This is a genomic window from Arthrobacter jiangjiafuii (assembly GCF_018622995.1).
GTDB lineage: Bacteria > Actinomycetota > Actinomycetes > Actinomycetales > Micrococcaceae > Arthrobacter_B > Arthrobacter_B jiangjiafuii.
This window is the reverse complement of sequence record NZ_CP076022.1, coordinates 559,582-617,252: the sequence shown is the minus strand read 5'-3', so window position 1 is coordinate 617,252 and position 57,671 is coordinate 559,582. Positions and strand designations below refer to the sequence as shown.

Here is a 57,671-nt window from a genome sequence, read left to right as displayed (position 1 = left end):
CCCAGCAGCGGGCCGCCGGCGGTGGCCACGGCCATCACCGCACCCATGTAGCCGGAGTACCGGCCGCGTTCACGCGGCGGAATGATGGAGCCGATGACGGCCTGGACCAGGGCGGTCAGTCCGCCCATGCCCAGGCCCTGGATCACGCGTGCGGTGAGCAGCACCGGCATGTTCTCCGCCAGGCCGGCCAGCACGGAGCCGAGCACGAAGACGATGATGCTCAGCTGGACCAGGAGTTTCTTGCTGAACAGGTCTGCGAGCTTGCCCCAAATGGGAGTGGAGACTGCGTTGGCCAACAGTGCCGCGGTCACCACCCAGGCGAAGTCGGTCTGCGTGCCGTGCAGGTCGGCCATGATGGTGGGCAGCGCGTTGGCCACGATGGTGGTGCTCAGCATGGCCGTGAACAGCGCGGCGAGCAGGCCGGTCAGGGCCTGCAGGATCTGGCGGTGGCTCATCTCGCCGGGGATGTGATCCGGGCGGGCCGGCTTGCCGTTCCGGCGGGCGACCGTCTTTTTTCCGGAGGTCTTTGGGCTGTTAGCCCGTTGAAGTTCTGTCACTTAGTTATGGTCTCCTGCCGGGATGGGCATCTGAGTGGTGCCCGGCTTCATAGCGCGGATTGAGTGGTACAGCGTTTCGGTGAGCTTGCCCAGGGAGTGGCTGGCGGCGGCGGCTTCGTCCTCGGTCCAGTCCCCCAGCATCTGCTTCAGCAACGTGGAGCGGCGCTGCATTTCTTCTGCAACGGCCTGGGCTCCGGCCGGAGTGAGACTGATCAGGTAGGCGCGGCCGTCATCGGGATGGGGCCGGCGCAGGACGTAACCGAGCTCGACCAGCTCAGAGATGTGCCGGCTCAGTCCGGCTGCGCCGATGCCCAGCTTGGCTGCCAGTTCGGTAGCGCGCAGCTCGGTCTCTTCGCCGATCATGCGCATGACTGCCTGCAGCGCCGTGCCCGGCCCGCGCGGGTCGCTGCTGCGCTGGGCGACGCAGCGCAGCTCCCGCTGCAGCCGGAATACGAGGTCGATCAATTCTTCAGCGGTCTGCTGGTTTACTGCCACGGAACACCTGTCTGAAACCGGTTGGTTGTTTGCCTCAGGCAACAATAAGACTCTTATTTGCCTCAGTCAACTAACTGTCCCGGAGAAGTTGTGCGGACGGATCGATGCCCGGGTCGAGTGTGGAGATCACGCCCGACGCCGCCGTCGAGAGTAGAGATCACGCCGCTTGGCCGCCCCGACAACGGCACGGCCCCGACACTGGATGCGCAGAAACGGCACGGCCCCGACACTGGACGCAGCGAAGGGGCATGACCTCAACGTTCGACGCGCAGATGGCGCTCAGTGTGGAGGTCATGCCCCTTCGGGACAATCAAGCCGGCAGTGGTAACGGACCCTCAGGGTGCCAGATGGGTCGGCGCGAACAGGCCGATCCGGGCCTCGACCACAACCACGTTGGGACCCTCGGCCGCCAGGGATTCCACCAAGGCCTGCCGCACGCCGTCGGGCGCAGTGCGGCGCGCCGGAACGCCGAAGGACTCGGCCAGCTTCACGAAATCCGGTCCGGCGAGCTCGGTGGCAGTGGCCTTGCCGAAGGCCTCCACCATGTATTCGCGGAGGATGCCGTAACCGCCGTCGTCGACAATCAGCCAGGTGACCGGAAGGTCATGCTGGCGGGCGGTGGCCAGTTCGGCGATGGAGTACATGGCTGATCCGTCGCCGGAAACCGCCAGTACCCGCTCCCCCAGGCCCACTGCCCCGCCAATGGCGCCGGGATAGCCGTAGCCAAGGCCGCCGGCGCCCTGGGCGGAATGGAACTGCCCGGATTTTGCATCCCAGCAGCTCCAGGCCCAGTAGGCGGAAATGGTCATGTCCCAGTACGTCTGCATGCCCGCGGGGACTGCAGCGCGGATATCGGCCATGAACTGCCGCTCCATGTCCAGGTCCTGGCTGTCCAGCCGCGCCGAGACCTTCTGCAGCGTCTGCGCGACGACCTGCTCCGGAGCCTGCCCGTGCCAGTCCGAAGGCTGGCGGGGGGAACCTTCACGCACGGCGTCAGCCAGGGCCTGCCCCAGCGCAGCGTCCAGGGCGGACAACGCCTGCCCGGCATCGGCGCGGATGCCCAGGGCCGGCTGGTTGGATTCGAGCACCCGCGGCTCGGCGTCGATCTGGATGATCTTTCCGCGCGGCGCCAGGGTGAAGTAATTGGAGGTGACCTCACCGAGCGAGGATCCGATCACCAGCAGCACATCGGCGTCCTCGAGCACCTCGGTGGTGTACCGGTCCTCGATCCAGGCCTGCAGGGAGAGCTCGTGGTTCCAGGGGAAGGCACCGTTGCCGCCGGGCGTGCAGATCACTGGAGCGCGCAGCTTTTCGGCCAGGGCCAGCAGATCGGCCTCGCCGCGGCCGCGGCGGGTGCCGCCGCCGGCAATAATGGCCGGCCGCTTGGCGGCGGAGAGCCAGCGGACGGCTTCCTTCACCAGCTCGGTACGGGGCGGATTGTCGAACGGCTCGGCCAGCGCATCTTCGACCGCTGGGACCATGACCGGATTCAGCAGGACATTCTGCGGTATTTCCAGCCAGACCGGCCCCATGGGGGATGAGATGGCCTCGGTCCAGGCGTCCTGGATCGCGGACGGAATACCGGAGGCATGCTGGATCAGCCGCTGGCTCTTGGTGACGTTCGCCGCCGAAGCCTTCTGGTCATCAAGCTGGTGCAGCATGCCGCGGCGGCGTGCGCCGAGCCCCTCGATCGGGATCTGGCTGGCAACCACCACCATCGGCACGCCCGTGGCATAGGCCTCCTGCAGCCCGGAGAGGGCGGTGAGCGCGCCGGGACCGGTGGAGAGGAAGAGCACGCCCACCTGGCCGGTGGCGCGGGAGAAGCCGTCGGCGGCAAAAGCCGAGTTGTTTTCCACCCGGGAGGACACAAACCGCAGGTCCGAGCGGGTCAGGGCATCAAAGAGGCCGAGGGCATGCTGCCCGGGGATGCCGAAGACAGTGGTGGCACCGAGGGCGGACAGCGTTTCAACCACCAGGTCCCCGCCGTTGCGCACGGCGCTTCCGGCCTCGGGCATGACCGCCGTAACCGTTTCCTCATCCCGGACATTGTGTACCGGCGTTCCGGCGGCATGCCCGTCCTGCTCCACGGGGACGCTCACTCCCCCAACCCCATCAGGGTGATGAGATCGTAGGCGACGTGGGAGGCGGCGACGGCGGTAATGTCCGCGTGGTCGTAGGCCGGGGCGACCTCGACGACGTCGGCCCCCACCAGGTTCAGGCCCCGCATGCCGCGCAGGATTTCCAGCAGTTCGCGGCTGGTCATGCCGCCGGCCTCGGGGGTGCCGGTTCCGGGGGCGTGGGCCGGGTCCAGGACGTCGATATCGACCGAGATATACAGCGGCCGGTTGCCGATCCGGTCCCGGAGCTTCGCGACCACCTCGTCCACGCCCTGGCGGAAGACATCCGAGGAGGTGACGATGCCGAAGCCGAAGCGCCGGTCATCCTCCAGGTCGCGCTTCCCGTAGAGCGGACCGCGGGTACCGACGTGGGAGATGGCCTCGGTATCCAGGATCCCTTCCTCCACCGCCCGACGGAACGGGGTGCCGTGGGTGTATTCGGCGCCGAAGTAGCTGTCCCAGGTATCCAGGTGGGCATCAAAGTGGAGCATGGCCACGGGCTGTCCGGCACGCTCGGAGGCTGCACGCAGCAGCGGCAGCGCGATGGTGTGGTCCCCGCCGAGGGTGAGCAGCTTGGTGCCGCCCTCGGTCAGGTCCAGTGCGTTGGCCTGGATGGTTTCGATGGCTTCGTTGATGTTGAAGGGGTTCACTGCCATGTCGCCGGCGTCGGCCACCTGCAGGTTCTCGAACGGAGAGGTGTCCTGCGCCGGGTTGTAGGGCCGGAGCAGCCGGGAGGCCTCGCGGACATGGTTGGCGCCGAAACGGGCGCCGGGACGGAACGAGACGCCGGTATCGAAGGGCACGCCCACCACTGCCACATCGGCACGCGCCACCTCATCCAGCCGGGGCAGCCGGGCGTAGGTCGCCGGGCCGGCATACCGGGGTACCAGTGCGGCGTTGATGGGTCCCAGGTTGCCGTTGGCGGTGATCCGCGGCGGGTTCTGCATGCTGGTGTCTCCAGTTTCCGGCCCCGCCGGTTACCGGCCGAAGCCCGCAAAAGCGCCGTGAAACGCCACAGGGACGATCCAGCGAGCGCGTTGACAAATAGGCATCAAGTGTTTCCCTTGAGGCTAAAGTGGAAGTAGGGTTCACGTCAAGACTAGGCTGTGTCTATGGCGGCTCAACAGCACAGTGCGGACAGTAACTACGACGTCGATGTCCTGATCGTGGGGGCAGGGCCCACAGGGCTGGCCCTGGCGGCCCAGCTGGCCAGTTTTGGCACCAGTTTCCGCATCATCGACCGGCAGCTGCAGCGACCGGCGGAGTCCCGCGCGCTGGCTCTTCAGCCGCGGACCCTGGAAGCGCTCCGTCCGTTCGGCATCAGCACCGAGCTGTCCGGCGCAGGCCGCCCGGCCCGCGCCCTCCAGCTGCACCTGCCCGAGCAGACCATCCCGGTGGACCTGTCCGACACGGGCATCGAGGACTCGGAATTTCCACACCTGCTTTTCCTCTCCCAGGCCCGGACCGAACAGGCACTGGTCTCCTATCTGGGGGGTCGGGGGATCCGCGTGGAGCGCGGCGTCGAACTCCAGGAGCTGGAGCGGCTGGACCCGGAGGATCCCTTCGCCGGAGTTGAGGCCAAGGTCCTGCGCATGGACCGCGGCATCGACCGGGTCAGGGCCCGCTACGTGGTTGGCGCCGACGGCGCGCACAGCACGGTCCGTTCCAAGGCGGGCATGGACTGGCGCGGCAGCGACTACCCCGGCAGCTACGTGCTCGCCGACCTGGAGGCCGACGGCGTGGAGCCGGGCGTGGTCCACTCCTACCTCAACGATGACGGCTTCCTTCTGCTTTTCCCGCTGGGTAGCCCGGCAGCCTGGCGGATGATTGGCATGAAGGAGCGCGGTGACCAGTCGGCAGTGACGCTGGAATCACTGCAGGGCATAGCCGACCGATTCACCGGCGGGACCGTCAAGCTGCACGATCCGCAGTGGACCAGTTCCTTCAAGCTCTCGCACCAGATTGCCGAGTACTTCCAGAACGGCTCCGTATTCCTGGCCGGAGATGCCGCGCACGTCCACTCCCCCGTGGCTGCCCAAGGCATGAATACCGGCATCCAAGACGCCCTGAACCTGGGCTGGAAACTGGCCCTGGGGGCCCGCGGACTGGCCTCCGAGGAACTGGTGGACAGTTACGACGCCGAACGCCGGCCGGTGGGCCGCGAGGTCCTGGCCTTCACCGACCGCCTCTTCAAGCTCGCCTCCAGCCACAGCGGCCTGTTCAAGCTCCCGCGTACCAAACTGCTGCCGGCGCTGGCGCCCAAGGCTTCCGGATCGAAGGCCCTGCGCACCCGCCTGTTCCGCGCTGTGTCGCAGCTTGACATCCAGTACCGCAAGTCCGGCATGGTGGCCACCGGAGACAGCCGGCTGCCGGCCTTCCTCAGCGCCGGACCGAAAGCCGGTGACCGGCTGCCCGATGCGGTGGTCCGGGAGGACGGGCGGGAAATCCGCCTGCAGGAGCTGCTGGCCACCCCCGGCTTCCAAATCCTGCTCTGCGGTCCGGGATGGCCCGCAGACACCCAGCTCCAGCTTCACAACGCCCTGGGCCGGCTTGCGCCGTGGCTGAGCGTGCGGCGGTTGAATGTGGGCAGCCGGCTGGCCGCACCCAGCACCAACGAGATCCAGGACGTCAGCGGCCTGGCCTTCGACCGGCTGGGGCTCAGCGTCCGGCGGCCCGAGCTGCTGCTGGTCCGCCCGGACGGTTACATCGGGTTCCGCTCCGAGGGAACCGACCTCAGCGGCGCCATCGACTACCTCACCCGGCTGACGACGCCGGCCGCGGCAGAGGTTGCGTCCGACACCGGCGCCGCGGCCCAGGTATAACTCTCCAGGTCAGCTGGCCGCGGGACTGACCAGCGTCCAGAGCACCACTGCCTCGGCGTCGCCGGGGTTGCGCCACGAGTGCGGCTCCTGGCCGGGGAATGTCACGGTGTCGCCCTCGGTTAGTTCCATGGTTTCGCCGTCGAAAATCAGCACAAAGCTGCCCTGGGCCACATGCAGCACCTCGACGTCGCAGTCCACTGAGTAAAGCTCCGCCTCACCCGAGCCGTGCGGGGCGATCACTGCCCGGATCTGCTGCACGCGACGCTCGGTCCGCGGCGTGGCCAGCCGCTCGGTGATTCCATTGCCGCCCAGATTGATGGCGGGGGCATCGACCCAGCGGATCAGCTGGGTATCCGGGGCAGTAAACAGATCACCAATGGAGATCGAGAGCACCTGGCACAGAGTGAGCAGGGATGCGACCGAGGGCGAGGTCAGGTCCCGCTCCACCCGGCTGAGGAACCCCTTGGTGAGCCCGGTGGCATCAGCCACCTGCTCAATGGTCATCCGGCGGGCCTGACGTGCCAGCCGGATCCTCGGGCCGATGGCAACCGGCGAGTTCGAGGGCTCTACAGGCAAGGCCTTCATGACGGATTGTGTCCTCTCGTGTCCGGCGTCCCTGTCGCGGAGTCGCAGGCTGCCATTTGTCGAGCATATCGAGCGCCGCCAAACCGGCCGCACAGTGGGCAGCCTTTGACGCGCGCAGTCCGCCTCCTACGACGGGGTGTATGCCAACGAGCCCATCTACTACGGGCTGGCAGCCTCGGCCCTCGCCTATCAGGCCTTAGGCCTTAGGCCTTCCCCTCGCCCGCCCCGGCGTCCCCGCTGCGAGTCCCGGCGGCCCCGGAGGCGGCGTCAGCGGCCTCGGAGTCCTCGGATTCAGGGAGCTCGGCGACGTCGTCGGGGTCGCCGTCGTCCTCACCGGTCCAGACCTTGATGATCGCCCACGAGACGGCGGCAATCGGCACCGAGAGGATGGCCCCGACGATGCCGGCCAGGATGGTGCCGGCGGTCAGCGCCAGCAGGATGACCAGGGCGTGGATGCTCAGCGTGCGGCCCATCACCACCGGCTGCAGGAAGTTCCCTTCCAGCTGGTTGACGGCGATGATCACGATCACCACGATCAGGGCCACCAGCGGGCCGTTTGCCACCAGGGCGATCAGGGCCGCCAGAACCCCGGCGGCCGTGGCGCCAACGAGGGGAATGAAGGAACCGACAAAGATGATCACGGACAGCGGCAGGGCCAGCGGCACCTGCAGGATGAACAGGGCAGCCCCGATGCAGATCGAGTCCACGGCCGCAACGATCGCGGTTCCGCGCACGTAGCCGCCCAGCACCTCCATGGCTCGGGCGCCGGACAGGCGGGCCTTTTCCAGACGCTCGCCGTGGAACCAGCGCAGGAAGAACGCCCAGATCTTGTCGCCGTCCTTGAGGAAGTAGAACAGCACAACAGCCATCAGCAGGAACCCGGTGACAAAGTTCGTGGCAGCCCCGATACCCGCCAGGGCTCCGCTGCCGGCCGTCGAGCTGGTGGCAAAGCCAATGGCGGCGTCGCGGGCGTTCTCTATGGTGTCGCTGTCCATCGGGATCGGGCTGTCTTTAAGCAGGCGGTACAGCTCGTTGAAGCCCTCCACTGCCTGGTCCACCAGCGAGCTCCACTCGCTGCGGATGGCGAAGATAATGCCGGTGATCAGTCCGCCGAAGGCTGCCAGCAGCAGCAGGAAGGACACCCCGGTGGCCAGCGCACTCGGCCAGCCCTTGCGCCGAAGCCAGTTCACAAACGGGGCAATGGCCGCCGCCAGGATCAGCGCCAGCAGCACCGGAATCACCACGAGGGTGATCTGCAGCAGCCCGTAGACGGTTACCGCCGCCAGGATGAGCACCAGCAGGATCTGTGCCGAGCGCTGGCCGGCGTGGCCCAGTGTCCCGCTCCAATAGCGTTGTGGGGAATCCGCGCCCTGCTGGGGAGTCGGTGTTCGGGGCATGGCCTGATCTTCCTGTTGGCTGAACGGGTTCTAGGACTTGCTGTGGGGTGTTGCGGTGTCAGCCGTTCCGGCGACCCCGGCGGTCTCGGCCGGCGTGGCCGGAGCGGGTCCTTCAATATGGTCGCGTACGTGCCGGCGCATGACCTTGCCGATCAGCGAGCGCGGCAGGTCCGGAATCTGCACAATCCGGCGGGGCACCTTGTACGCGGCCAGTTCCCGCCGGACGTACTGGCGGATGTCCTCGGCATCAAAGTCCGCGTCCTTTTTCAGGACCACCGCGGCCACCACGTCTTCGCCGCCGCCTTCCTTCCCGATGCCGACGACGGCGGCCTCCGCGACACTCTCATGGCGCTTGAGCGCTTCCTCCACCTCGGACGGGGAGACGTTGAAGCCGCCGGTGATGATCAGTTCCTTGATCCGGTCCTGGATCGTGACGAAGTGGTCCTCGTCGACGGTCACGATGTCCCCGGTACGGAACCAGCCGCCGTCGAGCAGTACCGCTTTGGTCTCGGCCGGCTTGTTCCAGTACCCCTGGAACACCTGGGGGCCGCGGATCAGCAGTTCACCCTGCTCTCCCTGTGCCCGGTCGATGCCCGGGTTCTCCGGATCCACCACCCGGATGTCGGTCAGCGGGAACGGAACACCCACCGTTCCGGGCTTGCGGGTGGGACCCATCGGATTACCGATGGCCACCGGCGAGGTTTCGGTCAGCCCGTAGCCCTCGATCAGGTAACCGCCGGTGGCTTCCTCCCAGGCGCTCACCGTGGCGGTGGGCAGGTTCATGGCGCCCGAGATGGCAAAGCGCACGCCCTTCAGCGAGACGCCCTGCTTCTTGGCGCCGTCCACAATCCGGTCATAAATCGGCGGCACGGCAGGCAGGAAAGTCGGCGGCGTCTTCTTCACGGCCTTGAGCACCAGGTCCGGATCGAATTTCGGGAACAACACCAGCCGTGCGCCCAGGCTCATCGCGAAGGTCAGGCACAGCGTCAGGCCATAGGCATGAAACATCGGCAGCACGGCATAGAAGGTTTCCTTGCCCGGGCGCAGTCCGGGCACCCACGCGCGTCCCTGCGCGGCGTTGGCCACCAGGTTGGCGTGGCTGAGCATGACGCCCTTGGGCAGCCCGGTGGTCCCGCTGGTGTACTGGATCACGGCGAGGTCCGACGCCTCAGGCCGGGGGTGCCGGCGCCGCAGCGGCCGGTTGTCGAGCAGCTTCTTCCAGGGGAGCACAGCGCGCAGGCCCTTGCGCGGGGACCGTGAGACGGTCAGGGAGGCACGGGTCCTGCGGACGGCGGGCAGCGGCAGCTTCAGCGCCAGGCGGTTGCCCAGCGGCATCGCATCGATCAGGTTCACCGAGATGATGGTGTGCAGCGGGATGTCCGCCGGCAGCGCCTGCAGCGTGTCAGCCACCTTGTCCCACACCACGGCCACGGTAGCGCCGTGGTCCTCAAACTGGTGGCGCAGTTCCCGGTCCGTGTACAGCGGGTTGTGTTCGACGACGACGGCGCCCAGCCGCAGGACCGCATAGAAGGCGACAATGTGCTGCGGGCAGTTCGGCAGCACCAGCGCGACCCGGTCGCCCTTTTTCACGCCCAGCTTTTTCAGGCCGGTGGCGGCGCGGCGGATCTGTTCGCCAAGAGCTTGATAATCGGTGACAGCTCCAAAGAACTGGAGCGCAGGTTTTGACCCGAACTTTCCAATGGATTCCTCCACCAGGTCCACCAGGGAACCATCGGGAAGACGCGGATCTGCGGGCACTCCCTTGCCATAGTGGCGCGTCCAGGGGCGGGGCTGCTCGGCCGGATTTGTCGGTGCGTTAGTACTCACATTCTCGACTTTAGCCGCTGAACGGCGCCCCGCCGTCCGCGCCCCGCTTGGTCCAGGGACTGCAAACCCGTCCGCTCTTGGCTGCATGCTGCCTTCCTCCGGTTGCACGATGGTCTCCGCTACACTGATAGGTCGAAGGGGAGTAGCTCCGGTCCTCCCGCAGATCCATATTAGTGAACGCTTCTTGGCGGCCACGCACTGCGGAAGAGGACCGAGGTCTGTCGACATACTGGCCGCCGCCGCGCGGCCCGGCATTCCACCCACACGCACAGCGCTGAACGCAGGTGCGCGTCACGGGCGAGCGAGACCTTCGGTCAGTTTGTCATCTGACCGGAGCCTCCCAACCCCGCTCCGGTCCCGTACCAGGAGCATTGTGAACACCCACCCTGCAGCCGACCGGTCCGACGTTCCGGAGCCGCCGTCTTCGGCGGACATTAAGCGCTGGCGGCAGTATCTTGCCGACGAGCGCGCGGAGGCCGACACCTACCGTTACCTGGCCGAACGCCGGGACGGCGAGGAACGCGACATCCTGCTCGCCCTCGCCGAGGCGGAAGGGCGCCATGAAGCCCACTGGCGGGCCTTGCTCGGGGAGCAGGGCATCGGCAGGACCAAAGCCTCGCTGCGCAACCGGCTGCTCGGCTTCCTGGCCCGGCGCTTCGGCTCCGTCTTCGTCCTCGCCCTGGCCCAGCGCGCCGAAGGCCGCTCCCCCTACGCGCAGGACCCCAATGCGACCAATGCCATGGCTGCGGACGAGCAGATCCATGAGGAAGTTGTACGCGGACTGGCGACCCGGGGCAGGAATCGGCTCTCCGGGAACTTCCGCGCCGCAGTGTTCGGCGCGAACGACGGACTGGTCTCGAACCTGGCCCTGATCATGGGCATCGGTGCCACCGGCGTTTCCAGCGGCTTCATCCTATTCAGCGGCCTGGCCGGGCTGCTCGCCGGTGCACTGTCCATGGGCGCCGGGGAATACGTGTCTGTGCGCTCCCAGCGGGAGCTGTTGGAGGCGTCCCGTCCCACCCAGATCACCCTGGCGGCCGCGAAGTCCCTCGATATCGACGCCAATGAGCTGGTACTGGTCTACCGGGCCCGCGGGATGTCCCGGGAAGCGGCAGAACACCGTGCCGCCGAACGGATGGGACTGTTCACGTGTGACTGCGACCCGAGCTATTCACTGAACCCGGAAGCCGCCGTCGAGGGCGTCGATGAGCATGAATCGGTGGGCACCGGCCTGGGCGCCGCCATCTCCAGCTTCTGCTTCTTCGCCTCCGGCGCCGTCGTCCCGATCCTGCCGTACCTTTTCGGGCTCACCGGCCTGACCGCCGTCGTCGTCTCCTGCGTCCTGGTGGGGCTTGCGCTGCTGATGACCGGCGGCGTCGTCGGCCTGCTCTCCGGAGCCTCCCCCCTCAAGCGCGGGCTGCGCCAGCTGGGCATCGGGCTGGGCGCCGCGGCAGCGACCTACCTGCTGGGGATGCTGTTCGGAACGACCGTCGCCTAGGTACCACTGTCCAACAGGCAACCCTGTCGCCTAGATTCGGAGGCAGGAAACCCAGCCGGTCACCGAGTCAGGACAGCCATGAGCATCGCACCTCCCCTGCTGCGGCTGCGCAGCGGAACCCTCATCCCGCAGCTGGGGCTGGGCACCTGGCCCCTGGACGACGACGGCGCCGCCAGCGCCGTCGAGACCGCGGTCTCCCTGGGATACCGGCACTTCGACACCGCCGAAAACTACCGCAATGAACGCGGCGTCGGCGAAGGCCTGCGCCGCAGCGGCCTGGACCGGAGCGAAGCGTTCATCACCACGAAATTCAACAAGGAATGGCACAGCGTCGACGGCGTCCGGCAGACCGCGGAGGCGTCCCTGCAGCGCCTGGGCACTGACTACATCGACCTGCTGCTCATTCACTGGCCCAATCCGGGCCAGGACCGCTATGTGGAGGCTTTTCGCGGGTTGCGCGCGGTGCAGGACGACGGATTGGTGCGCGCCGTGGGAGTGTCCAATTTCAAGCCGGCCCATCTGCAGAAACTGCGCGGGGCCGGACTGGTTCCCGAGATCAACCAGGTCCAGCTCGATCCCTATCATCCGCGCCGGGACGTGCGGCGCGCCAACGCCGGCCTGGGCATCGTGACCGAAGCCTGGAGTCCGCTGGGCAGGGGCGGGAAGCTGCTCAGCGATCCCGTAATCCAGGGCCTCGCCGGCAAGTACGGCAAGACGCCGGCCCAGATCGTGCTGCGCTGGGACATCCAATCCGGAGTCGTCACCATCCCCAAGTCCGGGAATCCGGCACGGATGGCGCAGAACCTGGACATCTTCGATATCGAACTCGAGCCTGCGGACATGGCTGCCCTGGACGGACTGGAAGGCGACGAGCAGATTTCCGATTCGGATGTCTTCGGCCACTAACCCCTGTGTGTTCCCCCACGCCGCCGGGAACCAACTCCTTGCAGGTAAAGGGAAGTAGGCACTTGGGGCCCCTTTCACCGCGGGCGCTAAATTTGACTGCAGCCCCGGGCCGGGAAACTCTGATTATGACTACGCATCATCGAAGCAGGTACGGAAGAAACGCAAAGAGGGGCAGCGTCGCTTTCAGTACCCGGTAGAGCCATGCCCGCAGAGTACAAGTACACAGACCTGCGAAACCCGGGACCCAGCAGCCTTATCTGAGCCCGCCCGATGGCTCCCCACAGGGAGCCGGGCATTCTTTCCGTTAATTCAAGGAAGGGCCTATGGCTAACATGACCGAACGTCCCGCAGCTGCGGAGCCGAATCCCGACGCAACACTGGCAGCCGAACCGGACACCAACCCGGACCAGGAACTGCTGCAGCAGCTCCGGGAGACCGAACACGCACACGAGGTGGCCCGCAGCACCGAAACCCCGGCCAGGCTGGACAAGGTCATCTTCGGGATCACCGGCGCGCTGGCCATTGCCTTCATCCTCTGGGGCCTCTTGGGCCGTGATTCCCTGGCAACGTCCTCGCAGACGGCACTGGACTGGATCATGGAAAACACCGGCTGGATGTTCGTCCTGCTGGCATCCTTCTTCGTGGTCTACGTCCTGTGGCTCGCACTGGGCCGATTCGGCAACATTCCGCTCGGCAAGGACGACGAGGAACCGGAGTTCAAGACCCTGTCCTGGATTTCCATGATGTTCGCCGCCGGCATGGGCATCGGCCTGATGTTCTACGGCGTGGCCGAACCGCTCTTCCACTACGTCTCCCCGCCTCCGGGAACCGTGGACGGCCAGACCCCGGAAGCTCTGCGCACCGCCATGGCCACGTCGGTCTTCCACTGGGGCCTGCACCCCTGGGCCATGTACGCGATCGTCGGCATCGCCATGGCCTACGGCACCTACCGCCTGGGCCGCAAGCAGATGATCTCCTCGGCTTTCACCTCCCTGTTCGGCAGGGCACGCGTCGACGGCCCGCTGGGGAAGGTGCTGAATATCTTCTCGATCTTCGCCACCCTGTTCGGCACCGCTGCCTCGCTGGGACTGGGCGCGCTCCAAATCGGCAGCGGCCTGGAATCGACCGGTTGGATCGGCACCGTCGGCACCCCCATCCTGGTGGGCATCGTCGCGATCCTGACCGCCTGCTTCGTGGCCTCCGCCATGTCCGGCATCTCCAAGGGCATCCAGTGGCTCTCCAACATCAACATGGGCCTCGCGCTGCTCCTGGCGGTCATCGTCTTCATCGCCGGACCCACCCTGTTTATCCTCAACGTGATTCCCTCCGCGATTGCCGACTACGCCGGCAACATGGCTGAGATGGCCTCCCGCACGGAGGCCGTCGGTGACGCATCGATGCGGGAATGGCTTTCCAGCTGGACCATTTTCTACTGGGCCTGGTGGCTGTCCTGGACGCCCTTCGTCGGTATGTTCATCGCACGCATCAGCCGGGGCCGGACCATTCGCCAGTTCGTGACCGGAGTCCTGCTGGTTCCGTTCGTCGTCACCGTGCTGTGGCTCTCCATCTTCGGGGGCGCCGCCATCGGCACGCAGCAAACCGCCGCGCCAGGCGAGGCGGACGCCCTGGTGGCATCTGCAGGCTCGGACGCCGCCCTCTTTGAGCTCTTTGCCCTGCTGCCCATGCCGAACCTGATTGCCGCGGCCGTCGGTATCCTGGCCATGGTCCTGGTGGGAATCTTCTTCGTCACCGGAGCCGACTCCGCCTCCCTGGTCATGGCTTCGCTGAGCTCCAACGGCTCGGAAAAGCCGGCGCGCGGCGTCATCATCTTCTGGGGCGTGCTGACCGGCGCCGTGGCAGCGGTGATGCTCCTGGCCGGAGGAAACGACGATCCTTCAGCTGCCCTGGCAGCGCTGCAGCGCATCACCATCGTGGCAGCCCTGCCGTTCGCGATCGTAATGCTGCTGATGACCATAGCCCTGGCCAAGGACCTGGGGCGCGACCCGATGGCGCTGCGCCGCCAGCTGACCAAGTCGGTTATGGAGCGTGCCATTGCAGCAGGCGTGGACGAACACGGCGGTTCCACCTTCGACCTCGCCACGCAGGAACACGACACCACGGCGCACGACACCACGGCGCACGACGTCGGGACGCCGGCCCCCGTCCCGGCCTCCGCCTCCCGTGCCGTCACCGGACCCCGGGACACCGGCAGCGATGCCGATGGCGGCACGTCCCGCCCGCGCGGCTAGTACCGGATCCGCCGTCGGGATCCCCGGATAGGGGGATCCCGACGGCCGGAAAAGCTGTTGCAGGGATCCCCGGCCCGCCCGGGGATCCCTTTTTCCTGCCCGAAAACCCGGGTTTCCTGCCCGAAAACCCGGCCAGCCGCGGGGAACCGCGGAGCCTACCGGAGCCAGGCCACGGTGCGCAGCGCCATCTGGGGGTTTGCTTCGTTGGAGAAGCGATTGACGTCCCGCCCTTGTGTGACTTCCCACTCGCCAGTAGCGTGCGAAAAGTTACCGCCCGGTAACCTTTTTCGTGCACAAGACAATGAGGTCACTATGAGGAAGCATGTAAGCATCGTGGCGGTTGCCGTGGGGCTGCTGGGGTCATCCCTGGCGGCAGCACCCGCCGCCCTCGCCGCACCGGCACCCGCAGCTGCACCCACTCCGGCGTCCCGGACCGACGTCGTCGTTACCAGCTTTGACGGCACCCCCATCCATACCAATTTCTTCCCGGCCACCGGCCTGGCGGCCGGCCAGCAGGCACCCACCGTGATGGTTGGCCCCGGCTTCGGCGTGCCGGGCGGCAGGATCCCCACCAGCACCACGAGCACGCTGATCGGCTCCATCGGCATCGCTCCGCTGCGGAACGCCGGTTACAACGTAGTGACCTGGGATCCGCGCGGCTTCGGCCTCAGCGGCGGTGAGGCCTACGTCAACAACCCCGCCTACGAGGGCCGGGATGGCGAGGCGCTCATCGACTTCATTGCCGCCCAGCCCGAAGCACGGCTGGACGCGCCGGGTGATCCGGTCCTGGGTATGGCAGGTGCATCGTACGGCGGCGGCATCCAGTTTGTGCTGGCCGCCCAAGACCAGCGGGTGGACGCCATTACCCCGACCATCGCCTGGAATGACCTGACGTCCAGCCTGTACAAGGCCGGCTCCTTCAAGACCGGCTGGGGCGCCCTGCTCTGCGCGGAAGGCACCGCCTTGGGCCAGCTCGGCTCGCTCGTCGGCAACAAGGGCGCTCTGTCCGCTCCGGTGCGCAAGGCCTGCCGCGAGGGCCTGACCTATCCGAACCAGCTCAGCGCCGAGTCGGTGGCCTACTTCAGCTCCCTGACCTCGGACGAAATGTTCACCTCCATCACCGCTCCCACACTGATCATCCAGGGCACCGCTGACACGCTGTTCACCCTCGACGAGGCCACGCGCAACTTCAACCTGATCAGCAGCACCGGCACCCCCGCCAAGATGCTGCAGTTCTGCGGCGGGCACGGCCTGTGCAACTCCACGGCCGGACCGGACCGGATCACGCCGGCGGTACTGAACTGGTTCGCGAAATACCTGCAGAAGGCACCCGTGGACACCGGCGCCGCCTTCGAATTCATCGACCAGGCCGGCGTGACGCGCGGCGCCCCGGGCTACCCCGAGGCGGCGGGCGCCCTCACCGGCTCCGGCAAGGGATCACTGTTGCTCTCCCCCGCCGCCCTCAGCGGCGCCGTCGTCGCCGCCGCGGTAGCGCCGTCGGCACTGAACGTACCGGTCACCGCACCGGCCGTCTCCACCTCGGTGTTTGGCGCCCCGCAACTGACCCTGACCTACCGGGGATCGGCCCGGCAGGTCAACACGCACGTCTATGCGCAGCTCATCGACAAGTCCCGGGCCTCGCTGGTGCTGGGCAACCAGGTCACTCCGGTGCCGCTGGTGCTGGACGGCCGGGAGCACACGCTGACCATCCCGCTGGAGGAGGTCTCCTACACAGCTACACCCTCGTCCAGGCTGGTGCTGCAGGTGACGCCGGCAACGTCCGTCTATGCGCTGCCCAGGGCGACGGCGCTGGCCAGCTTCACGGCAACGGTGGCCGTGCCCACTGTGGCCGCGTATCCGGCCGTTCCGTAACAACACCGGCTTTACGGGAAATGAAAAGAGGGAACCTGCGTGCCCCATTAACGGCGCTGCAGGTTCCCTCTTTGTCCGGTGTCGCCTGATGGGCTACTTGCTGCCGGCGTTCTTGAGCTCGGCCTCGAGCTGTTCCAGCGACTTGCCGCGGGTCTCGGGCATGAAGCGCCTCACGAACAGGATGGCGCAGACGCCCAGGGCCACGAAGATAAAGAACGTGTTGGAGATGCCCAGCCCGGCCATCAGCATCGGGAACGAGAAGCCGACGGCGAAGTTCGCCATCCACTGCACGAACACCGAAAGGCCCATCCCGAGCCCGCGGACCCGCAGCGGGAAGACCTCGGCGATGATCAGCCAGGTCACCGGCGAAATGGCACCCTGCTGGAAGGCCAGGAACAGCACGGTCAGGGACAGCACCACAAAGCCGCGGGCGGTGCCCTCGGCCAGCGTGAGCGAGGCGACGCCGATCAGGGCCAGCGTGGTGGAGGTGCCGATCAGGCCGGTGATCAGCATCGGCCGCCGGCCCACCTTGCCCAGCAGCCAGATGCCCAGGATGGCGGCTGCAACGGAAACGATGCCGTTGGCGATGTTCGCGGTCAGCGCGGCTTCGGTGCCGAAGCCGGCGTCGGCCAGGATCTGCGTGCCGTAGTAGACGATGGCGTTCACGCCGGTGATCTGCTGGACCACCGACATGCCCATGCCGATCAGCAGGACCCGGAACAGCCACGGTTCGGCGAAGTCCTTGAAGGAACCACGGCGGGTGGTCTCGTGGCTGGCCAGCGCGCGCACGTCGTCGTACTCCGCCTGGGCGTCCTCGGAGCTGCGGATCTTCTGCAGCACCGCCATCATCTGCGGGTAGCGGCCCTGTGCCGCGAGCCAGCGCGGGCTCTCGGGCACAAACTTTATCCCGATCCACAGCGCGATTGCGGGAATGCTGGCCACGGCCAGCATCCAGCGCCAGATATGGTTTTCCTCGCCCCACACATTGCCGATCACGGCGTTGGTGGTGAACGCCGCCAGCTGGCCGGTGACGATCATCAGCTGGTCGCGGGTCACCATCTGCCCGCGCCGGGCGGCGGGGGCAAGTTCGGAGAGGAACATCGGCACGACGGCGGAGGCGCCACCCACGGCCAGGCCCAGCACCACGCGTGCCACCACCATCACGGCGATGGACGGTGCGACGGCAGTGCCCAGGGCTCCGGCCAGGAAGACCACGGCCAGGACCATGAGCAGCCGGCGGCGGCCGAAGCGGTCGGCGAGCTGTCCGGCCGCCAGGGCGCCGAAGGCCGCTCCGAAGAGCAGGCTGGAGGTGATCAGGCCCTCGGTGAACGGGGTGAGCCCCAGGTCCACCTGCATGAAAGGCAGCGCCCCGTTGATGACGCCGGTGTCATAGCCGAAAAGGAAGCCGCCGAGGGTGGCAATCCAGGAGGCGCGTCCCAGCGCACCACGGTGGCGGTTAGCGCCCTTGTAGGCAGAGTCGCCGGGGGAAAGAGTTGTGGACATCATGTACTTTCTGCGGATTAACCAAGCGCACAAAAACCCCCGCCGACCGGAAGAACTCCGGGCGACGGGGGCAGATGCGTGCGTATTAGAGCGCTGCGAAAACTTCGCGCAGCAGGGTGGCGGTCTCGGACGGCGTCTTGCCGACCTTCACGCCGGCAGCTTCAAGAGCTTCCTTCTTGGCCTGTGCGGTTCCTGCGGAACCGGAGACAATGGCGCCTGCGTGGCCCATGGTCTTGCCTTCGGGAGCGGTGAAGCCGGCAACATAGCCCACAACGGGCTTGGTGACGTTGGCCTTGATGAACTCGGCTGCGCGCTCTTCGGCGTCGCCGCCGATTTCACCGATCATGACGATGGCCTTGGTCTCGGGGTCAGCTTCGAACGCGGCCAGGGCGTCGATGTGCGTGGTGCCGATGACGGGGTCGCCGCCGATGCCGATCGCGGTGGAGAAGCCCAGGTCCCGCAGTTCGTACATCATCTGGTAGGTCAGGGTGCCGGACTTGGAGACCAAGCCGATCGGGCCCTTGGTGGTGATGTTGTTCGGGGTGATACCCACGAGGGCTTCACCCGGAGTGATGATGCCGGGGCAGTTCGGGCCGATGATGCGGGTGACCTGGTTGCCGTCTGCATCCACCTTGGACTGGGCGTGGGCCCAGAACTCGGCGGAATCCTGGACCGGGACACCTTCGGTGATAACGACGACGAGGCCGATGCCGGCGTCGATCGCTTCCATGACGGCGTCCTTGGTGAAGGCCGGCGGCACGAAGACGATGGAGACGTCTGCGTCGGTCTTGTCCATGGCCTCGGTGACGGTGCCGAAGACGGGGAGTTCCACGTCGCCGTGGACGACGGTGGTTCCGGCCTTGCGGGCGTTAACGCCGCCGACAACCTGGGTTCCGGCCTTGAGCATCAGGGCGGTGTGCTTGGTGCCTTCGCCGCCGGTGATGCCCTGAACGATGACCTTGGAGTCCTTGTTCAAAAAGATAGACATAAGGGGATTCTCTTTCTAGAAGTTCGACAGGCTGGGGTCAGCGAGCGGCGTAAGCGAGCTCGGCAGCCTTGTCGGCGCCTTCGTCCATGGTGGTGGCCAGGGTGACCAGCGGGTGGTTGGCCTCGGCGAGGATGCGGCGGCCTTCTTCGACGTTGTTGCCGTCCAGGCGGACAACCAGCGGCTTGTTGGCTTCGTCGCCCAGGATTTCCAGGGCCTTGACGATGCCGTTGGCCACGGCGTCACAGGCGGTGATGCCGCCGAAGACGTTCACGAACACGGACTTGACCTGCTCATCGTTGAGGATGACGTCCAGGCCCGCGGCCATGACGGATGCCGAGGCTCCGCCGCCGATGTCCAGGAAGTTGGCAGGCTTGACGTTGCCGTGCTTTTCGCCGGCGTAGGCGACGACGTCGAGCGTGGACATGACCAGCCCGGCGCCGTTGCCGATGATGCCGACCTGGCCGTCAAGCTTGACGTAGTTGAGGTCGTTGGCCTTGGCCTTGGCCTCGAGCGGGTCAGCAGCGTCCTTGTCTTCCAGCGCGGCGTGGCCGGGCTGGCGGAAGTCTGCGTTTTCGTCCAGGGAGACCTTGCCGTCGAGGGCAACGATGTCGCCGGCTCCGGTCTTGACCAGCGGGTTGACCTCCACCAGGGTGGCGTCTTCCTTCACGAAGACGTCCCAGAGCTTGAGGATCGCGTTGACAACGCCTTCGCGCAGTTCCGGAGCGAAACCTGCCGCGTCAACGATCTCTTCGGCCTTGGCCTGGTCGATGCCGACGGCCGGGTCAACGGCTACGCGGGCCAGGGCGTCGGGGCGCTCTACGGCGAGAACCTCGATTTCCATGCCGCCTTCCACCGAGCACATGGCCAGGTAGTTGCGGTTGGCGCGGTCCAGCAGTACGGAGAAGTAGAACTCCTCGGCGATGTCGGCACCCTGTGCGATCATCACGGTGTTGACGGTATGGCCCTTGATGTCCATGCCGAGAATGTCGGAGGCGTACGAGAACGCCTCGTCAGCAGTCTTGGCGACCTTAACGCCGCCGGCCTTGCCTCGGCCACCAACCTTGACCTGTGCCTTGACGACTACAACGCCGCCAATCTTCTCGGCTGCAGCTTTTGCTTCTTCGGGAGTGTGCGCCACGATTCCGGCAAGCACGGGTACACCGTGCGCCTCAAACAGATCGCGCGCCTGATATTCAAACAGGTCCACGGGCTAGTGTCCTTCTACGTCGAAGTAGGTTTACATTCGATCAGATGATCGCAGAAGCAGATGCGTCAAGCCGGTCTGCCCCTCTGGAACTTTAGTCGCTAAGCGCCGAATGCCGTCCCCAGACTACCCCTTTAGTGACGAAGCGCACAGTTCTATGGTTTGTAGAAATCAGTGCGTCTGCGCTATTTAGGCAGCCTGGGGCCATATTTAGGCTTCCTTGGTCAGCGGGGCGTAGCGCAGCAGCAGCCGCTTCTCGCCGACGTCGAACTTAACCTTTGCCACCGTCTTGTCGCCGGTTCCCTCCACCGCCAGCACGGTTCCGTGGCCGAAGCTGGTGTGGTTGACCTTGTCACCGACGCCGACCGAGATGACTTCCTTCTGCGGCTGGACCCGGCCGATGGCCTTGGCCACCGGGGCGGCGGAAATGTTGCCCCCGGCGCCCATGCCGGAACCCGTTCCGGAACCGGCACCCCAGTGCGAACCGCCATACCGGCTGGAGCCGGCACTGGTGCTGCCGCCCCAGGTGGGCCGGTCCATCCCCTCGCGCTTCCACTGGATCAGCTCCTGCGGGATCTCTCCCACGAACTGGCTGGCCGGGTTGTACTGGCTCTGTCCCCACATGCTGCGCACTTCGGAGCGGGTGATGTAGAGCCGCTTCCGTGCCCGGGTCAGGCCCACATAGGCGAGCCGCCGCTCCTCGGCCAGTTCGGCGGGATCGGTGGCAGAGCGCTGGTGCGGGAACAGTCCCTGCTCCAGCCCGGTCAGGAACACCACCGGGAATTCCAGGCCCTTGGCAGTGTGCAGGGTCATCAGCGTGACGACGCCCTGCTGGCGCGATTCCTCGACGGCGGCGGCCACCTCTTCGGCAGAGCCTTCCGGGGCATCGGGGATGGAGTCTGCGTCGGCGACCAGGGAGACCTGCTCCAGGAACTCCCCCAGGGAGCCCTCGGGATTGTCCTTTTCGTATTCGCGGACCACTGCCACCAGTTCAGCCAGGTTCTCCACCCGGGACTCGTCCTGCGGATCGTTGGAGGACCGCAGTTGCGCCAGGTAGCCGGTCTGTTCCAGCACCGCTTCCAGCGCCGCGGAGGCACCGGAACCGGCCGCCACTTCGGCGAGGTCGTCGATGAGCTTGACGAAGCCGTTGACGGCGTTCAGCGAGCGGGTGGCCAGGCCGGGGGCTTCCTCCGCCCGGCGCAGGGCCGCCATGAAGGAGATCCGTTCCCGTTCGGCCAGGGCCGCGACCGAGTATTCGGCGCGGTCGCCGATGCCGCGCTTGGGTTCGTTCAGGATCCGGCGCAGGTTCACTACGTCGTCGGCGTTCACGAGCACCCGCAGGTACGCCAGGGCGTCCTTGATTTCCTTGCGTTCGTAGAACCGGGTGCCGCCCACCACCTTGTAGGGCAGCCCGACGCGGACCAGGACGTCTTCCAGGGAACGCGACTGGGCGTTGGTGCGGTAAAAGACCGCCACGTCGCCCGGACGCAGGTTTTCCTCGTCCTGCAGGCGGTCGATTTCCTCGGCGATGAACCGCGCTTCGTCGTGCTCGTTTTCGCCGACATAGCCGATGATCTTTTCGCCGCTGCCCTCGGCCGTCCAGAGGCGCTTCTCCGGCCGGTTCGGATTGCGGGAGATGACCGCATTAGCCGCGTTCAGGATGGTCTGCGTGGAGCGGTAGTTCTGCTCCAGCAGGATGGTGCGGGCGGCGGGGTAATCCTTTTCGAAGTCATTAATGTTGCGCACATCGGCGCCACGGAAGGCATAGATGGACTGGTCGGAGTCGCCCACCACGGTGAGCTCGGCCGGCGGAATGTCCAGGGTGTTGCCCTCCCCCGGCACGCCCACCAGTTCGCGCACCAGGGCATACTGCGCGTGGTTGGTGTCCTGGTACTCGTCCACCAGGATGTGGCGGAACCGGCGGCGGTAGTACTCGGCCACTCCCGGGAAGGCCCGGAACATGTACACGGTCTGCGCGATCAGGTCATCGAAGTCCATGGCGTTGGCCGAGCGCATGCGCTCGGTGTAGCCCCGGTACACGTCGGCGACGGCCTGCTCGAACGGGTCGGACAGGTTGGCTGTGGCAGCGAAGGTTTCATCGTCGATCAGTTCGTTCTTCAGCGCCGAGATCTTGTGCATGATCATTTTGGGCGTGAAGCGCTTGGGGTCCAGGTCCAGGCCCTTCGCCACCAGGGTGATCAGGCGCAGCGAATCCGCAGAGTCGTAGATCGAGAAGTTGGAGTTCATGCCCACGGATTTGGCCTCGCGGCGCAGGATCCGCACGCAGGAGGAGTGGAAGGTGGAGATCCACATGGTCTTGGCGACCCCGCCCACCAGGGCTTCGATCCGCTCGCGCATTTCGGCAGCGGCCTTGTTGGTGAAGGTAATCGCCAGGATCTGCCCGGGGTTGGAGCGTCCGGTGGCCATCAGGTACGCGATCCGGTGGCTGAGCACCCGGGTCTTTCCGGACCCGGCCCCGGCCACGATCAACAGGGGTGAGCCGCCGTGCTTGACCGCTTCCTCCTGCTGCGGGTTCAGACCCTGCAGCAGGTCCGCGGCGCGGGCCTCATCCACCCGGGGCTTGGCCTGCTGGCGCGGGTGCCCGGCGGCGTGCCCGGTATCGGAGCCGGTGCCGGCGTCCTTGCCCGCGTCCTTACCCGCGCCGGCAGCGTTGCCGTCCGCAGCCGGGGAGTCCTTGGCAGAGTCGGTCTTGGCCGTTGAAAAGTACGGATCAAAAAGATAGTCCATGGTGTTCTTAAGTCTAGGTGCTGCCACCGACCTTTTCCGGCGGCCCCTCCCGGGAGGGGGCCGGAGGTTTAGGCCGAGGTCAGGGCCTTGTGGATTTCCCGGACAGCCGCAGCGCCGCCCGCAATGTGCCAGCGGAAGCCGTTGACGACGGCGACGTCGGTGCTGCCGCCGGCGGCCCGGATGATGGCCTTGCCCGGTAGCCAGTCCCATTCCGGACAGCTGTGCTGGAACCAGGCGCCCAGGCGGCCGGACGCGACCGAGCCCAGGTCGCAGGAGCCGGATCCGAGCATGCGGATGGTCGCCGTCCGCGACGCGGCAGCCGTCCACGGGCCGGCGACGTCTGGACGCCGCAGCCAGGTGGGGTGCAGGTACGTGCCGGCGCTGAGCCGTTCCAGCGGCGCATCCTGCAGGGGCGGGATTTCGGCGCCGTTCAAAGTGGCCGGATGCCCCTCGCCGCCAACCCAAAGCCGGTCTTCCTGCGGCTGGTAGATGGCCCCGAGCAGCACTTCGGGATCACCGGCGGAGTCGTGGGGCCCGTCGGCTTTCAGCGCGATGGCCGAGCACCAGTAGGTGGAGCCGGAGAAGAAGTTGTAGGTGCCGTCCACCGGATCGATGACCCAGGAGCGGCCGGAGGTGCCGGTGACGCTGGCCCCTTCTTCGCCGATGATTCCGTCCTCGGGGCGCAGGGCCCGCAGCCGGTCCACCACGAGTTTTTCCGCCGCGTGGTCGGCGCCCGTGACGACGTCGGACACGGTGGTCTTGGCGGTAGCGGTCAGCCCCTGGACGCGCATGCGCAGGGCCAGCGCCCCGGCGTCGCGCACCAGCTCGGCGGCCAGGGCGAAATCATCCTTTGTTGCACAGACACTCATGCGCCCAGCCTATCCGGCGGGGCAAGCGATACCAGCGGGCGTGCCGGCACCCGCGGCTGGTCCCCGTCCAAGGAACCGGCCACCTGCCCGCCCGTGGTCCGTCACCCCGCAAGCCGGGCAGCCATACTGTTAAGCATGGGAAAAACTCCGGCACAGCGGGCAGCAAAACACGGCGAGAAGGCCGTACAGCCCCCGCAGGCAGCGAAAATGACCGCACCGCGCACCGAGCAGCAGGCCAAGAGCAACGCGAACCTGATCCTCATCGCAGCGGTGGCCACCACGCTCTTCATGTTCTTCTACCTGCACCTCCTGGTGCTGGACCAGATGACGCAGCTGAGCGACGGCATGGCCATGCCGGATTCGCTGGTGGGCGGTTACAGCATGGCCTATCTGGAAGACCTGCGCGGCGTCATGGACAGCGATGCCCTGGGCCAGCTCAGCTACGTGCACAAGACCGCCGGCACCATTTTCCCGCTCATTTTCGGCTTCACCTGGCTGCTGATCATTGGCCTGAATGCCCGCGGCAGGGCCCGCCGCTGGCTGCTGTGGGCGGCCCCGATCCTCTTTGTCATCGTCGATCTGTGGGAGAACGTCGTCATCGACCAGGCCCTGGGCTCAGCGGAGCTCGCCGCTTCCGACGCCGCGCTGGCCAGCACCCTGACCATCGCCCGCTGGGTGCTGCTGGGGCTGAGCCTGCTGGCGTCGGTGGTGGCAGTGTTCGGCAAGCGGACACCGGCTCAGGGCCCACGGGCAGCCGGGCCGGGCACCGGTTCCTAGGCAGCATCAACAACCAAGAGCACAAATGCAGAAGGCCTGCCCGGAACAGCCGGGCAGGCCTTCTGCATTGAGAGGTCCGGCTTTCGCTAGCGGCCGGGTGCGCGGTGCGCCCCCGCCGGCGCAAGCTCCCGGCGCGGCCCGGAGTCGCCCGCCGGTGCCTCGTGGCGTCCGCCGGTGCCGCCGTGCTGGGCCGGCTTGGACGGCCACCAGAACTTCTCGCCCAGGATGAACGCCAGGGCCGGAACAATGACGGTCCGCACCACCAGGGTGTCGAGCAGGACGCCGATGGCCACGGTGATGCCCACCTGGGTCAGGGTGACCAGCGGCAGCACGCCGAGCACGGCGAACACTGCGGCCAGCAGGATGCCGGCACTGGTGATGACCCCGCCGGTGGAGCGCAGCGCGCTGAGCATGCCCGCCTTGGTGCCCATGGTGACGGCGTTCTCCCGGGCCCGGGTGGTCAGGAAGATGTTGTAGTCAACGCCCAGCGCCACCAGGAAGATGAAGCTGTACAGCAGCGTGAGCGTGTCCAGCGCCGGGAAGCCGAGCACGTTGACGAACAGGAACCAGCTGATGCCGGTGCTGGCCACAAAGGTCAGCAGCACGGACGCCACCAGCAGCACCGGAGCGACGATACTGCGCAGGAGCACCAGCAGGACCAGGAAGACCAGGATGATCACCGAGGTGACGACCAGCGTGAGGTCGTGCTGGTTCGCAGCCAGCTGGTCCACCCGCTCGGCCGCTTCCCCGCCTACCAGGGCTTCATACTCCGGGTTGGCGGCCAGATCGGAGCGAAGGTCCCCGATGAAGGCGTTGGCCCCGTCGGTGCCCGGTTCATAACTGTCGATCACGTCGATGCGCGTCATGCCGTTGTGCTCGGAAGCCACCTCGGCACCCGAAACGCTCTCCAGCGCGGCGAGTTCCTCCACTGCCGCATCGGCACTGTCGGAGTTCACCAGCACGATCACCGGCGAGGACGAGCCTGCCGGGAAGCCCTCGGCCAGGGTTTCGGCTGCGGTGACGGCCTGCGGCTTTTCGGTGAACTGCTCGTTTTCGCTCAGGCCGATCTGCACATTGAACAGTAGTCCTCCGGCGGCGAGCAGGACGACGACGGCGGCGCCGGCAATGCGCTTGGGCGCACGGGCCGTGACCTCGCCGAGCTTGCCCCAGAACTTGCCTTCACGGGCGGCGTCGCCGACCTTCGGCACGAACGGCCAGAACAGCTTCCGCCCCAGCAGCACCAGGGCTGCGGGCAGGATGAAGAGTGCGCTGAGGATGGCCAGGACAATGCCGGTGGCCGCCGAGAAGCCCAGCCCGCGGTAGCTCATGGTGTCGGTGAAGAGCAGCACCAGCAGCGCCAGGATCACGGTGCCGCCGGAGGCGATGATGGCTTCGCGCGTCCGGGAGAGGGCCTTGCCCATGGCCTCGTACTTGGATTCGTGGATGCGCAGTTCCTCGCGGTAGCGGGCAATCAGCAGCAGGGCATAGTTGGTGGCCGCACCGAAGACCAGTACGGAAGTGATGCCAACCGCGGACGGGTCCACGTCGATGCCGACCACCGGGGCCAGCAAGTCAACCACCTTGAGGGCGGCCTGCTCAATGGTTGCCACCACGGCCAGCGGAACCAGCCAGAGCCACGGTGAGCGGTAGGTGACGAGCAGGAGCAGGGCCACCACGCCGGCGGTGACGGTCAGCAGGATGAAGTTGGCACCGGAGAACACCCCGGCCAGGTCTGCGGTGAAGGCTGCTCCGCCGGTGAGCTCCGCCTTGAGCCCCTCGGGTGCCGTGGCGGAGATTTCCCCGCGCAGGGCTTCGACCTCGGCGGCGACGGCATCGCCGTCGTCGGCTGCCGCCTTCAGGGTTACCGGAACCAGTCCCACGAGCTTGTTTTCGGAGACGATCGGCGGCACCTGCGGCGGGGGGCCAACGGCACCCAGCTCGGCGGCGGCGGCGTTGATTTCGGCGATGGCGGCCTGGTCGGCGTCCGTCATGGGCGCCCCGTCAGTCCGGGAAACGACAATCAGTGCCGTGGATTCCTGGGCATCCGGGAATTCCTCCAGGAGTTCGTTGACCTGGGTGGTCTGGTACTTGTCGCTGAGGCCGCCCACCGTGGACGCCTCGTTTTCCTGTGCCGGCAGAGCAAAGAGGCCAATGATGACCGCCAGGCTCAGCAGCAGCGTTATCCAGGCCGCTTTGGCCGATTTCACTATCCCTGCGTTCATGCTCGCTCCCGGTGCAATAAAAGTATCTCCAGCAAAAAGTATCTCACTTTTAGAGATACTTCAATGTGGAGTTACTATAGGAGCGTGGAAGAGAAGGATCTCAAGCGGGACATCGTGAACGCCATCCGCGGCATGGCCCTGGACGGGCAGCGCGTGGCGGATGCTTTCGCGCACCGGCACGGGCTCAACGCCACCGATATGCGTGCCCTGACCCTGATCATGGAAGCCGAAACCCGTCACGAGGCGCTTACCGCCGGCCGGCTCAGCGCCATGCTCGGCACCTCGACGGGCGCGACGACGGCGGTCATTGACCGGCTGGAGCGGATCGGACACATCCACCGCAACCGGGACCACGCCGACCGCCGGAAGGTGACCCTGCACTTTGAACCGCTGGCCATGAAGCTGGCCGGAGCCTACTTCGGGCCGCTCGGGGCGCTGACGGATACGGTGATGAGCCGGTACTCCACCGAAGAGCTGCAGACCGTCCACCGGTTCATGGAAGACATGCGCGGGGCCTACTCCGCCCATCAGGCTGCACTGGAATCCCCGGCCCCGGCCGCTCCGGATGCACCGGCCGGGCAACACGCACCGTAACGGGTGCAGCACCGGAGCCCGGGAAACAGGTAAGCTGATAACCGCCTGCCGGCCAGTCCGGCAGCCCGCCCTCGTAGCTCAGTAGGATAGAGCGGCCCTCTCCTAAAGGGCAGGTCGTCGGTTCGATTCCGGCCGGGGGCACCACCGATCAAAATGGCACCACCGATCAAAATCCCGCGCTGCCCCCTGGGTACATCCCTGCGCCGCTAGCCGCGGACGGCATCCTCCTCCGCGACGGGCTCAACGGCGAACTGCGTGCCGTGCAACTCCGCATACCGCCCGCCCAGCGCCAGCAGCTCGGCATGGGTGCCCTGCTCGGCAATGCGCCCGCCCTCAATCACCAGGATCTTGTCCGCGTTCCGGATGGTGGAGAGCCGGTGCGCAATCACGACGGCGGTGCGCCCCTCAAGTGCCTCGCCCAGTGCTGCCTGCACCGCGGCTTCGGAGGTGGAGTCAAGTGCCGCAGTGGCCTCATCCAGGATCACGATCCGCGGCTGGGCCAGCAGCAGCCGGGCGATGGTCATGCGCTGGCGTTCCCCGCCCGAAAGCCGGTAACCGCGCTCCCCCACCATGGTGTCCAGCCCGTCCGGCAGCGAACGGATCAGGTCTTCCAGGCGGGCACGCCGCAGGGCATCCCAGACCTGGTCCTCGGTGGCCTCCGGATTGGCCAGCAGCAGGTTGGACCGGATGCTTTCGTGGAACAGGTGACCGTCCTGGGTCACCATGCCCAGCGCCTGCCGCATCGAGGCGAAGCTGACGTCGCGGACATCGGTGCCGGAGAAGCGCACCGCACCGGAATCGACGTCGTACAACCGAGACAGCAGCTGCGCGATCGTGGACTTGCCGGCGCCAGAGGTTCCCACCAGGGCGACAGTCTGCCCCGGCTCCACCCGGAACGAAATCCCGTGCAGCACTTCCTCGCCGCCGCGGGTGTCGAGCACCGCAACATCCTCCAGTGAGGCCAGCGAGACCTTGTCGGCGGTGGGATAGGCGAACCTGACGTCGTCGAACTCCACGCCCAGCGGACCCTGCGGCACCGGAACGGGGTGGTCCTTTTCCCGGATCAGCGGCTTGAGGTCCAGGATTTCGAACACGCGTTCAAAGCTCACCACCGCGCTCATGATCTCCACCCGCGCGTTGGCCAGTGAGGTCAGCGGTGCGTAGAGGCGGGTCAGCAGCAGCGCCAGGGTGACGACGTCGCCGGTGTCCAGGGTGCCGGTCAGGGCCAGGTAGCCGCCCAGGCCGTAAACCAGCGCGAGTGCGAGCGCCGAAACCAGCGTCAGCGCGGTCACGAACACCGCCTGCATCATGGCCATCTTCACCCCGATGTCCCGCACCCGGGCGGCGCGGACGGCGAACTCGCCGGACTCCTGCTCGGGCCGGCCGAAGAGCTTGACCAGGGTGGCGCCGGGGGCGGAGAACCGTTCGGTCATCTGCGTGCCCATCGATGCGTTGTGGTTGGCGGCCTCGCGGCGCAGCGCCGCCAGCTTTCCGCCCATCCTGCGGGCCGGGATGAGGAAGACCGGCAGCAGCAGCATTGCCAGGACGGTGACCAGCCAGGAGGTGTTGAGCATGACGATGAGCGTCAGGACCAGGGCGACCACGTTGGATACGACGCCGGAGAGGGTTCCGCTGAACGCCTGCTGGGCGCCGATGACGTCGTTGTTCAGCCGGCTGACCAGCGCGCCGGTGCGGGTGCGGGTGAAGAAGGCGATCGGCATCTTCTGCACGTGGTCAAAGACCGCCGTGCGCAGGTCCAGGATGACCTGCTCGCCGATGCGGGAGGAGAACCAGCGGGTGGCCAGGGACACCCCGGCGTCGGCCAGTGCCACCACGGCGATCAGCCCGGCGAGCCAGAACACCCGGTCCACTGCCGCCCCGGCAACGAGCGCGTTGACAACCTCACCGGCCAACACCGGCGTCGCCACCGCCAGGAACGCGCCCAGCGTGGACAGCAGTACGAATCCGATCAGCTGCCTCTTGTACGGGGACGCGAAGGTGATGATCCGCTTCAGCGTCTCCCGGGAAATCTTGTTGTTGCTGCCCTTGGCGGTGGAGATCTTATAAAGGGAACCCCAGGCCGCGCTCTCCATGCTCATGATGCTGCCTCCGTTGTATGCACCATCCAGCTTAAGCCCGGGAAGCGGCACACCGTTGACCTGCCTGTGGCGGCGGAATCCTCTGCAGAACAGGCGGCGGAAGCGGCACGCCGGACGGCGTGTTACAGCTCACGTCACAGCAGGTATGCGCTGATACACTTCGATTCGCTGCCCACACTGAGATTTCGGCACATATACGAAAGGCCGCCATGACCACGGCGCTACAACCACTGGACGCGGCGTCCTCCGGCGCCCACGTGCAGTGCGCCCTGGTGGCGGTCAGCACCCGCAGCACACGGGAAACGGCAGAGGCGGTCCTGAACGCGGCCGGACTGACGCCGCTGCATGTGGACAACGAATACGACGCCATCAAAGCGCTCCAGAACAAGGACTCCGTGCTGGGCATCGTGGACGCCGAGATGCTCTCCGCAGCCTCCCCGGACCAGCTTCGCCGGCTGCGCCAGGAACCTTCCGTCTCCGGGCTGCCCATCATCCTGCTTTCGGGCGACTCCGACCTGGACATTGACGCGATGGTCGAGTTGGGCATCACGCAGTTTTCCGGCGGCCCCGTCCGGTACGCCGATCTGGCAAGCCGGGTGGCCCTCGTCCTGGCCGGCAGCCGCGCCACGCGGCGGCGGAAGGTGGCGGCCGCCCGCCTCCGGGCGGACAGCCGGGCCATTTCAGCTGCACTGCGCGCCACCAACGATCCCGAACAGATGCTTGACCTGGTGGTACGCGGCCTGGGTGAAACATTTGACGCCTGCCATGTCCGCATCGAGACGTTTCCGGATGGCCGCGTTCCCGAAATGGGGGCGTCCTGGAGCAAGAAGCCCGGATCGCCTGGGATTCCCCATCTTCCCCTGCACACGGCGCAGGAGCTCAGCTCCAGTCTCTGGGAACGGGAAAAGGTGCGACGGATCGAAGACCACCGCAACCTCGACGAACTGGCCGGCCCGGATCTGCCCGGGGCAGCCGAGGCAGGGCTGCGCACCTCGGTGTTCGCTCCCCTGGCCCACGGTGACCAGGTACTGGGCTACATCTGGATTGCCGGAACAACCCGTGCACGCCACTGGAGCCGGACAGAGCTGTCGCTCATCAAGCATCTCAGCGGCAACCTGGCCCACGGGCTGGTGCAGGGACACCTCATCACGGCGCAGCGGGAGGTCCTGGCCCGGCTGCGGGAACTGGACAAGGCCAAAACCGACTTTGTCGCCACGGTCAACCACGAGCTCCGCACACCGCTGACCTCCATCACCGGCTACCTGGAACTGATCATGGACGGTTCCGGCGGGGACCTTCCCCCGCAAGTGGGCGAGATGCTCGAGATCGTGGGCCGGAACGCCACGCGGCTGAACCAGCTCATTTCCGATTTGCTCACCATCTCGCGCAGCGACGCCCACGCCTCCGGGCTGGATGTGGAAGAGCTCGACCTCGCACACCTGCTGGCTTCGGTGTCCGCAGCGCTGGCTCCGGCCGCCGCCGCCAACGACATAACGCTCAAAATGGGCCCGGTAACGTCGCCGTTGCTGGCCGACGGCGATCTGACCCAGATGGAGCAGGTGTTCACCAACCTGGTGTCCAACGCAGTAAAGTTCACGCAGCCCGGCGGCACAGTGGAGCTTCTCGGTGAGGCAGTGGCCACCGATACCGGTCCCCAGATCCGGATCCAGGTCGTGGACAACGGCATCGGCATCCCGGAAGCGGATATCCCCAAGCTGTTCCAGCGGTTCTATCGGGCGTCCAATGCCACTGCTGCGGCCATTCCGGGCACCGGGCTGGGCCTGGCCATCGTGCAGGACATCGTGTTCCAGCATGGCGGGGAGCTGAACCTGGATTCCGCCGTGGGCCGCGGCACAACAGTCACGGTGCGGCTGCCGGCGCGGCACTGAACCCGGTTGTAACCCGCTTGGTCAGGCCGATATCCGTTCCGGGAACGCGTAGCAGTTCAGCGAGGTTCCGCGACTGAAACCCACCAGGGTCATCCCCGCGTCCTGGGCCAGTTCCACCGAGAGCGACGACGGCGCGCTGACTGCCGCCAGCAACGGGATACCCGCCAGCTGTGCCTTCTGCACCAGTTCAAAGGACGCCCGGCCGGAGACCTGCAGAACGGTGCCGCGCAGCGGCAGCAGACCGGCGCGCAGGGCCCAGCCCACCACCTTGTCAACGGCGTTGTGGCGCCCCACGTCCTCCCGCAGGCACAGCAGGGTGCCCTCGGCGTCGAACAGCCCCGCCGCATGGACCCCTCCGGTGCGGTCGAAGATCTTCTGCTGCTTCCGCAGCTGCTCCGGCAGCCCCGCCAGCACCGGCAGCGCCACCCGGACGTCGTCGTCGCCTACCGAATAGTGCGAAGACTTGCGGACGGCCTCGATGGAGGCGGTGCCGCAGATGCCGCAGGAACTGGAGGTGTAGACATGGCGTTCCATCGCGGTGTCCGGCAGGGCGGTGTCCGGGCGCAGCTGCACGTCCACCACGTTGAAGGTCTGCTGGCCTGACTCGTCCACTCCGGAGCAGTAGCGCAGGCTGATCAGCTGCCCCGGCTCCCAGATAATCCCCTCGGAAACCAGGAACCCTGCTACGAGGTCGAAGTCGTCGCCCGGAGTCCGCATGGTGACGGTGAAGGACCGCCCCTGTACGCGGATCTCCAGCGGCTCCTCGCCTGCCAGCACGTCTTCGCGTTTACTGGTTGTTCCGTCGGTCCGGAATTTTGTGACCTGCCCGCGCCGGGTTACCCGTCCCATGCCGTCCCCTCGTCTTGCGTCGTTCTTCGAGGTTAGCGGAAGCGCTGTCCTCAGCGCGACGGCGGCTGCTGCACGGTCCACGGCAGCGGCAGGGCAGTCAACGTTTCGTCCATGGTGCACCCGGCTTCCGGAATCACCATCACGGCATCGGCATCGGCGAGGCCGCGCAGCATGCCGGACCGGTAGTACGGAGAGGGCATGGCCCGGCCGTTTTTGATCCGGCAGGGAACCAGCCGGGTGCGTCCGGGCAGCGGCTCGATGTCCACTCCCACCAGGACGTGCCGCGGCGCGGGCAGCGGGGCGCCCCGGAGCGCGTCCAGGAGCGGTCCAAGGATGGTGAACACGGCCATCATGGCCGCCAGCGGATTCCCGGGCAGGGCCACCAACAGCCGCCCGTCCGGAAGCCGCGCCAGCATGGTTGGATGGCCGGGGCGCATGGCGATTCCGTCGATCAGCATTTCGGCGTCAATATCCTCGAGCACCTGGCGCAGGTGGTCCGCTTCCGAGCGGCCGGTGCCGCCCGTGGTGATCAGGACGTCGCCGGACGACATCGCGATGGTGGACTCGTCGGTGGCTGCGGAGCTCAGCGCTGCCTTGACGTCCTCATAGCGGTCCGACAGCCGGCGGACCACGTCGATCCGTCCGCCCATCATCGTCACCAACTGCGGCAGCTGCGGGCCAAAGGTGTCTCTGACCTGACCGGATTCCGGCAGCCCTGACTCAATGACTTCGTCCCCTGTGAGCAGCAGCGAGACGCGCGGGGGGCGGAGCACCGGCAGTGTGTCGTGGCCGCAGACGGCGGCCAGCGCAATGTGCGCCGGGTTCAGTAAGGTGCCGCGTTCGATGGTGGTTTCCCCGGCCGCGGCTTCCTCGCCGGCCGGGCGGATGTGGTCCCCTGGCACAGGCTCTGCGGCGCCCGGGCGCAGGACCAGGACCGGGTCCCCGGCACCCTTCCCGGCGCCCGAGAGCATTCCGGACTCGGTGCGCAGCACGCTTTGCGCCCCGGCCGGGATAAGCCCTCCGGTCAGGATGGGCACGGCCTGGCCCGGCTGCAGCGGCCGGCGGCCGGATTCCCGGTGGATCTGCCAGCGCGCGGTTTCGGGTTCCTTGTAGCTGACCAACTGCCACGGAGGCGGGCCCGCAACGGCCCAGCCGTCCATTGCCGAGGACGCGTAGTGCGGGACCGGCTGCAGCGCTGCAACGTCGTCAGCCAGGATCTGTCCCAGCGCCTCAGGCAGGGGAACGGTCTCAAACGGCAGCGGGCGGCCAGCCGAAAAGGCCAGGCTCCTGGCCTGGTCCCAAGGCGCCGAGGGCTGAAGGGGGAGGATTACGGGTGTGGAATTATCGCTTGTCATCGGTGCCTCCGTTTTCGCCGTACTTTTCGCATTCCCGCATAGCAACCCCCATCGCAGCTCCCATGGCCACCGCGTCGTCAGCCTGCCCGCTGCCCGCCGCCAGGCCTGCAGCGAATCCGGCGACATACGTAGTCAGCGGCGCAGCGGGGCGGACCACGGAATGAGCCGCGACGCCGGCCAGCTTCAGGACGGCACCAATATCAACTGTTGTTCCGTCCAGCTCCAGCGCGGTGAGCAGCCTTGCGCACCACGCTTGAAGTTCTTCCTCTTGGCTGACCATGTTTCTGCACTCCTTGATTGCGGGCCTTCAGTTGGACGCTGCAGGTCCCTGCTGGTCTTCGGCAGCGGGCGCCGCTACCGACCAGCGGCTGGCATCTTCCCAGGTGTCTATGTCGGCTGTGCTGTGAGCCGGCACCGCAACGTCCTTCCATTGCACCCTAGCAAGAAGCCTCCGCATCGCGAGGTTCCGCAGCCCGCCGGTCCCGTCGGCGGCAGCGATGGCTTCGGTCAGCGCCCCGGTCCGGTACAGCCCCGCCAGCGGCTGTGCCTGCCCCGTCCCGTCAACGGCCAGGAGCGAATGCGGCGCGGCGTCCTCATCCGCCCGGGCCGCGGCGAGCAGCCTTTCAACTGCACCGGCGATGAAGGGCATGTCGCACGCCAGGACCAGCGTCCAATCCGGGCTAATGCGTCCCTCCGCAGTGTCCAGCCGGCTCAGCGCCGCCAGCCCGGCGGCCACGCCCGCGGCTGGGCCGGCAAAAGGCGGGTCCTCCCGCACCAGCAGGATCCGAGAGCGGGACGCTTCAGCGGCGGCGGTCAGGCCGGCGAGCCCGGGTGGCCCGGCGACGGCGCATGCCGCGGCGCCTGAGGCGGCTGCCAGCGTGCCGGCCAGCAGGGTTCGGCCGGATGCCTGCAGCAGTGCCTTGGGCCGGCCGCCCAGCCGGGAGGAACGTCCGCCAGCCAGGATGACGGCATTAAAGGAGGGTCCTGCATCACTGGCAGATGGCATCAGGCTGCAGTACCGGCATCGAGGAACTGGTTCCATTGCGGCGCCGGCCGCTCCAGCTCCCGGATCTGCCAGCGCGCTCCGTGCGGCGGTTGCGGGAGGATCCGCAGCTGCCAGCCGAGCTGGCTCAGGGTCCTGTCCCCCTTGGCGTTGTTGCAGCGCAGGCAGCAGGCCACCAGGTTCTCCCAGCTGTCGGCTCCGCCCCGGGATTTAGGCAGCACATGGTCAACAGTTGAGGCCGCCTTGCCGCAGTAGGCGCACTGGTGCCCGTCCCGGCGCAGGACCCCGCGGCGGGTGGCAGCGGTGCCCTCCCGGTACGGAATCTTCACGTACCGGTGCAGCAGGATCACGGAGGGCCGCGGCAGAATCTCCGTGGGCCCGACCACCGGGTCCCCGGCCTCGGCAATCACGCTGGCCTTGCCGGCCAGGACAAGTACCAGTGCACGGCGAAAGGTCACCACGGCCAACGGCTCGTAGCCTGCGTTCAGAACGAGAGTACGCATGCAGAATCCTCTTCGCCTGCGCCTCCGGTGGCGGGAAGCTGCCCGCCGACGGAGGACGACACTTCGGATGATCTATGGAAAAGAGTATGCCCCGTTGCGGGTATGCGCCATTTTTCACGATGACCGCGGTTTTAACGCAGCCAAGGGCCCCTCCCGAAGGAGGAACCCTTGACTGGCGCCGGAAATCCGGCGGGGAAGCGTTGGAGGCTGTTAGCCGACGCGGATGTAGACGCCGCCGGAGCCGAGCTCGGCCGGTGCCACAACCGTGGACCCGCCGTTGAAGCCGCCGTGGACAGCCTGTCCGTTGCCGATGTAGACGGCAATGTGGGCCAGGCCCATGCCGCCGTCGGCGTAGTAGATCAGGTCGCCGGGAACGGCCTGGGAGGCGCTCACGGTGCTGCCCAGGGACAGGTAGCCGGCAGGCCAGTCGTGGAAGTTGATGCCTGCAGCTGCCAGCGCATTGGTGACCAGCATTGTGCAGTCCTGGCCGACGCCCAGCTGGGCGAGGGCGGCTGCGGCGATGATGGCAGCCGTGCCGGACGATGCTGCCGGGGCAGCCTGCACAGCAGACGTCCGCTCCATACCGGCCGGGGCAGCCTGCGCTGCGGCGGGGGCGTCCGGGGTCTGCTGGGTGGCAACCGTCTCGCCCTGGGGGGCCAGCTCAACTTCGGGCTCCGGAGCTTCGTAACCGGCGATGACACCGGCTGTGGCCGGGCGGTCGAAGTTCAGTTCCACGTTGGCCGGAACCGTCAGCGGTGCTGCCTTGGACAGATCCAGCGTGCTGGTCTGGACGTCGCGGACGACGTCGGTGCCGGCAGCGTTGGCGGCGACGCCACTGCTCAGGACAAGTCCTGAAGCGGCAACGACGACGGCGGCCTGGCGGCCCATGGTTCCTGCGTTGGCGGACACGGCCTGGGCCAGTGCGCTCAGCGGGGCGGTGCGTTCCACCGGCGCCCGGTGGCGGGCGCGCTCAATTGTCGATGACATGCTGGGGCTTCTCCGTTATCTACAAGTTGTCTTAGTTGACACGGACGAAGCTGGCGCCCGGCAGGTCGGAGAGGCTGTGCAGGCCGGTGTTCATGCCGTTGAGGCCACCGCTGATGACCTGGCCGTTGCCGACGTAGATGGCTACGTGACCGCCGGTGATGACGAGGTCGCCGGGCTGCGGGGAGCCGACAACGGAGCCGTAAGCGAAGAACTGGCCCGGGGCGAGGTCTCCGACGGACTTGCCGATGGAGCGCAGTGCCTTCTCGACCATGGCGGTGCAGTCCTGGGCAACGCCAAGCTGGCCGTAGGCGGCGGCGACAAGGGCGGCGCCGTATCCGCTGGCGGATACGTCGGCGGCGGGAGCTGCAACAGCGGCGGTTGTGCTGGCGGCCGGCGCGGCGGTGGCTGCGGCGGGGGCGCTCTGGGCAACCGTAACGGCAGCTGCCTGCTCGGCCTGGGCTGCGACTACTGCCGCGGCCTCAGCTTCGACTGCTGCTGCTTCCTCGGCTGCGATCTGGGCGCGCTGCTCTGCACCCGAAACGGAGGAGACGGCTTCAAGGGTGGCGAGCTCGAACGGTGCCTGCGCGGAGACGGTAACCGTTCCGGCGGCGGTCACGGCGCTGAGCGGCGTGGCGTCGAGGGCCTGGCGGTCGGTGCTGACGGCTGCCTGGGCGGGCAGGCCCGCTGCCAGGACGAGGCCGGAAGCGGCGACGACCACGGCGGCCTGGCGGCCCATGGTTCCAACGTTGGAGGTGACGGCCCGGGATAGAGCTGAAATGGGGCTCGTCTGGACGGTGGCCGCGCGACGGCGGCCGTGAGCTACTGATGACACAAGTTTGCCTCTCCCAATGCCTACGAGGTGAGCTGTCGGATTCGGATGGGAGTCACCCGGCTGCCGGACCAAAAGGTCCAAGCAACTTAACCCCTAGGGCTTCTTGCGAAACCCGAATGTGGTTCCCCCGCCTCTGCCATGCGATTTTGCGAACGGACTTCAAACAGTGGCAGAGCTCGGCGATCTGTTCGAAGGTGTCTGACCTTTAGGCCGATCAGGCACGAGGATGAGCGTACAACAAGAATGCCGATATGTCACGTTCCGGTCACGGAATGGTTGTCGTGCGGTTACAACCAGCCGAGCGGGTCCACAACTTCGCCGTTAACCATGACTTCAAAGTGCAGGTGGCAGCCGGTTGAGGCGCCGGTGCTGCCGCTGGCTCCGAGCAGGTCTCCGCGCTCAACTGTTGCGCCCACAGCCACGCCCAGCGCGGACAAGTGGTTGTAGGTCGTCTCCACGCCGTTGCCGTGGTCCACGACAATGCGGTTGCCGCCGCCGAAGCTGTGCCAGCCGGCTTCGGTGACGGTTCCGGAAGCTGCTGCGGTGACCTCTGTACCGCACGCGGCGGCGAAGTCCTGGCCGCGGTGCAGTTCTCCTGCGGTCCCGGTGATCGGGCTGACCCGGTAGCCGAAGCCCGAGGTCTGGACCAGGTCGGAGGAGAGAGGCGTGGCCAGCGTGCCCTTGGCTGCCCCGGCTGCCACTTCGGATCCCGCAGCAACGACAACCTGGCGCAGCTTGGCATCCGGATCAAAGGCACTGCTGAGGGCGGCGCGCTCAAAGTCGACACTGGCGTTGGGATCCACCGTGACAACGGGTTCCTCCACGGCAGTGGGCTGCATATCCTCGGGCGGCTCGCTGACTGCGGCGGTCGTGGGTAGTGCGGCGGTGAGGATCAGCCCCGAGGTGGCGGCGCCAATGGCGACCTTCTGCGCGGCACCACCGAGGGAACGGGATTTCACGGGTACGGCGGCGCGGCGCCCCGAGGCCTGGGAAGCCCGCGGGCGTGGAGCCGTGGCCGGAGCGGACGCGCGGCGCCTGCCCGGGGCAGCATGCTTCGACAAGTTGTACCTCTCTCATATGCCTACGAAGTTAGCTGTCGGATTCGAGTAGAGAAAACTCGGCCCCATACTCACCCCAGGCCACACGCACAAGGCGCGGCCGGTGATGATGCTGGAGGCTTCACCCCAAGGCAGCCTCAGCTGCCAAATGATGGGTCCTCCGCCCCTGCCTGATGTTTGCAATTCCGGGCCAGTGGCAGGGTTCGGCGTAAGGCCCGGATAACGGTGTTATTTCAGCGTCAGTTAGACACTATAGGGGAAAACGTGCAAAAGAGACCATTCCGTTACCCAACGGTGGAAACAAAGACGTGCGCGGCCACCTCGGGCGGCAGTTCCAGGGCACCTTCGTAGCCAGGAACCCGGACCGAGATGTAGCCGGCCACCACTTCCGCGCTCATGATGGCTCCGGGATGCAGCCCGGCCTCATCGAGCTGCCCCAGCAGCTCGGGCTCCACCTGGACCGGCTCGGCGAGGCGGACCAGCTTCAGCTTCGTTCCGGGTTCCACTGCTGCCACGGCTGCCACGAGGTTGGTGACTCCGTGGTGGAACAGCTCGGCGGGCGCCCCGCCGAGGGATTCGAGTCCGGGGATGGGGTTGCCGTACGGCGACTCGGTGGGATGCCCCAGCAGCTCGTAGAGCCGGCGCTCCACCCGCTCGCTCATCACATGTTCCCAGCGGCAGGCTTCTTCGTGGACGTAGGCCCAGTCCAGGCCGATGACGTCGGACAGGAGGCGTTCGGCCAGCCGGTGCTTGCGCATCACTTCCGTGGCACGCCGCCGGCCCAGCTCGGTCAGCTCCAGGTGCCGGTTCCCCGACACCACCACCAGGCCGTCACGTTCCATGCGCCCGACCGTCTGCGACACCGTGGGCCCTGAATGGCGCAGCCGTTCGGCGATGCGTGCCCGCAGAGCGACGATATTCTCTTCTTCGAGCTCCAGGATGGTGCGCAGGTACATCTCGGTGGTGTCGATCAGGTCCGTCATGGCAGGCCGCTCCTCTGTACTCGTGCGGATCATGAGAACAAACGGCGGACGCCGCCGCCACAGGTCATTACTGCCCTTACGTTAGCCCATCCCTTCGGGGTGCGGATAATTCCCTGCCGTAAGCCGTCTGTCCTGTCCCGCGGCTTAACGAATGGCTGGCCGCAGGGGCATTGGGGCAGAATGGAAAGGCACACCAGAGCACTCTGCCAACCTCTTGGAGCGATACACATGGGCGATGCCCCCGCACTGAAGATTCCCGCCAACCTGCTTCCGAAGGACGGAAGATTTGGCGCCGGCCCCTCGAAGGTACGTCCGGAGCAGATGGAGGCCCTCTCCCGTGCCGGCAGCACCCTCCTGGGCACCTCGCACCGGCAGGCACCGGTCCGCAACCTGGTAGGCAGTATCCGCCAGGGGCTCTCCGACTTCTTCCGTGCCCCCGAGGGTTATGAAGTTGTTCTCGGCGTCGGCGGCTCCACCGCTTTCTGGGACGTGGCCTCCTTCGGCCTGGTCCAGGACAAGGCACAGCACCTGTCCTTCGGCGAGTTTGGTTCCAAGTTCGCCGCAGCCACCAACAAGGCGCCCTTCCTCGCGGCGTCCTCCATCATCAAGGCCGAGCCGGGCACCCGCCCGCAGCCGGTGGCCGAGGCCGGAGTCGACGTCTACGCCTGGCCGCAGAATGAAACCTCCACCGGCGTTGCAGCTCCGGTGCAGCGGGTACAGGGAGCCGACGCCGGTTCCCTGGTGCTGGTTGACGCCACCTCTGCTGCCGGTGGACTGGACGTGGACCTGGCCGAGTCCGATGTCTATTACTTTGCGCCGCAGAAGAACTTCGCGTCCGACGGCGGCCTGTGGCTGGGGATGTTCTCTCCCGCAGCGCTGGAGCGGGCAGCGCGGATCAACGCTTCGGACCGCTGGATTCCGGATTTCCTGAACCTGCAGACGGCCATCGACAACTCCCGGCTGAACCAGACGTACAACACGCCGTCGCTGTCCACGCTCGTGACCCTGGACGCCCAGGTGCAATGGCTCAATGCCAACGGCGGGCTGGACTTCGCCACGGGCCGCACGGCAGACTCGGCCGGCCGGATCTATGCCTGGGCCGAGGCCTCCGACGTGGCCACACCGTTTGTTGCCCGCCCCGAGGACCGCTCCAACGTCATCGCCACCATCGACTTTGACGACAGCATTGATGCGGCAGCCATCGCCAAGACCCTGCGCGCCAACGGCGTCGTGGACGTCGAGCCCTACCGCAAGCTCGGCCGCAACCAGCTGCGCATCGCCACCTTCGTGGCCATTGAGCCTGACGACGTCAGCGCGCTGCTGAACTGCATCGACTACGTCATCAGCCACTCCTAGCTGTACTGAGACACCACGTTAGTTACACGTGAATAGGGTGAAGACCTCTTAGGTTTGGTGGTTACCACACACACCCGAACCTAAGAGGTCTTCATGTCCCACCGTAATGCCCGTCTGGCTCCGGCCGGAAGAATGATCCTGATCCAGCGCGTTACTTCCGGCCGGCCGGTAGCCCACGTCGCCAAAGAAATGGGCATCTCCCGGCCCACGGCCTACCGGTGGGTGAATCGCTACCGGGACGAAGGACTGCCTGGCTTGGAAGACCGTTCGTCGAAGCCGAAATCCTGCCCGCACGCCACCAGCCCAGCGAAGACGGCCGAGGTCCTTGCGTCCCGGACCGAGCACCGCACGGGGCCGGCCGATATCGCGGCACGCACCGGTGTCGGCGTCCGGACGGTCTCCCGGATCCTTACCCGTGCCGGGATGCCGAAGCTCTGGGATCTGGACCCGCTGACCGGGACCCGGATCCGTGCAGGCCGGGCGACCGAACGCCGGTATGAACGCGACGCACCCGGGGACATGGTCCACATAGATGTGAAGAAACTTGGCCGGATACCCGACGGCGGTGGCTGGCGGGCAGACCCGAAGCAATCCGCCCGCAACCACAACACCGGCCATACTCGGGTCGGGTTCGACTACGTCCACGTGGCCGTGGATGACCACTCCCGGCTCGCGTTCGTGGAAGTCCACCCCGATGAGAAAGGCTTCACCTGCGCCGGGTTCCTGGAACGGGCCGCAGCGTTCATGGCTGCCCACGGGGCGCCGGTGCAACGGGTGATGACCGATAACGCGTTCGCCTACCGCCTCTCGAACGATTTTCAGTCCGTACTCACCGCACTGGATGCCAAACACATTCTGATCAAGCCCCGCCATCCGTGGCAGAACGGCAAAGCCGAACGCTTCAACCGGACCCTGCAGGAAGGCTGGGCCTACCGGCAGGTCTTCGACTCCAACCAGGCCCGAACCGACGCGCTGGGACCGTGGCTAGACTTCTACAACCACCAACGCCCGCACACCAGCCTCGGAGGCAAAGCACCCATCACCCGGTGCAACCAACGTCCTGTCTGAGTACAGCTAGCCCGCAGCGGCGCACCAGCAGGACCCGGACGCTACAACAGGTTCGGGTCCTGCTCCGTCTCGCGGCTGGTCAGGTGCAGCCTGCGCGGCAGCGTGCGGTCGTAGTGGATCCGCAGGTGGTAGGCCCGCCATGCCCAGACAAAGCCGATGACGGCGGTGATCAGCCCCGAGGCCGCTGCGACGCCCAGGCTCCAGCGCGGACCGAAGCTGTTGGACACCCAGCCCACCAGCGGCGCGCCGATCGGGGTTCCGCCCATGAAGATGGCGAAGTACAGCGCCATCACCCGGCCACGCATCACCGGGGTCGTGGTGGTCTGGACGTAGGCGTTGGCACTGGTCATCAGCGTCAGGGCAAACAGCCCCACGGGCACCAGGGACACCGCGAACCACAACAGCGTCGGCGCGGAAGCCGCCAGGAGGCAGGCCAGCCCGAAGGCGCCGGCAGCACCGAAGATAAAGCGGAGCCGGGGCTTGGCGCGGCGCGCCGAGAGCAGCGCCCCGGCCACCGATCCGATGGCCATGACCGAATTCAGCAGCCCGAAGACCCCGGCGTCCTGGCCGAATTCGGTCCGGGCCATCGCGGCTATATATACGGCAAAGTTCAGGCCGAAGGTGCCCACGATGAAAATCGCCAGCAGGACCATGATGAGGTCGGGGCGGTATTTGACGTAGCGCAGTCCCTCCCGGATCCGCCCCTTGCCCGGAGCGGCCTTCGGCAGGGTGCGCAGCTCGCCGCTGCGCATCTTGAGCAGTGCCAGGACCATCGCCGCAAAGGTGAACGTGTTAATGAGGAACACCCACCCCGGTCCCACTGCCACGGTAAGCAGGCCGGCGACGGCGGGCCCGACCATCCGCGCTCCGTTAAAGGAGGCGCTGTTGAGCGCGACGGCGTTGGGCAGGTCGGCCTCCCCGACCACTTCGGAGACGAAACTCTGCCGGGCCGGGGCATCAACCGCGGAGACCATGCCCAGGGCCAGGGCGAAGGCATACACATGCCAGAGCTGGGCGTGGCCGGAAAGCACCAGCACGCCCAGGCCCAGGCCCAGTGCTGCCATGGACACCTGGGTGAGCAGCAGGACCTTCCGCCGGTTGTAGGTGTCCGCGATCAGGCCCGCCCACGGCGCGAGCAGAAGCTGCGGACCCAGTTGCAGGGCCATGACGATTCCCATGGCCGCGGCGTCCTGTTCGGTCAGGATGTCGTAGACCAGCCAGTCCTGGGCGGTCCGCTGCATCCAGGTACCGATGTTGGAGACCAGCGCCCCCAGGAACCAGATGCGGTAGTTGAAGAAGCGAAGCGAACGGAACACTGCTCACCACCGGCCGAATGGATTCAGGGCGGTGACTACCAACAAGCCCGGCACAGCGTTATTCGTCCTCCTGCGTTCCCGCCCCGTCAGGCCAGGTGGCGTCGGCACCGGGGCCGGCATCTGCGTCGGGGTCCGTTTCCGGTTCGTCCGAAGCCCCCTCGGCGCCGCGCCCGTTCTCGGCGTCGGCGCGAAGGCTGGCGCGCTCAGCCTCCTCGGCCTGGGCTGCCTCCTCGGCCGCTACGTCTTCGGGCCGCACGCGCTCGGACCACGGCACCCACTCGGGCGCCAGGACGGCGTTCTCCGACGGGAGCAGGCCCACTTCGCAGACCGTGACAACCTTGCCCCGGGGCACGCGGGCCACCGTGGCGTACCAGTGCCAGCCGTTGTAGCCGGGCCGGTGTGCCACAAAACGATGGGTTACCAGCCGTTCGGCATCCGGGGTGGCACCGACGTATTCACCGATCTCGGCGGCAGGAACAACCTCGAGCAGTCCGGCCCGCGCCGTGTCCACGGCAGCGGCGAGCAGGGCATCGGGCTTGGAGGGACGTCGCGCCGCGCGCCGCCGTGCGGTGGCAGCGGTCGCGTCTGCGGCCCCGGCCCCGTCAGTGCCCGCATCGGTCCCGATAGGTTCAGAAGATGATGTTGCGCTCATGGTCATGCAGCGACTCCGCCTTAAACGTCCAGGTCGTCGGCAACGGCACGCAGAACGGCCGCCACCTTGGTGGCATGCTTCTTGTCCGGGTAACGGCCCTTGCGCAGGCCGTTGGAGACTGCGTCCAGCAGTTTAATAAGGTCTTCGGTGATGACCGCCATGTCATCGGCGCTCTTGCGCGTGGCCCGGGCTACGGACGGCGGAGCCTCCAGGATCCGGGCCGAGAGGGCCTGCGGTCCGCGCCGGCCGTCGGCCACGCCGAACTCCATCCGGGTTCCGGGCTTGACCTCCGTTACCCCGGCGGGCAGGGCCGAGGCGTGAAGGAAGACTTCCTGCCCCTCGTCCGTGGCCAGAAACCCAAAACCTTTACCAGTGTCGAACCACTTGACCTTGCCGATGGGCACTTCGGTTACCTCGTTCTTAGCTAATGGGTGCGTACAGCGATGCCTGCCGCAGTGTCTGCAACCCGCGGTGCCAAACGCGCGCAGTGAACGCGCGGCCCGGTCCTGCCGGGGAATCCGGCACTCCCAGAGATACTACGGGAGTGATACTACGGGGAAGCCTGTTTCCTTTAGAATATCCCGCCCTGGTATTCCTTTCCCCTGCCCGCCCTTTGGACCCGGGCATTTTCCGCTGTTAGCGTTAAAGGCCATGGACACCAGCACGCCCCCACAGGGCAGGACCCCGAATCGAACCTCTCCGTCAGGTTCACCGCTGCGCCGGAGCGTGACCGGCGCTGCCGCCCTGTTGGCGGTCCTCGGGCTGCTGAGCCTGGGCGCCGTCCTGCTCTCCGCACTGCGCGGTGAAAGTGTCTGGCCCGGCTTTGCCGCCGGAGCGATTTACCTCCTTCCGGTGGCGTTTGTGCTGATGGCAGGGCTGGTAATTGACGGAATCCGGCGCCGACGCCGCGGCTAAGCCGCCTTTTTTGATGCGCCGTCGGGTAACGTGGAGACGATGTCCGCGATCCGAGCATTAGCCGAAGATCTAGCCTCACGCAGCGACGACCAGCTGCGTGAATTGCTCGCGGCCAGACCGGATCTGATACTGCCGCCGGTGCCCGATTTCCAGGCCCTCGCGGCACGGGCCTCGACCCGGATCAGCGTGCAGCGGGTGCTGGAGAAACTCACCGCGCCGCAGCTGCAGGTCCTCGAGGCCGTGGACCTGACAACCAACGAAGACTCCCATCTGAGCACCACGGCGTCGTGGTTGAAAAGCGCCATCGCCGGGTCCACCATCAAGGCGTTGGACGCCATCCTGAACCATCTTCATGCCCTGGCCCTGCTGCGCCGGGCCACCCCCCATCCGGGAGCGCCCCGCGCCGACGCCGGCCGCCGGTTCTATCTGCCGGTCTCGGTGCTGGGCGAAGCCCTCGGCGCGTATCCGGCAGGGCTCGGCCGGCCATATTCCACTCTTGCCGTCCAGCAGCCGGATTTCGGCCAGCGTTTGGTCGGGATCGTCGAGGGCCTGCGGCGCACCGGTATTGACATGGAAAGGGCCGACACCCCTGCCACGGCAGCCCACTCGCTGCACCATCTGGTCTCCGACCCGGCGGGCTGGGCAACCCTCATGGCCGGCGCGCCGCCGGCGACGCTGGAGCTGCTGCGGCGCTTCAAGTACTCACCCGTGGGGGCGATCCCGAAGAAGGCGGCCATGGGGCGGGCTGTCCTGGACAACCCCTCCCCCACTCCGGTGGAGTGGCTGGTGGCGCGCGGCCTGCTGGTTCCGCTGGATGCATTGCACGTGGAGCTGCCCCGCCCGGTGGGGCAGGCGTCCCGCGGGCACGTGATCGTGGCCGATTTCAAGCTTCAGCCGCCGACTCCGCAGACCCGCCGGGTGGCGGACAGTATCCGGGACAACGCCGCTTACGGTGCGGTTGCGGAAACCCTCCGCTTGGTCACGGAACTCCTTGCCCTGGCCAAAGCCACTCCCATCAGTACCCTGCGCTCCGGCGGGGTCGGTGTGCGCGAGGTCCGGCGCGTCTCCGAGGCTCTGAGGATCGATCCGGCGGCCACCGCGTGGCTGTTGGAGCTTGCCGCACTGGCAGGGCTGCTCTCCCTCGATGTCACCACGTCCCGGTGGTGCGCCACGGAAGAGGACTGGCTGACCCAGGACCGGCACGACCAGTGGCGCCGGCTGGTCCAAGCGTGGCTTGACGCGGACCGGGCGCCGTCGTTGGTCGGCAGCCCGCTGCCCGGCGGCAGCACCGTCAATGCCCTCGCGGCCGAAGCATCCCGCCCGGACGCGCCGCTGGTGCGGCAGCGGGCCTTGGAGATGCTCGCTGCCCTGGCGGCCGACGACGTGCAGGAAGAGGGTGCCAGCGGAGCGCTCGACGCCGAGGGGCTGGTCAGTGCCCTGACCTGGCACCAGCCGCGGCTGCAGCGGCGGTTCGCCCGCCTGGTCCCGGGCATCCTGAAGGAGGCAGCCCAGCTGGGACTGCTTGGCTCAGGCGCTCTCACGGAACTCGGCTTGGCCGCGGCGGCCGGGGATTGGGAACGGGCCATCAAGCACCTGCGCGGAGCCCTGCCGGAGCCGTTGAACTCCTTCCTGCTCCAGGCCGACCTCACGGCAGTGGCCCCCGGCTATCTGGAGCCCGGCGTCGCCCGCCGGCTGGCCGCCGTGTCCGTCGCCGAAGGCCAGGGACCGGCCACCATCTACCGCTTCTCCGCCGACTCCATCCGCCGGGCTTTGGACAGTGGCCTCGACGCCGCCGGGATCCTCGACTTCCTGCGCCGGCACTCGGCCACTGAAGTGCCGCAGCCGCTGGCGTACCTCGTGGAGGACACCGCTGCGCGCTATGGCCGGCTGCGGGTAGGCGCCATGGCGTCGTATCTGCGCAGCGACGACGAAGACGGGCTGACCGGGCTCCTCGCCGACCCCCGCACCACGGCACTTGGACTGGTACGGCTCTCCCCCACCGTCGTCGGCTCCGTGGCCAGCGCCCAGGAACTCTCCTACACGCTTCGGGAGCTGGGCTATTCCCCCGCGCTGGAAGGCCGGGCACGCCCGGTCGCCGGCTCGCATGCCCATCCCCCAGTGACGCTGGCGCCGTCGAAAACCCGGATCAATCCCTGGGAACTGACCGACGACGACGTCGCGAACCAGCTTGCCGCCCTGCGCGGGAGCGGGCCTCCGGTGGCCGGACGCAGCGACAGTGAACCGCTGGTGGGCCTGGAGATCCTGCGCGAGGCCATCCGCACCCGGCGCTCCGTGCGCATGGGCGTCGTGGACAGCCAGGGGAATCAGCGCCAGGAGATTTTTGTTCCCCTTTCAGTTGGAGAGGGCAGGGTGCGGGTCTACGATCCGCGCCGAGACGTGGAACGAGTGGTGTCAGTGCACCGCATCATGGATGTAGAAACAGTGGAGGATAGCCCGGCACATGGCTGACGGACCGTTGATTGTCCAGAGTGATAAAACCATTCTGCTGGAAGTAGACCACCCCCAGGCCACGGAGGCCCGGCATGCCATTGCCGCCTTTGCCGAGCTGGAACGCGCCCCCGAGCACATCCACAGCTACCGGCTGACCCCGTTGGGCCTCTGGAACGCCAGGGCCGCCGGCCTGGACGCGGAACAGGTGCTGAACACGCTGCTTATGTACTCCCGCTTCCCGGTGCCGCACTCGCTGCTGGTGGACATCGAGGAAACGATGTCCCGGTACGGCCGGCTGCGGCTGGAAAAGGACCCGCAGCACGGGTTGGTGCTGCGGACCACCGACTATCCGGTGCTCGAGGAAGTGCTGCACGCCAAGAAGATCCAGCCGCTGCTGGGTCCGCGGATCGACGGCGAAACCGTGGTGGTGCAGTCATCGATGCGGGGCCAGCTCAAGCAGCTGCTGCTCAAGCTGGGCTGGCCGGCCGAAGACCTCGCCGGCTATGTCGACGGCGCACCGCACCCGATCCTGCTGGATGAGGACGGCTGGGCCCTGCGCCCGTACCAGAAGCTGGCGGTGGAGAATTTCTGGGCCGGCGGCTCCGGCGTCGTCGTCCTGCCCTGCGGTGCGGGCAAGACCCTCGTGGGTGCGGCGGCCATGGCCACCAGCGGCACCACCACCCTGATCCTGGTCACCAACACGGTCTCGGCGCGGCAGTGGAAGGATGAGCTGCTCAAGCGCACCTCCCTGACCGAGGACGAGATCGGCGAATACTCCGGTGCGGTCAAGGAAGTCCGGCCGGTCACCATCGCCACCTACCAGGTGCTGACGCTCAAGCGCGGCGGGCTGTATCCGCACCTGGAGCTGCTGGATGCCAATGACTGGGGCCTGATCATCTACGACGAGGTGCATCTGCTGCCGGCACCGATCTTCCGCATGACCGCTGACCTGCAGGCCCGCCGCCGGCTGGGCCTGACCGCCACCCTGGTGCGTGAGGACGGCCGCGAAGGCGAGGTGTTCTCGCTGATCGGGCCCAAGCGGTACGACGCGCCGTGGAAGGACATCGAGGCGCAGGGCTACATCGCGCCCGCCGAGTGCATCGAGGTCCGGGTGGACCTGCCCCGCGACGAGCGGGTGGCGTACGCAATGGCCGAGGACGGCGACAAGTACCGACTGTGTTCCACCTCCGAAACCAAATCCGCCGTCGTCGAGCAGCTGGTGCGCCGGCATGCCGGCGAGCAGACCCTGGTGATCGGCCAGTACCTGGACCAGCTGGACGAACTGGCCCAGCGGCTCGACGCCCCCGTGATCAAGGGCGATACCCCGGTGAAGGAACGCCAGCGGCTGTTCAACGAGTTCCGCGAGGGCCGGCTGACCACCCTGGTGGTCTCGAAGGTCGCCAACTTCTCCATTGACCTGCCCGAGGCGTCGGTGGCGGTGCAGGTCTCCGGTTCCTTCGGGTCCCGGCAGGAAGAGGCCCAGCGCCTCGGACGGCTGCTGCGGCCCAAGGCCGACGGGAAGTCGGCGCATTTCTACACCGTGGTGGCCCGCGACACCCTGGACCAGGACTTCGCCGCGAAACGGCAGCGCTTCCTGGCCGAGCAGGGCTACGCGTACTCCATCCTGGACGCCTCGGATATCGAAAAGCCGGTCTAGCGCGCGTCCTGGCGCCTTTTGGTCCAGATTCCGTTCAGCATACCTACAGACAACGCACAGCTAAATGTAAGAAACTGGGGAAGTGAATAAATCATCCGGACCTGAAGCTCGTCTCCTCGTAGTGGATGACGAGCCCAACATTCGCGAGCTGTTGTCCACGTCGCTGCGCTTCGCCGGTTTCGACGTCGTCGCCGCAGCCAACGGGCGCGAGGCCCTGGCCGCCGTCGACGCCCACAGCCCGGACCTCGCGGTCCTGGACGTGATGCTTCCGGACATGGACGGCTTTACGCTGACCCGCCGCCTGCGCGCCGCCGGCCAGCACTTCCCGGTGGTCTTCCTGACCGCCCGCGACGACACCGAAGACAAGGTCACCGGCCTGACCGTCGGTGGAGACGACTACGTCACCAAGCCGTTCAGCCTGGACGAGGTGGTGGCGCGGATCCGCGCGGTCCTGCGCCGCACGCAGCCGCTGGACGACGACGACGCCGTGCTGCGCGTGGATGACCTGGAGCTCGATGACGACGCCCACGAGGTGCGCCGCGGCGGAGTCACCATCGACCTCTCTCCCACCGAGTTCAAGCTGCTGCGCTACCTCATGCTCAACCCCAACCGAGTGCTGTCCAAGGCCCAGATCCTGGACCATGTCTGGGAGTACGACTTCAACGGCGACGCGTCCATCGTGGAGTCCTACATTTCCTACCTGCGCCGCAAGATCGACCGCAGTCCCGACGCTCCGGCGCTGATCCAGACCAAGCGCGGGGTCGGCTACCTGCTGCGGACGTCGGAGAAGCGCTAAGCCTTGCTCCGCCGTTGGAAATCGGCCTCGCTGCGCACCCAGCTTGTGGCCATCATGGCCGTGCTGATGGTGATCACGGTGACCATCACGGGACTGGCGACCATCTATGTGCTGCGCCAGATCCTGGTGGCCCGGCTGGACGTTGAAATCGATGACAACGCCCCGGCCGTATCGCGCTATCTGATCTCGAACGAACCCGCCACCGATACCTCCCTGTTCCAGTTCTACGGCCTGTACCTGGCCGACGACGGATCGCACGGCCCGGAGACGCATTCCGATCCCCGCGTCGATACGCCGGTGGTGAAGAACTACACCGCTGAAGACGTGGCCCGCCTGGACCAGCAGGGCGTCAGCGTCCCGGGGTCTGCCCCGGGCAGCAAGGGCTGGCGGCTAAAGGTGTTCTCGATCGACAGCTTCCCCGGCTCCATCGTGGTGGCCGTGCCCCTGGACTCCGTTGCAGCCACGGTGGATGAGGCAGCCTCACTGGTCTTCTCGGTGGGCCTGCTGGGCACCCTTGGCGCCACCGGCATTGCGTACTGGGCGGTATCCCGCCAGTTCCGGCCGCTGAGCCAGGTGGAGAAAACCGCAGCCGCCATCGCCGCCGGTGACCTGTCCCGGCGCGTCGACGTCGGCAACCCGGCCACCGAGATCGGCCGCCTCTCACGGTCCCTGAACGCCATGCTGGCCCACATTGAAACCGCGTTCGCGGCCCGCACCACCTCGGAGCGGAAGATGCGCCGCTTCGTCCAGGATGCCTCGCACGAGCTGCGCACGCCGCTGGTCACCATCCGCGGCTTCTCCGAGCTGTACCGCCACGGGGCACTCCAGAAGCCCGAAGAAGTGGGTGCCGCCATGGGCCGGATCGAGAGCGAGGCCAAACGGATGGGCCAGCTGGTCGAGGATCTGCTCACGCTGGCCCGCATCGACGAGCAGCGGCCGCTGGAATACGAGCCCGTGGACCTGATGCTGCTGGGCAACGACGCCGCCATGGACGCCCGGGCCAGTGCCCCCGGACGGGAGATCAAGGTGGTGGGCCTGGACGGACAGCAGCCCCGGCCGGCACCGACCATGGGCGATGAAGCGCGGCTGCGCCAGGTGGTCGCGAACCTCATGACCAATGCCCTGCGCTACACCCCGGACGGGTCCCCGATCGAGGTGGCCGTGGGCGTGGCCCCGGTGATCCACAACCGTTCCGATGCGGTGTTGGAAATCCGGGACCATGGTCCGGGCATCTCGGAGGAGGACGCCGCCCGCGTCTTTGAACGCTTCTACCGCGCCGATTCCTCCCGGTACCGTGAAACCGGCGGGACCGGGCTGGGGCTGGCGATCGTGGCCGCACTGGTGGCCCAGCACGACGGCACGGTACGCCTCAGCGAGACCGAGGGCGGCGGTGCCACCATGTCCATCCGCCTGCCGTTCCGGGCGCCGGAGGACCTGGACCACGACGGCGGCGACGGCCATGGTGACGACGACGGCGCCTGGCCGGCCAGGTCCTAGCCAGCCGGGTCTCAGCCGGCCGGGTCGCAGCCGGCCGGCTGACCGTTCTCGGCCTGCCGCCACTCGTCCTGCCCGATAACCGGGCTGCATGTATCCCGCCCGGTGTTCTCCACAAGTGCCCGCGGCTGCCCGCGGCCGACAGTCCTGCAGCCCTACCCTCGGAAGCGCAAGGACAACCCGGCCGGCAACCGCAGCGGCCTTTCTGCGAGGGGAGACACCATGGCAAGAGTTTCAGTGGACAGCGAGGCGCTGGCCGCCAAGAGCGCGGAGCTCCGCGGCACCATCGACCGGCTGCAGGCGGAGATCAACAGCATGCAGTCGGGGCTGCAGTCGCTTAGCGAATCCTGGCAGGGGCAGGCATCGGCGAACTTCCAGTCGCTGGTGGCGCAGTGGCGCAGCACCCAGGCACGGGTGGAGGAGTCGCTGGCGAGCATCAACCAGGCCCTCGCCTACGCCTCCACCCAGTACGCGGAAACCGAAGCGGCAAACACGGCCTTGTTCCGGCACTGACTTAAGACCAAAGGCGCAGCATCCGGATCGGATGCTGCGCCTTTGGTGTTTGCTGCCTGCCGGCTTGCGCCGGCAAACTGCGCTGACCGGGTTGGCTGCCCGCGGTACCGCTGCCTGGCCGGCGGCGGCATCGAGGCAGCCCGGGGGCTGCTAGAAGCCGCCCATACCGCCCATGCCGCCCATTTCGTCGCCGCCGCCCATAGCCGGTGCTGCCTTCTCAGGCTTGTCGGCGACAACTGCTTCGGTCGTGAGGAACAGGCCGGCGATGGAAGCCGCGTTCTGCAGGGCAGAACGGGTAACCTTTACCGGATCGTTCACGCCGGCTGCGAGCAGGTCTTCGTACTCGCCGGTTGCTGCGTTCAGGCCCCAGCCCTCCGGCAGTCCGCGGACCTTGTCGACAACAACGCCCGGCTCCATGCCGGCGTTGAAGGCAATCTGCTTCAGCGGGGCGTCAATGGCAACGCGCACGATGTTGGCGCCCGTGGCTTCGTCACCCTCGAGGTTCAGGTTGGCGAACGCCTTCAGGCCGGCCTGGATCAGTGCAACGCCGCCACCGGCGACGATGCCTTCTTCAACGGCTGCCTTCGCGTTGCGGACAGCGTCCTCAATGCGGTGCTTGCGCTCCTTGAGCTCCACCTCGGTTGCCGCTCCGGCCTTGATGACTGCAACGCCGCCGGCCAGCTTGGCCAGGCGTTCCTGCAGCTTCTCGCGGTCGTAGTCGGAATCGGAGTTCTCGATCTCGGCGCGGATCTGGTTGACGCGGCCGGCGATTTCATCGGGGTCGCCTGCGCCTTCCACGATGGTGGTCTCGTCCTTGGTGACAACAACCTTGCGGGCCTTGCCGAGGAGGTCCAGCGTGGCGTTTTCCAGCTTCAGGCCGACTTCCTCGGCGATGACCTGGCCACCGGTGAGGATGGCGATGTCTGCAAGCTGTGCCTTGCGGCGGTCGCCGAAGCCCGGAGCCTTGACGGCAACGGACTTGAAGGTGCCGCGGATCTTGTTGACGACCAGGGTGGCCAGGGCTTCGCCCTCAACGTCTTCGGCGATGATCAGCAGCGGCTTGCCGGACTGCATGACCTTCTCCAGGACGGCAACGAGATCCTTGACGTTCGAGATCTTGGAGTTGACGACCAGGATGTACGGGTCCTCGAGGACGGCTTCCTGGCGCTCGGCGTCAGTGACGAAGTATCCGGAGATGTAGCCCTTGTCGAAGCGCATACCTTCCGTGAGCTCAAGCTCAAGGCCGAAGGTGTTGGACTCCTCGACGGTGATGACGCCTTCCTTGCCGACCTTGTCCAGTGCCTCGGCGATCAGGTCGCCGATCTGCTGGTCACCGGCGGAGATGGAAGCCGTGGCAGCAATCTGCTCCTTGGTTTCGATTTCCTTGGCGGAGGCGAGCAGCTCGGCGGTGACGGCTTCGACAGCCTTCTCGATGCCGCGCTTCAGGCTCAGCGGGTCGGCGCCGGCGGCAACGTTGCGCAGGCCTTCCTTGACCAGGGCCTGGGCCAGGACGGTTGCCGTGGTGGTGCCGTCGCCGGCAACATCGTCAGTCTTCTTGGCAACTTCCTTGACCAGCTCGGCGCCGATCTTTTCGTAGGGATCGTCGAGCTCGATCTCCTTGGCGATGGAAACGCCGTCGTTGGTGATCGTGGGGGCGCCCCACTTCTTCTCGAGGACAACGTTGCGGCCACGCGGGCCCAAGGTGACCTTCACGGCGTCGGCGAGGATGTTCAATCCACGCTCAAGGCCGCGGCGGGCCTCTTCGTCAAATGCAATGATCTTGGCCATAACGGCTTTCGTCCTTTCGGAACAGTCATGCTTGCTGCAGGATGTTGCATTCCAGACTGCGGTGCCCGCGACGGACGGGCCGTGAGGACACGATCTCTTTACGTGTCCGCAGGCCCTCACCTCAGTGGCTTGCTTTTTCACTCAACGCCGACCGCTGTTAGCAGTCATCCGGCAAGAGTGCTAAGTCAATAATTAGCACTCCCGCACACTGAGTGCAAGCGATCACTGCCACCCGCAACCGAGCTCACATGCATCTGTAACCGGGCCTGGTCCGCGCGGACACGCCAAACGGCGGCAGCCCCGGCCATACCGGGACGCCGCCGTCCTGCGCTCTGGGCTAAACCTGGTCCCCTACCTGGACAGCCCGGACATCTTCCGCCTGCGGACCCTTCTGGCCCTGGCCGATTTCGAACTCCACCCGCTGGCCCTCTTCAAGCGTGCGGTAGCCGGAGGCCTGGATGGCTGACCAGTGGACAAAAACGTCCGTCTGGGCCTCATCCACGGTGATGAACCCGTACCCTTTTTCCCCGTTGAACCATTTGACGATCCCCTGCGCCATGCTCTTTCTCCACCCTGATCGATCGTGCATTCCGCCACGATTCCCATGGCGGAACGGGCCGGCGCGCAGGGTCCGGGTCACTCGGTTTCTGAGCTGGGTCCGGACCGGCGGCGCGCGGCTGGACCCACTGTAGCCAGCGGGGCGGGGCTTCCAATCGGGCAGTGGCGATTGTTATCGAGTGTTTACGTACCGGCCTTCAAAGCAGGTAGGACGCCGCCGAAACGGGCGGCGCCCCGGGGTCCGGGCTTAGTGGAAGCCCGGACCGGCGACGACGGTCACCATGCTGAATTCGGCGGAATCCACGAGGCTGGGGATGCCGAGCAGCTGTGCCAGCGCCTCGGCGTTGGGCAGCTGGTCTGCGCCGTTGTAGAAGATGACTGATGACTGCAGCGGTGTCCCGGCCCAGTTGGCCACCTGTGCGGTGGTCCAGCCGTCGCCGGCAATCCGGGCCGAGATGCTGGCTCCGAGTCCGCCGACGCCGCTGCCGTTCAGGACCACCACGGGCTGGGCACGGTCCACCGTGGCGGTCGGGGTGGGCGACGGCGTGGGGCTCGGCGAGGCACTCGGGGTGGGGGTGGCGGACGGGCTTACTTCGGCCGTTTCCGTCTCAGTCGGCTCGGCCCCGGTGCTCTCCGTGGCGGCCGGGGATTCGGCGGCCGGCGGCGGGGCGCCGGCGTCCTGCCCGATTCCCAGGCGGGGAATGACGAAGTACGCCGCGAGGCCAAGGACCAGTGCCAGCACCCCGACGGTGATGATCAGTGCCAGGCCGCCGGTGCGGGAAGGAATCAGGCGTTCCCGGTGCACGCCCTGGCGCGACGATGTTTCGGGAATCTTGTCGAACTCGTCCCGTGGATATTTGCTCATGGTTCGGTTTTGTCCTTGGTCTCAGGTGGCGCCGGGTCTAGACGTCAGAGCCTGAACGACGGGCGGTACGCGCGCGCTGACGGGTTGTACGTAGTCTACGCAGTCTCTTGACCAGCATCGGGTCATGCGCGAGGGCTTCCTCGGTATCGATCAGTGCGTTCAGGACCTGGTAGTAGCGGGTGGCGGACATGCCGAACAGCTCGCGGATGGCCTGTTCCTTGGCTCCGGCGTACTTCCACCAGGCCCGCTCCAAGGCGAGCATCTGCTGTTCCTGTTCCCCGAGCGGACTCTCGGGGTCAACCGCACCCTCCAATGAGAAGGCTTCGGTTGTTTCTGCCACAGGATGCTCCCAATTGATAGATGGTCTTCCTGCCATGTTAGTTGCTGAATAACAGGCTTGTCATTTGCGCTGGGCGCGTGCCCGACGGCAGCGGCCTAGGCTGGAAGGGTGAGTTCCAATGAGCCGACCCTCTTTACCCTGCCCGACGCCCCTGCGCCCGATCCCTCCCGGACCGAACCGTTCCCCTTCGCCGCACCGGCTCCGCTGGCCGGGGTGATGGCCGCGGACTGGGCACAGGCGCTGGCGCCGGCTGCCCCGGAGCTGCACCGGATCGCCGCCGGCCTGGAGGCCGAACGCCGGGAAGGCCATCAGGTCCTGCCCGCTCCGGGAAACATCCTGCGCGCATTCGCCCGCCCCCTCGCCGACGTCAAGGTCCTGCTGATCGGCCAGGACCCGTACCCCACCCCCGGCCATGCCGTGGGGCTGTCCTTCGCGGTGGACCGGGACGTGCGGCCACTGCCGCGGAGCCTGAACAACATTTACAAGGAACTCGCCGCCGATCTGGGCATAGCTCCCAGCCCGCACGGCGACCTCAGCGCCTGGGCGGACCAGGGCGTCCTGCTGATGAACCGCGTGCTGACCGTACGCGCTTCAAGCGCCGGGTCGCACCGCAGGCGCGGCTGGGAGCAGATCACCGAACTGGCCGTCCGCGCCGTCGTCGGCCGCCGCCGTCCGGACGGCAGTCCCGCTCCGCTGGTGGCCGTGCTGTGGGGCAACGATGCCCGGTCGGTGGTTCCGCTTTTGGACGGTGCCGCGCGGATTGAATCCGCCCATCCGAGCCCGTTGTCGGCGTCGCGCGGATTCTTCGGTTCCCGTCCGTTCAGCCGCACCAATGAGCTGCTGCGGCAGCAGGGAGCGGAGCCGGTTGACTGGCGGTTGGACGCGATACGGTAGAGGAGATTCCCATGACCAAGGAGAACCAGATGCCCGATCCCGCTGTGCCCGCAGTGAAGCCTGCACAGGATGTTCCCCGGCGGGCCCGCCCGCTGCTGACCCTGGAGGTGCTGCGGCGCCAGGAGCTGACTCCCCACATGGTCCGGATCATTGCCGGCGGCCCCAACTTCGAGCGCTTTGCCGGCAATGGCTGCGCCGACGCGTACTGCAAGATCTGGTTCAGCCCCGATGGCGCCCCGCTGGACGGCACGGCCGAGCTCGAGGCCCTGCGCGAGCAGTTCCCGCGGGAGCAGTGGCCGGTCTCGCGTACCTACACCATCCGCAGCGTCGACCCGGTCGCCCGCGAGCTGGCCATCGACTTTGTGGTTCACGGCGACGAGGGCCTCGCCGGTCCCTGGGCTGCCCGGGCGGTGCCAGGTGATCCGCTGGCCTTCACCGGGCCCGGCGGCGCCTTCAATCCGGATCCGGACGCCGGCTGGTACCTTTTCGCTGCGGATGAATCGGCCCTGCCCGCCACCGCCGCCGTCCTCGAAGCACTGCCGGCCGACGCCGTCGGGCAGGTCTTCCTGGAGGTCGGCGGCCCCGAGGACCGGCAGCCGCTGCGGGCGCCGGAGGGCGTCACCGTGACCTGGCTTTACCGCGGCGGCCTTCCTGCGGGCAACACCGGGCTGCTGGCTGGTGCCGTGGCAGCCGCGGCCTGGCCCGACAACAACGTGCAGGTGTTTGCCCACGGTGAGCGCGAAGCCATGAAGGCCCTGCGCGACATCCTGTTCACGACCCGCGGGCTGGAGCGCCGGCAGGTCTCCCTCTCCGGCTACTGGGCAGCCGGCCGCACCGAGGACGCCTTCCAGGCAGAAAAAAGGACCCCGGTCGGCAAGATCCTCTAGGTCCTTGCGTTCCGGGGCCCTCGTCGCCTGCGCTTGACGGCGCCGCCTGGTTCCCTGCCGGTGCCGTCCTTACCGGCGGCGGTTCCGGCGGTCGTTGCCCGAGAGGTTCCGGGTCATCGGCCGGGCCAAGTTGTCACCGAACACCACGCCGCCAGCGATCGCCAGGATCACGGTCAGTGCGTTGAAGATTCCCACCGCGCCGTTGGTGACGTCGTCGCTGCCGATACTCAACCCGTACATGGCGCGGAAAATGCTCAGCCCCGGGAACAGGAACAGCACCGCGGGAACCGCAACGATCAGCTGCGGAGCGCCCATCCGCAGGGCCACGATGCGCGCCACCATGCCGATGAAGATGGCCGCGATGGCCGGGGTCAGCCGGGGTCCGATGCCCAGTATCTCGGACAGCTCGAACACCAGGAAACCCGCCGCACCGGTCAGGACCGTGGGCAGGACCAGGTTCATCGGCGACTGCTCCACGACGCAGATCGTGGCCAGGGCCACGGCCAGCAGCACCATGGTGACCGCAAACGGATATTGGGATCCGTCTACCTTGGTGACGTCGAGCCGCGGCACCCCCAGCAGCGCGCCGGCCACCAGGGCGACGGCGATGCCGGCTACCAGCGCGGCGAACGTGAGGAACGCCGACAGGAAACGTCCCGACGCCGTTACCGGGAACCCGTTGATCGCATCCTGTACCGCGGAGACCAGGCGTCCGGTGGGCAGGAGCAGCAGAATGCCCCCGGCCACTACAATCCCGGGGGAAATCGGCACATCGAAGGACCAGAAGAGCATCGCGACGGCGGTGACCAGGAATCCGGCGGCTGCCGTGCTGAAGAAGTCCGGCACCCGCCAGCGTCCGAGCAGCCGCTGCAGCAGGCTGACCAGGAACGTACTGATGAACGCGACCATGGATGCCAGCGGTCCGCCGCCGATGAACCCTACAATGGCGGCGGCAAACACGCCGGCGGAAAAGGTCACGGCCCAGCGTGGAAACGGCTTGGGCTGGTGGGTGATCTCGTTCAGCCGGTTGGAGGCTTCGGCGCGGGAGACGCCGCCGTCGATGATGTCGGTGACAAGCTGGTGGACCAGCCCCAGGCCGGCGTAGTTGTTGGTCCAGGACCGCACCACCCGCATCACGGTGATGGGGGTCTGGTCCTTGGGTGAGTAGTTGAGCAGCACCGACTGGTTGGTGATGTCCACTTCAATGTTCTCCAGGCCGAAGGCTGCAGTGACGGCGATGATGGCCGTCTCCACTTCCAGGGCGCCGGCACCGTAGCGGAACATCGTCTCGGCCAGGCCCAGGGCCAGGTCCAGGGTTTTCCGGGCCGAAGCG

At 67.0% G+C, this 57,671-nt stretch carries 49 protein-coding genes, 1 tRNA gene and 2 riboswitches (2 of these 52 only partly in view); of the genes, 19 read left to right on the top strand and 31 right to left on the bottom strand.

The features are described from left to right. The 4 genes from KKR91_RS03040 to speB all read right to left on the bottom strand — a co-directional run. A protein-coding gene (locus tag KKR91_RS03040) for a DHA2 family efflux MFS transporter permease subunit (RefSeq protein WP_475558898.1) crosses the window boundary here: on the bottom strand, positions 1–557 show its 5' portion. Its footprint begins 1,216 nt before the window's first position; only the first 557 of its 1,773 coding nucleotides appear in the window; its start codon is at positions 555–557; its stop codon lies off the left edge, out of view. Beyond that, positions 558–1,052 (bottom strand): MarR family winged helix-turn-helix transcriptional regulator, encoded by a 495-nt coding sequence (locus KKR91_RS03035; RefSeq protein ID WP_210231681.1) that lies wholly within the window; start codon positions 1,050–1,052, stop codon positions 558–560. It lies immediately after the preceding gene. 335 nt (positions 1,053–1,387) lie between these two features. After that, on the bottom strand, positions 1,388–3,067 hold the full coding sequence (locus KKR91_RS03030) for a thiamine pyrophosphate-binding protein (protein ID WP_210231713.1): 1,680 nt from the start codon (positions 3,065–3,067) through the stop codon (positions 1,388–1,390). 80 nt (positions 3,068–3,147) lie between these two features. Beyond that, a complete protein-coding gene (gene speB, locus KKR91_RS03025; RefSeq protein WP_210231682.1) occupies positions 3,148–4,116 on the bottom strand; it encodes an agmatinase in 969 nt (322 codons plus the stop codon). 165 nt (positions 4,117–4,281) lie between these two features. Here speB and KKR91_RS03020 point away from each other — a divergent pair, with 165 nt between their 5' ends. After that, positions 4,282–5,991 carry an FAD-dependent monooxygenase gene (locus KKR91_RS03020; protein WP_210231683.1) on the top strand — a complete coding sequence of 570 codons (1,710 nt, stop codon included), beginning with the start codon at positions 4,282–4,284 and terminating at the stop codon, positions 5,989–5,991. A gap of 9 nt (positions 5,992–6,000) precedes the next feature. On the opposite strand, the gene KKR91_RS03015 is transcribed toward KKR91_RS03020, so the two are convergent. The 3 genes from KKR91_RS03015 to KKR91_RS03005 all read right to left on the bottom strand — a co-directional run bounded on the left by KKR91_RS03015 (position 6,001) and on the right by KKR91_RS03005 (position 9,800). Beyond that, positions 6,001–6,576: a helix-turn-helix domain-containing protein gene (locus KKR91_RS03015; protein ID WP_210231684.1), complete on the bottom strand. Its 576-nt coding sequence runs from the start codon at positions 6,574–6,576 to the stop codon at positions 6,001–6,003. 203 nt (positions 6,577–6,779) lie between these two features. Further along, on the bottom strand, positions 6,780–7,973 hold the full coding sequence (locus KKR91_RS03010) for an AI-2E family transporter (protein WP_210231685.1): 1,194 nt from the start codon (positions 7,971–7,973) through the stop codon (positions 6,780–6,782). A 30-nt stretch (positions 7,974–8,003) separates the two neighbouring features. Further along, entirely contained in the window at positions 8,004–9,800 is a 1,797-nt protein-coding gene (locus tag KKR91_RS03005) for a long-chain-fatty-acid--CoA ligase (RefSeq protein ID WP_273544909.1), read from the bottom strand. A gap of 373 nt (positions 9,801–10,173) precedes the next feature. Between KKR91_RS03005 and KKR91_RS03000 the strand changes: the two genes are divergently transcribed. The 4 genes from KKR91_RS03000 to KKR91_RS02985 all read left to right on the top strand — a co-directional run bounded on the left by KKR91_RS03000 (position 10,174) and on the right by KKR91_RS02985 (position 16,325). After that, complete coding sequence (locus KKR91_RS03000; protein ID WP_237687464.1) at positions 10,174–11,298, top strand: VIT1/CCC1 transporter family protein; 1,125 nt, start codon at positions 10,174–10,176, stop codon at positions 11,296–11,298. A 78-nt stretch (positions 11,299–11,376) separates the two neighbouring features. Continuing rightward, positions 11,377–12,204, top strand: a complete 828-nt coding sequence (locus KKR91_RS02995; protein WP_210231688.1) for an aldo/keto reductase — start codon at positions 11,377–11,379, stop codon at positions 12,202–12,204. A gap of 332 nt (positions 12,205–12,536) precedes the next feature. Then, complete coding sequence (locus KKR91_RS02990) at positions 12,537–14,453, top strand: BCCT family transporter (protein ID WP_237687568.1); 1,917 nt, start codon at positions 12,537–12,539, stop codon at positions 14,451–14,453. A 312-nt stretch (positions 14,454–14,765) separates the two neighbouring features. Beyond that, a complete protein-coding gene (locus KKR91_RS02985; RefSeq protein ID WP_210231690.1) occupies positions 14,766–16,325 on the top strand; it encodes an alpha/beta hydrolase family protein in 1,560 nt (519 codons plus the stop codon). Between the two features lie 93 nt (positions 16,326–16,418). On the opposite strand, the gene KKR91_RS02980 is transcribed toward KKR91_RS02985, so the two are convergent. The 5 genes from KKR91_RS02980 to KKR91_RS02960 form a co-directional block, all read right to left on the bottom strand. Further along, positions 16,419–17,828: a sugar porter family MFS transporter gene (locus KKR91_RS02980; RefSeq protein ID WP_210231691.1), complete on the bottom strand. Its 1,410-nt coding sequence runs from the start codon at positions 17,826–17,828 to the stop codon at positions 16,419–16,421. Between the two features lie 85 nt (positions 17,829–17,913). Beyond that, positions 17,914–18,816: a succinate--CoA ligase subunit alpha gene (sucD, locus tag KKR91_RS02975; RefSeq protein ID WP_210231692.1), complete on the bottom strand. Its 903-nt coding sequence runs from the start codon at positions 18,814–18,816 to the stop codon at positions 17,914–17,916. A 37-nt stretch (positions 18,817–18,853) separates the two neighbouring features. Next, positions 18,854–20,023 carry an ADP-forming succinate--CoA ligase subunit beta gene (gene sucC / locus KKR91_RS02970; protein ID WP_210231693.1) on the bottom strand — a complete coding sequence of 390 codons (1,170 nt, stop codon included), beginning with the start codon at positions 20,021–20,023 and terminating at the stop codon, positions 18,854–18,856. A 207-nt stretch (positions 20,024–20,230) separates the two neighbouring features. After that, positions 20,231–22,768: a DNA helicase PcrA gene (pcrA, locus tag KKR91_RS02965; protein WP_237687463.1), complete on the bottom strand. Its 2,538-nt coding sequence runs from the start codon at positions 22,766–22,768 to the stop codon at positions 20,231–20,233. A gap of 68 nt (positions 22,769–22,836) precedes the next feature. Continuing rightward, the gene (locus KKR91_RS02960; RefSeq protein WP_210231694.1) at positions 22,837–23,637 is read right to left on the bottom strand and encodes an inositol monophosphatase family protein; all 801 of its coding nucleotides are present in this window, start codon (positions 23,635–23,637) and stop codon (positions 22,837–22,839) included. A gap of 135 nt (positions 23,638–23,772) precedes the next feature. On the opposite strand from KKR91_RS02960, the gene KKR91_RS02955 reads away from it, so the two are divergent. Next, entirely contained in the window at positions 23,773–24,414 is a 642-nt protein-coding gene (locus KKR91_RS02955) for a hypothetical protein (RefSeq protein ID WP_210231695.1), read from the top strand. 86 nt (positions 24,415–24,500) lie between these two features. On the opposite strand, the gene KKR91_RS02950 is transcribed toward KKR91_RS02955, so the two are convergent. Continuing rightward, entirely contained in the window at positions 24,501–26,636 is a 2,136-nt protein-coding gene (locus KKR91_RS02950) for an MMPL family transporter (protein WP_210231696.1), read from the bottom strand. Positions 26,637–26,720: 84 nt separating this feature from the next. Here KKR91_RS02950 and KKR91_RS02945 point away from each other — a divergent pair, with 84 nt between their 5' ends. Then, complete coding sequence (locus tag KKR91_RS02945; protein WP_210231697.1) at positions 26,721–27,230, top strand: MarR family winged helix-turn-helix transcriptional regulator; 510 nt, start codon at positions 26,721–26,723, stop codon at positions 27,228–27,230. A gap of 67 nt (positions 27,231–27,297) precedes the next feature. After that, positions 27,298–27,374: transfer RNA gene (locus KKR91_RS02940), tRNA-Arg, on the top strand. A gap of 62 nt (positions 27,375–27,436) precedes the next feature. Here KKR91_RS02940 and KKR91_RS02935 read toward each other — a convergent pair. Then, positions 27,437–29,329 carry an ABC transporter ATP-binding protein gene (locus KKR91_RS02935; RefSeq protein WP_210231698.1) on the bottom strand — a complete coding sequence of 631 codons (1,893 nt, stop codon included), beginning with the start codon at positions 29,327–29,329 and terminating at the stop codon, positions 27,437–27,439. Between the two features lie 209 nt (positions 29,330–29,538). On the opposite strand from KKR91_RS02935, the gene KKR91_RS02930 reads away from it, so the two are divergent. Beyond that, positions 29,539–31,218 carry an ATP-binding protein gene (locus tag KKR91_RS02930; protein WP_210231699.1) on the top strand — a complete coding sequence of 560 codons (1,680 nt, stop codon included), beginning with the start codon at positions 29,539–29,541 and terminating at the stop codon, positions 31,216–31,218. 21 nt (positions 31,219–31,239) lie between these two features. Here the strand turns inward: KKR91_RS02930 and fdhD are convergent, their stop codons facing one another. From fdhD to KKR91_RS02890, 9 genes are all read right to left on the bottom strand, one after another. Beyond that, positions 31,240–32,067, bottom strand: coding sequence for a formate dehydrogenase accessory sulfurtransferase FdhD (gene fdhD, locus KKR91_RS02925; protein WP_210231700.1), 828 nt, complete (start codon positions 32,065–32,067; stop codon positions 31,240–31,242). 50 nt (positions 32,068–32,117) lie between these two features. Then, the gene (locus KKR91_RS02920; RefSeq protein ID WP_210231701.1) at positions 32,118–33,422 is read right to left on the bottom strand and encodes a molybdopterin molybdotransferase MoeA; all 1,305 of its coding nucleotides are present in this window, start codon (positions 33,420–33,422) and stop codon (positions 32,118–32,120) included. Further along, positions 33,409–33,702, bottom strand: coding sequence for a DUF6457 domain-containing protein (locus tag KKR91_RS16930; RefSeq protein WP_237687462.1), 294 nt, complete (start codon positions 33,700–33,702; stop codon positions 33,409–33,411). Before KKR91_RS16930 ends, KKR91_RS02920 begins: the two co-directional genes overlap by 14 nt. 27 nt (positions 33,703–33,729) lie before the next feature. Next, a complete protein-coding gene (gene mobA, locus KKR91_RS02915; protein WP_237687461.1) occupies positions 33,730–34,428 on the bottom strand; it encodes a molybdenum cofactor guanylyltransferase in 699 nt (232 codons plus the stop codon). Beyond that, positions 34,428–34,928 carry an HNH endonuclease gene (locus KKR91_RS02910; RefSeq protein WP_210231702.1) on the bottom strand — a complete coding sequence of 167 codons (501 nt, stop codon included), beginning with the start codon at positions 34,926–34,928 and terminating at the stop codon, positions 34,428–34,430. Before KKR91_RS02910 ends, mobA begins: the two co-directional genes overlap by 1 nt. Before the next feature lie 210 nt (positions 34,929–35,138). Beyond that, a complete protein-coding gene (locus KKR91_RS02905) occupies positions 35,139–35,915 on the bottom strand; it encodes an NlpC/P60 family protein (RefSeq protein WP_210231703.1) in 777 nt (258 codons plus the stop codon). 31 nt (positions 35,916–35,946) lie between these two features. Further along, on the bottom strand, positions 35,947–36,747 hold the full coding sequence (locus tag KKR91_RS02900) for an NlpC/P60 family protein (RefSeq protein WP_237687460.1): 801 nt from the start codon (positions 36,745–36,747) through the stop codon (positions 35,947–35,949). 3 nt (positions 36,748–36,750) lie between these two features. Continuing rightward, a riboswitch (cyclic di-AMP (ydaO/yuaA leader) is annotated at positions 36,751–36,915 on the bottom strand. Positions 36,916–37,034: 119 nt separating this feature from the next. Next, positions 37,035–37,808, bottom strand: a complete 774-nt coding sequence (locus tag KKR91_RS02895) for a M23 family metallopeptidase (protein ID WP_210231704.1) — start codon at positions 37,806–37,808, stop codon at positions 37,035–37,037. Between the two features lie 2 nt (positions 37,809–37,810). Beyond that, a riboswitch (cyclic di-AMP (ydaO/yuaA leader) is annotated at positions 37,811–38,024 on the bottom strand. Between the two features lie 65 nt (positions 38,025–38,089). After that, positions 38,090–38,788: an iron-dependent transcriptional repressor DtxR gene (locus KKR91_RS02890; protein WP_210231705.1), complete on the bottom strand. Its 699-nt coding sequence runs from the start codon at positions 38,786–38,788 to the stop codon at positions 38,090–38,092. Positions 38,789–39,016: 228 nt separating this feature from the next. Between KKR91_RS02890 and serC the strand changes: the two genes are divergently transcribed. Further along, entirely contained in the window at positions 39,017–40,144 is a 1,128-nt protein-coding gene (gene serC, locus KKR91_RS02885; protein ID WP_210231706.1) for a phosphoserine transaminase, read from the top strand. A 93-nt stretch (positions 40,145–40,237) separates the two neighbouring features. Continuing rightward, the gene (locus tag KKR91_RS02880; protein ID WP_210231847.1) at positions 40,238–41,212 is read left to right on the top strand and encodes an IS481 family transposase; all 975 of its coding nucleotides are present in this window, start codon (positions 40,238–40,240) and stop codon (positions 41,210–41,212) included. Positions 41,213–41,253: 41 nt separating this feature from the next. Here the strand turns inward: KKR91_RS02880 and KKR91_RS02875 are convergent, their stop codons facing one another. Genes KKR91_RS02875 through KKR91_RS02865 form a run of 3 tightly spaced genes read right to left on the bottom strand, consistent with a single transcriptional unit; the run spans position 41,254 to position 43,584 of the window. Continuing rightward, entirely contained in the window at positions 41,254–42,528 is a 1,275-nt protein-coding gene (locus KKR91_RS02875) for an MFS transporter (protein ID WP_210231716.1), read from the bottom strand. Positions 42,529–42,586: 58 nt separating this feature from the next. Further along, entirely contained in the window at positions 42,587–43,186 is a 600-nt protein-coding gene (locus KKR91_RS02870) for a DUF3027 domain-containing protein (protein WP_237687459.1), read from the bottom strand. Between the two features lie 14 nt (positions 43,187–43,200). Next, positions 43,201–43,584, bottom strand: coding sequence for a cold-shock protein (locus KKR91_RS02865; protein ID WP_210231717.1), 384 nt, complete (start codon positions 43,582–43,584; stop codon positions 43,201–43,203). A 247-nt stretch (positions 43,585–43,831) separates the two neighbouring features. Between KKR91_RS02865 and KKR91_RS02860 the strand changes: the two genes are divergently transcribed. The 6 genes from KKR91_RS02860 to KKR91_RS02835 all read left to right on the top strand — a co-directional run bounded on the left by KKR91_RS02860 (position 43,832) and on the right by KKR91_RS02835 (position 51,006). After that, positions 43,832–44,095, top strand: coding sequence for a hypothetical protein (locus tag KKR91_RS02860; protein ID WP_210231718.1), 264 nt, complete (start codon positions 43,832–43,834; stop codon positions 44,093–44,095). A 138-nt stretch (positions 44,096–44,233) separates the two neighbouring features. Further along, entirely contained in the window at positions 44,234–46,564 is a 2,331-nt protein-coding gene (locus tag KKR91_RS02855; RefSeq protein WP_337925348.1) for a helicase-associated domain-containing protein, read from the top strand. After that, the gene (locus KKR91_RS02850; RefSeq protein ID WP_210231720.1) at positions 46,557–48,203 is read left to right on the top strand and encodes a DNA repair helicase XPB; all 1,647 of its coding nucleotides are present in this window, start codon (positions 46,557–46,559) and stop codon (positions 48,201–48,203) included. Before KKR91_RS02855 ends, KKR91_RS02850 begins: the two co-directional genes overlap by 8 nt. A gap of 82 nt (positions 48,204–48,285) precedes the next feature. Next, positions 48,286–48,999, top strand: a complete 714-nt coding sequence (locus tag KKR91_RS02845) for a response regulator transcription factor (protein ID WP_210231721.1) — start codon at positions 48,286–48,288, stop codon at positions 48,997–48,999. Positions 49,000–49,002: 3 nt separating this feature from the next. Then, positions 49,003–50,496, top strand: coding sequence for a sensor histidine kinase (locus KKR91_RS02840; protein ID WP_337925347.1), 1,494 nt, complete (start codon positions 49,003–49,005; stop codon positions 50,494–50,496). Between the two features lie 219 nt (positions 50,497–50,715). Then, positions 50,716–51,006: a WXG100 family type VII secretion target gene (locus tag KKR91_RS02835; RefSeq protein WP_210231722.1), complete on the top strand. Its 291-nt coding sequence runs from the start codon at positions 50,716–50,718 to the stop codon at positions 51,004–51,006. Positions 51,007–51,156: 150 nt separating this feature from the next. Here KKR91_RS02835 and groL read toward each other — a convergent pair whose 3' ends face one another. The 4 genes from groL to KKR91_RS02815 form a co-directional block, all read right to left on the bottom strand. Beyond that, the gene (gene groL, locus KKR91_RS02830; RefSeq protein ID WP_210231723.1) at positions 51,157–52,794 is read right to left on the bottom strand and encodes a chaperonin GroEL; all 1,638 of its coding nucleotides are present in this window, start codon (positions 52,792–52,794) and stop codon (positions 51,157–51,159) included. Positions 52,795–53,131: 337 nt separating this feature from the next. Then, positions 53,132–53,353, bottom strand: coding sequence for a cold-shock protein (locus KKR91_RS02825; protein WP_210231724.1), 222 nt, complete (start codon positions 53,351–53,353; stop codon positions 53,132–53,134). Positions 53,354–53,599: 246 nt separating this feature from the next. Further along, entirely contained in the window at positions 53,600–54,217 is a 618-nt protein-coding gene (locus KKR91_RS02820) for a LytR C-terminal domain-containing protein (protein ID WP_210231725.1), read from the bottom strand. Positions 54,218–54,254: 37 nt separating this feature from the next. Next, positions 54,255–54,557, bottom strand: a complete 303-nt coding sequence (locus tag KKR91_RS02815) for a DUF3263 domain-containing protein (RefSeq protein ID WP_237687458.1) — start codon at positions 54,555–54,557, stop codon at positions 54,255–54,257. A gap of 108 nt (positions 54,558–54,665) precedes the next feature. On the opposite strand from KKR91_RS02815, the gene KKR91_RS02810 reads away from it, so the two are divergent. Both KKR91_RS02810 and KKR91_RS02805 read left to right on the top strand, forming a co-directional pair. Further along, positions 54,666–55,451: a uracil-DNA glycosylase gene (locus tag KKR91_RS02810; RefSeq protein WP_210231727.1), complete on the top strand. Its 786-nt coding sequence runs from the start codon at positions 54,666–54,668 to the stop codon at positions 55,449–55,451. Positions 55,452–55,495: 44 nt separating this feature from the next. Then, the gene (locus KKR91_RS02805; RefSeq protein ID WP_420481430.1) at positions 55,496–56,338 is read left to right on the top strand and encodes a siderophore-interacting protein; all 843 of its coding nucleotides are present in this window, start codon (positions 55,496–55,498) and stop codon (positions 56,336–56,338) included. A 69-nt stretch (positions 56,339–56,407) separates the two neighbouring features. Here KKR91_RS02805 and KKR91_RS02800 read toward each other — a convergent pair whose 3' ends face one another. Beyond that, positions 56,408–57,671, bottom strand: the 3' portion of a protein-coding gene (locus KKR91_RS02800) for a threonine/serine exporter family protein (protein ID WP_420481415.1). It continues 686 nt past the right edge of the window; 1,264 of the gene's 1,950 nt are visible here — the last part of the coding sequence; its start codon lies off the right edge, out of view — the gene reads right to left on this strand; it ends in the stop codon at positions 56,408–56,410.

Bases quoted from the DNA above. Each gene is read 5' to 3' on its own strand.
- KKR91_RS03030 (WP_210231713.1), bottom strand. From the start codon at position 3,067: ATGCCCGAGGCCGGAAGCGCCGTGCGCAACGGCGGGGACCTGGTGGTT.
- speB (WP_210231682.1), bottom strand. From the start codon at position 4,116: ATGCAGAACCCGCCGCGGATCACCGCCAACGGCAACCTGGGACCCATC.
- KKR91_RS03020 (WP_210231683.1), top strand. From the start codon at position 4,282: ATGGCGGCTCAACAGCACAGTGCGGACAGTAACTACGACGTCGATGTC.
- KKR91_RS03015 (WP_210231684.1), bottom strand. From the start codon at position 6,576: ATGAAGGCCTTGCCTGTAGAGCCCTCGAACTCGCCGGTTGCCATCGGC.
- KKR91_RS03010 (WP_210231685.1), bottom strand. From the start codon at position 7,973: ATGCCCCGAACACCGACTCCCCAGCAGGGCGCGGATTCCCCACAACGC.
- KKR91_RS02995 (WP_210231688.1), top strand. From the start codon at position 11,377: ATGAGCATCGCACCTCCCCTGCTGCGGCTGCGCAGCGGAACCCTCATC.
- KKR91_RS02990 (WP_237687568.1), top strand. From the start codon at position 12,537: ATGACCGAACGTCCCGCAGCTGCGGAGCCGAATCCCGACGCAACACTG.
- KKR91_RS02985 (WP_210231690.1), top strand. From the start codon at position 14,766: ATGAGGAAGCATGTAAGCATCGTGGCGGTTGCCGTGGGGCTGCTGGGG.
- KKR91_RS02980 (WP_210231691.1), bottom strand. From the start codon at position 17,828: ATGTCCACAACTCTTTCCCCCGGCGACTCTGCCTACAAGGGCGCTAAC.
- sucD (WP_210231692.1), bottom strand. From the start codon at position 18,816: ATGTCTATCTTTTTGAACAAGGACTCCAAGGTCATCGTTCAGGGCATC.
- pcrA (WP_237687463.1), bottom strand. From the start codon at position 22,768: ATGGACTATCTTTTTGATCCGTACTTTTCAACGGCCAAGACCGACTCT.
- KKR91_RS02960 (WP_210231694.1), bottom strand. From the start codon at position 23,637: ATGAGTGTCTGTGCAACAAAGGATGATTTCGCCCTGGCCGCCGAGCTG.
- KKR91_RS02955 (WP_210231695.1), top strand. From the start codon at position 23,773: ATGGGAAAAACTCCGGCACAGCGGGCAGCAAAACACGGCGAGAAGGCC.
- KKR91_RS02950 (WP_210231696.1), bottom strand. From the start codon at position 26,636: ATGAACGCAGGGATAGTGAAATCGGCCAAAGCGGCCTGGATAACGCTG.
- KKR91_RS02935 (WP_210231698.1), bottom strand. From the start codon at position 29,329: ATGAGCATGGAGAGCGCGGCCTGGGGTTCCCTTTATAAGATCTCCACC.
- KKR91_RS02930 (WP_210231699.1), top strand. From the start codon at position 29,539: ATGACCACGGCGCTACAACCACTGGACGCGGCGTCCTCCGGCGCCCAC.
- fdhD (WP_210231700.1), bottom strand. From the start codon at position 32,067: ATGGGACGGGTAACCCGGCGCGGGCAGGTCACAAAATTCCGGACCGAC.
- KKR91_RS02920 (WP_210231701.1), bottom strand. From the start codon at position 33,422: ATGACAAGCGATAATTCCACACCCGTAATCCTCCCCCTTCAGCCCTCG.
- KKR91_RS16930 (WP_237687462.1), bottom strand. From the start codon at position 33,702: ATGGTCAGCCAAGAGGAAGAACTTCAAGCGTGGTGCGCAAGGCTGCTC.
- mobA (WP_237687461.1), bottom strand. From the start codon at position 34,428: ATGCCATCTGCCAGTGATGCAGGACCCTCCTTTAATGCCGTCATCCTG.
- KKR91_RS02910 (WP_210231702.1), bottom strand. From the start codon at position 34,928: ATGCGTACTCTCGTTCTGAACGCAGGCTACGAGCCGTTGGCCGTGGTG.
- KKR91_RS02905 (WP_210231703.1), bottom strand. From the start codon at position 35,915: ATGTCATCGACAATTGAGCGCGCCCGCCACCGGGCGCCGGTGGAACGC.
- KKR91_RS02890 (WP_210231705.1), bottom strand. From the start codon at position 38,788: ATGACGGACCTGATCGACACCACCGAGATGTACCTGCGCACCATCCTG.
- serC (WP_210231706.1), top strand. From the start codon at position 39,017: ATGGGCGATGCCCCCGCACTGAAGATTCCCGCCAACCTGCTTCCGAAG.
- KKR91_RS02880 (WP_210231847.1), top strand. From the start codon at position 40,238: ATGTCCCACCGTAATGCCCGTCTGGCTCCGGCCGGAAGAATGATCCTG.
- KKR91_RS02870 (WP_237687459.1), bottom strand. From the start codon at position 43,186: ATGACCATGAGCGCAACATCATCTTCTGAACCTATCGGGACCGATGCG.
- KKR91_RS02860 (WP_210231718.1), top strand. From the start codon at position 43,832: ATGGACACCAGCACGCCCCCACAGGGCAGGACCCCGAATCGAACCTCT.
- KKR91_RS02850 (WP_210231720.1), top strand. From the start codon at position 46,557: ATGGCTGACGGACCGTTGATTGTCCAGAGTGATAAAACCATTCTGCTG.
- KKR91_RS02835 (WP_210231722.1), top strand. From the start codon at position 50,716: ATGGCAAGAGTTTCAGTGGACAGCGAGGCGCTGGCCGCCAAGAGCGCG.
- groL (WP_210231723.1), bottom strand. From the start codon at position 52,794: ATGGCCAAGATCATTGCATTTGACGAAGAGGCCCGCCGCGGCCTTGAG.
- KKR91_RS02825 (WP_210231724.1), bottom strand. From the start codon at position 53,353: ATGGCGCAGGGGATCGTCAAATGGTTCAACGGGGAAAAAGGGTACGGG.
- KKR91_RS02820 (WP_210231725.1), bottom strand. From the start codon at position 54,217: ATGAGCAAATATCCACGGGACGAGTTCGACAAGATTCCCGAAACATCG.